At 60.6% G+C, this 56,912-nt stretch carries 56 protein-coding genes (1 of these 56 running past the window's edge); 13 read left to right on the top strand and 43 right to left on the bottom strand.

Annotated features, from left to right (window positions below):
- Positions 1-54: 54 nt before the first annotated feature.
- The 4 genes from nrdF to H7C18_RS05100 all read right to left on the bottom strand — a co-directional run bounded on the left by nrdF (position 55) and on the right by H7C18_RS05100 (position 4,183).
- On the bottom strand, positions 55-1,014 hold the full coding sequence (gene nrdF / locus H7C18_RS05085; RefSeq protein ID WP_185127944.1) for a class 1b ribonucleoside-diphosphate reductase subunit beta: 960 nt from the start codon (positions 1,012-1,014) through the stop codon (positions 55-57).
- 48 nt (positions 1,015-1,062) lie between these two features.
- The gene (gene nrdE, locus H7C18_RS05090; protein ID WP_185127945.1) at positions 1,063-3,147 is read right to left on the bottom strand and encodes a class 1b ribonucleoside-diphosphate reductase subunit alpha; all 2,085 of its coding nucleotides are present in this window, start codon (positions 3,145-3,147) and stop codon (positions 1,063-1,065) included.
- Positions 3,134-3,493, bottom strand: a complete 360-nt coding sequence (gene nrdI / locus H7C18_RS05095; protein WP_185127946.1) for a class Ib ribonucleoside-diphosphate reductase assembly flavoprotein NrdI — start codon at positions 3,491-3,493, stop codon at positions 3,134-3,136. Before nrdI ends, nrdE begins: the two co-directional genes overlap by 14 nt.
- Positions 3,494-3,862: 369 nt before the next feature.
- Positions 3,863-4,183 carry an MTH1187 family thiamine-binding protein gene (locus H7C18_RS05100; protein WP_185127947.1) on the bottom strand — a complete coding sequence of 107 codons (321 nt, stop codon included), beginning with the start codon at positions 4,181-4,183 and terminating at the stop codon, positions 3,863-3,865.
- 173 nt (positions 4,184-4,356) lie between these two features.
- Here H7C18_RS05100 and xerS point away from each other — a divergent pair, with 173 nt between their 5' ends.
- On the top strand, positions 4,357-5,442 hold the full coding sequence (xerS, locus tag H7C18_RS05105; RefSeq protein WP_185127948.1) for a tyrosine recombinase XerS: 1,086 nt from the start codon (positions 4,357-4,359) through the stop codon (positions 5,440-5,442).
- Here the strand turns inward: xerS and H7C18_RS05110 are convergent.
- The 6 genes from H7C18_RS05110 to gluQRS all read right to left on the bottom strand — a co-directional run bounded on the left by H7C18_RS05110 (position 5,424) and on the right by gluQRS (position 10,490).
- Positions 5,424-5,828: an MmcQ/YjbR family DNA-binding protein gene (locus H7C18_RS05110; protein WP_185127949.1), complete on the bottom strand. Its 405-nt coding sequence runs from the start codon at positions 5,826-5,828 to the stop codon at positions 5,424-5,426. The genes xerS and H7C18_RS05110 overlap by 19 nt on opposite strands.
- Positions 5,829-5,852: 24 nt before the next feature.
- Positions 5,853-6,857, bottom strand: coding sequence for a phosphotransferase (locus tag H7C18_RS05115; RefSeq protein ID WP_185127950.1), 1,005 nt, complete (start codon positions 6,855-6,857; stop codon positions 5,853-5,855).
- Positions 6,857-8,131: a stalk domain-containing protein gene (locus H7C18_RS05120; protein ID WP_238357487.1), complete on the bottom strand. Its 1,275-nt coding sequence runs from the start codon at positions 8,129-8,131 to the stop codon at positions 6,857-6,859. Before H7C18_RS05120 ends, H7C18_RS05115 begins: the two co-directional genes overlap by 1 nt.
- A gap of 149 nt (positions 8,132-8,280) precedes the next feature.
- Positions 8,281-8,841: a GNAT family N-acetyltransferase gene (locus H7C18_RS05125; RefSeq protein WP_185127952.1), complete on the bottom strand. Its 561-nt coding sequence runs from the start codon at positions 8,839-8,841 to the stop codon at positions 8,281-8,283.
- Between the two features lie 4 nt (positions 8,842-8,845).
- The gene (locus H7C18_RS05130; protein WP_185127953.1) at positions 8,846-9,469 is read right to left on the bottom strand and encodes an HD domain-containing protein; all 624 of its coding nucleotides are present in this window, start codon (positions 9,467-9,469) and stop codon (positions 8,846-8,848) included.
- Between the two features lie 46 nt (positions 9,470-9,515).
- Positions 9,516-10,490, bottom strand: coding sequence for a tRNA glutamyl-Q(34) synthetase GluQRS (gluQRS, locus tag H7C18_RS05135; protein WP_185128208.1), 975 nt, complete (start codon positions 10,488-10,490; stop codon positions 9,516-9,518).
- Between the two features lie 121 nt (positions 10,491-10,611).
- Here gluQRS and H7C18_RS05140 point away from each other — a divergent pair, with 121 nt between their 5' ends.
- The 3 genes from H7C18_RS05140 to H7C18_RS35690 are packed head-to-tail and all read left to right on the top strand — an operon-like array spanning position 10,612 to position 14,553.
- Positions 10,612-12,417 (top strand): ABC transporter ATP-binding protein, encoded by a 1,806-nt coding sequence (locus H7C18_RS05140; RefSeq protein ID WP_273385797.1) that lies wholly within the window; start codon positions 10,612-10,614, stop codon positions 12,415-12,417.
- Positions 12,418-12,436: 19 nt separating this feature from the next.
- Positions 12,437-13,111, top strand: coding sequence for a response regulator transcription factor (locus H7C18_RS05145; RefSeq protein WP_185127954.1), 675 nt, complete (start codon positions 12,437-12,439; stop codon positions 13,109-13,111).
- Complete coding sequence (locus tag H7C18_RS35690; protein WP_337912931.1) at positions 13,108-14,553, top strand: HAMP domain-containing sensor histidine kinase; 1,446 nt, start codon at positions 13,108-13,110, stop codon at positions 14,551-14,553. Before H7C18_RS05145 ends, H7C18_RS35690 begins: the two co-directional genes overlap by 4 nt.
- 26 nt (positions 14,554-14,579) lie before the next feature.
- On the opposite strand, the gene H7C18_RS05155 is transcribed toward H7C18_RS35690, so the two are convergent.
- Positions 14,580-14,933: a response regulator transcription factor gene (locus H7C18_RS05155; RefSeq protein ID WP_337913020.1), complete on the bottom strand. Its 354-nt coding sequence runs from the start codon at positions 14,931-14,933 to the stop codon at positions 14,580-14,582.
- A 298-nt stretch (positions 14,934-15,231) separates the two neighbouring features.
- On the opposite strand from H7C18_RS05155, the gene H7C18_RS05160 reads away from it, so the two are divergent.
- A complete protein-coding gene (locus H7C18_RS05160; RefSeq protein WP_185127956.1) occupies positions 15,232-17,814 on the top strand; it encodes an ATP-binding protein in 2,583 nt (860 codons plus the stop codon).
- Positions 17,811-18,494, top strand: a complete 684-nt coding sequence (locus H7C18_RS05165) for a response regulator transcription factor (RefSeq protein WP_185127957.1) — start codon at positions 17,811-17,813, stop codon at positions 18,492-18,494. Before H7C18_RS05160 ends, H7C18_RS05165 begins: the two co-directional genes overlap by 4 nt.
- 31 nt (positions 18,495-18,525) lie before the next feature.
- Here H7C18_RS05165 and glpX read toward each other — a convergent pair whose 3' ends face one another.
- The 7 genes from glpX to H7C18_RS05200 all read right to left on the bottom strand — a co-directional run bounded on the left by glpX (position 18,526) and on the right by H7C18_RS05200 (position 25,893).
- Complete coding sequence (gene glpX, locus H7C18_RS05170) at positions 18,526-19,497, bottom strand: class II fructose-bisphosphatase (RefSeq protein WP_185127958.1); 972 nt, start codon at positions 19,495-19,497, stop codon at positions 18,526-18,528.
- A 15-nt stretch (positions 19,498-19,512) separates the two neighbouring features.
- Complete coding sequence (locus H7C18_RS05175; RefSeq protein ID WP_337912933.1) at positions 19,513-20,331, bottom strand: pyruvate, water dikinase regulatory protein; 819 nt, start codon at positions 20,329-20,331, stop codon at positions 19,513-19,515.
- Positions 20,332-20,350: 19 nt separating this feature from the next.
- The gene (locus tag H7C18_RS05180; protein ID WP_185128211.1) at positions 20,351-20,965 is read right to left on the bottom strand and encodes a helix-turn-helix transcriptional regulator; all 615 of its coding nucleotides are present in this window, start codon (positions 20,963-20,965) and stop codon (positions 20,351-20,353) included.
- A gap of 91 nt (positions 20,966-21,056) precedes the next feature.
- Complete coding sequence (fsa, locus tag H7C18_RS05185) at positions 21,057-21,704, bottom strand: fructose-6-phosphate aldolase (protein WP_185127960.1); 648 nt, start codon at positions 21,702-21,704, stop codon at positions 21,057-21,059.
- A gap of 193 nt (positions 21,705-21,897) precedes the next feature.
- Entirely contained in the window at positions 21,898-23,400 is a 1,503-nt protein-coding gene (locus tag H7C18_RS05190; protein WP_238357488.1) for a rhamnulokinase, read from the bottom strand.
- Between the two features lie 28 nt (positions 23,401-23,428).
- Positions 23,429-24,088, bottom strand: a complete 660-nt coding sequence (locus H7C18_RS05195; protein WP_185127961.1) for a class II aldolase/adducin family protein — start codon at positions 24,086-24,088, stop codon at positions 23,429-23,431.
- 14 nt (positions 24,089-24,102) lie between these two features.
- Positions 24,103-25,893, bottom strand: a complete 1,791-nt coding sequence (locus tag H7C18_RS05200; protein ID WP_185127962.1) for an L-fucose isomerase — start codon at positions 25,891-25,893, stop codon at positions 24,103-24,105.
- A gap of 195 nt (positions 25,894-26,088) precedes the next feature.
- Here H7C18_RS05200 and H7C18_RS05205 point away from each other — a divergent pair, with 195 nt between their 5' ends.
- The gene (locus H7C18_RS05205; RefSeq protein WP_185127963.1) at positions 26,089-27,102 is read left to right on the top strand and encodes a LacI family DNA-binding transcriptional regulator; all 1,014 of its coding nucleotides are present in this window, start codon (positions 26,089-26,091) and stop codon (positions 27,100-27,102) included.
- Here H7C18_RS05205 and H7C18_RS05210 read toward each other — a convergent pair.
- Complete coding sequence (locus H7C18_RS05210) at positions 27,086-27,976, bottom strand: LysR family transcriptional regulator (protein WP_185127964.1); 891 nt, start codon at positions 27,974-27,976, stop codon at positions 27,086-27,088. The two genes, H7C18_RS05205 and H7C18_RS05210, sit on opposite strands and share 17 nt — an antisense overlap.
- Before the next feature lie 114 nt (positions 27,977-28,090).
- Here H7C18_RS05210 and H7C18_RS05215 point away from each other — a divergent pair, with 114 nt between their 5' ends.
- A complete protein-coding gene (locus H7C18_RS05215) occupies positions 28,091-29,476 on the top strand; it encodes an MFS transporter (protein ID WP_185127965.1) in 1,386 nt (461 codons plus the stop codon).
- Positions 29,477-29,520: 44 nt separating this feature from the next.
- Here the strand turns inward: H7C18_RS05215 and H7C18_RS05220 are convergent, their stop codons facing one another.
- The 3 genes from H7C18_RS05220 to H7C18_RS05230 form a co-directional block, all read right to left on the bottom strand.
- Positions 29,521-30,180, bottom strand: coding sequence for a phosphatase PAP2 family protein (locus tag H7C18_RS05220; RefSeq protein ID WP_185127966.1), 660 nt, complete (start codon positions 30,178-30,180; stop codon positions 29,521-29,523).
- Positions 30,177-31,325, bottom strand: coding sequence for a metallophosphoesterase (locus H7C18_RS05225; RefSeq protein WP_185127967.1), 1,149 nt, complete (start codon positions 31,323-31,325; stop codon positions 30,177-30,179). Before H7C18_RS05225 ends, H7C18_RS05220 begins: the two co-directional genes overlap by 4 nt.
- A 75-nt stretch (positions 31,326-31,400) precedes the next feature.
- The gene (locus H7C18_RS05230) at positions 31,401-33,455 is read right to left on the bottom strand and encodes a UvrD-helicase domain-containing protein (RefSeq protein WP_185127968.1); all 2,055 of its coding nucleotides are present in this window, start codon (positions 33,453-33,455) and stop codon (positions 31,401-31,403) included.
- 108 nt (positions 33,456-33,563) lie between these two features.
- Here H7C18_RS05230 and H7C18_RS05235 point away from each other — a divergent pair, with 108 nt between their 5' ends.
- Complete coding sequence (locus H7C18_RS05235) at positions 33,564-33,989, top strand: universal stress protein (RefSeq protein ID WP_185127969.1); 426 nt, start codon at positions 33,564-33,566, stop codon at positions 33,987-33,989.
- A gap of 130 nt (positions 33,990-34,119) precedes the next feature.
- Here the strand turns inward: H7C18_RS05235 and H7C18_RS05240 are convergent, their stop codons facing one another.
- Positions 34,120-34,389: a hypothetical protein gene (locus H7C18_RS05240; protein ID WP_185127970.1), complete on the bottom strand. Its 270-nt coding sequence runs from the start codon at positions 34,387-34,389 to the stop codon at positions 34,120-34,122.
- 244 nt (positions 34,390-34,633) lie between these two features.
- Between H7C18_RS05240 and H7C18_RS05245 the strand changes: the two genes are divergently transcribed.
- Positions 34,634-35,119: a C40 family peptidase gene (locus H7C18_RS05245; protein ID WP_185127971.1), complete on the top strand. Its 486-nt coding sequence runs from the start codon at positions 34,634-34,636 to the stop codon at positions 35,117-35,119.
- A 6-nt stretch (positions 35,120-35,125) separates the two neighbouring features.
- Here H7C18_RS05245 and H7C18_RS05250 read toward each other — a convergent pair whose 3' ends face one another.
- From H7C18_RS05250 to H7C18_RS05310, 13 genes are all read right to left on the bottom strand, one after another.
- Complete coding sequence (locus H7C18_RS05250; RefSeq protein ID WP_185127972.1) at positions 35,126-36,265, bottom strand: Ger(x)C family spore germination protein; 1,140 nt, start codon at positions 36,263-36,265, stop codon at positions 35,126-35,128.
- 5 nt (positions 36,266-36,270) lie between these two features.
- Positions 36,271-37,686, bottom strand: coding sequence for a spore germination protein (locus H7C18_RS05255; protein ID WP_185127973.1), 1,416 nt, complete (start codon positions 37,684-37,686; stop codon positions 36,271-36,273).
- A complete protein-coding gene (locus H7C18_RS05260) occupies positions 37,667-38,776 on the bottom strand; it encodes an endospore germination permease (RefSeq protein ID WP_185127974.1) in 1,110 nt (369 codons plus the stop codon). Before H7C18_RS05260 ends, H7C18_RS05255 begins: the two co-directional genes overlap by 20 nt.
- Before the next feature lie 126 nt (positions 38,777-38,902).
- On the bottom strand, positions 38,903-39,577 hold the full coding sequence (locus tag H7C18_RS05265) for an SOS response-associated peptidase (protein ID WP_185127975.1): 675 nt from the start codon (positions 39,575-39,577) through the stop codon (positions 38,903-38,905).
- Positions 39,578-39,655: 78 nt separating this feature from the next.
- A complete protein-coding gene (locus H7C18_RS05270; protein WP_185127976.1) occupies positions 39,656-40,567 on the bottom strand; it encodes an aldo/keto reductase in 912 nt (303 codons plus the stop codon).
- Positions 40,568-40,584: 17 nt separating this feature from the next.
- Positions 40,585-40,902 carry a YbjQ family protein gene (locus H7C18_RS05275; protein ID WP_185127977.1) on the bottom strand — a complete coding sequence of 106 codons (318 nt, stop codon included), beginning with the start codon at positions 40,900-40,902 and terminating at the stop codon, positions 40,585-40,587.
- A gap of 137 nt (positions 40,903-41,039) precedes the next feature.
- Entirely contained in the window at positions 41,040-43,004 is a 1,965-nt protein-coding gene (locus H7C18_RS05280; protein WP_185127978.1) for a tetratricopeptide repeat protein, read from the bottom strand.
- 51 nt (positions 43,005-43,055) lie between these two features.
- Positions 43,056-43,580, bottom strand: coding sequence for an ADP-heptose synthase (locus tag H7C18_RS05285; RefSeq protein ID WP_185127979.1), 525 nt, complete (start codon positions 43,578-43,580; stop codon positions 43,056-43,058).
- Positions 43,581-43,802: 222 nt separating this feature from the next.
- Positions 43,803-44,180, bottom strand: a complete 378-nt coding sequence (locus H7C18_RS05290; RefSeq protein WP_185127980.1) for a hypothetical protein — start codon at positions 44,178-44,180, stop codon at positions 43,803-43,805.
- Between the two features lie 15 nt (positions 44,181-44,195).
- A complete protein-coding gene (locus tag H7C18_RS05295) occupies positions 44,196-46,508 on the bottom strand; it encodes a thiamine pyrophosphate-dependent enzyme (protein WP_185127981.1) in 2,313 nt (770 codons plus the stop codon).
- Between the two features lie 90 nt (positions 46,509-46,598).
- Complete coding sequence (locus tag H7C18_RS05300) at positions 46,599-47,609, bottom strand: 2-oxoacid:acceptor oxidoreductase family protein (RefSeq protein ID WP_185127982.1); 1,011 nt, start codon at positions 47,607-47,609, stop codon at positions 46,599-46,601.
- A 225-nt stretch (positions 47,610-47,834) separates the two neighbouring features.
- The gene (locus tag H7C18_RS05305) at positions 47,835-48,581 is read right to left on the bottom strand and encodes an SDR family NAD(P)-dependent oxidoreductase (RefSeq protein ID WP_185127983.1); all 747 of its coding nucleotides are present in this window, start codon (positions 48,579-48,581) and stop codon (positions 47,835-47,837) included.
- Positions 48,582-48,585: 4 nt separating this feature from the next.
- Positions 48,586-49,287, bottom strand: coding sequence for an MOSC domain-containing protein (locus tag H7C18_RS05310; RefSeq protein WP_337912941.1), 702 nt, complete (start codon positions 49,285-49,287; stop codon positions 48,586-48,588).
- A 160-nt stretch (positions 49,288-49,447) separates the two neighbouring features.
- Here H7C18_RS05310 and H7C18_RS34970 point away from each other — a divergent pair, with 160 nt between their 5' ends.
- The gene (locus H7C18_RS34970; RefSeq protein ID WP_238357489.1) at positions 49,448-49,582 is read left to right on the top strand and encodes a DUF6254 family protein; all 135 of its coding nucleotides are present in this window, start codon (positions 49,448-49,450) and stop codon (positions 49,580-49,582) included.
- A 306-nt stretch (positions 49,583-49,888) separates the two neighbouring features.
- On the opposite strand, the gene H7C18_RS05315 is transcribed toward H7C18_RS34970, so the two are convergent.
- Together H7C18_RS05315 and H7C18_RS05320 are read right to left on the bottom strand one after the other, a co-directional pair.
- Positions 49,889-50,398, bottom strand: coding sequence for a GNAT family N-acetyltransferase (locus tag H7C18_RS05315; protein ID WP_185127984.1), 510 nt, complete (start codon positions 50,396-50,398; stop codon positions 49,889-49,891).
- Positions 50,395-51,123, bottom strand: a complete 729-nt coding sequence (locus H7C18_RS05320) for a phosphonate ABC transporter ATP-binding protein (RefSeq protein WP_185127985.1) — start codon at positions 51,121-51,123, stop codon at positions 50,395-50,397. The genes H7C18_RS05315 and H7C18_RS05320 overlap by 4 nt, the downstream gene beginning before the upstream one ends.
- A gap of 157 nt (positions 51,124-51,280) precedes the next feature.
- On the opposite strand from H7C18_RS05320, the gene H7C18_RS05325 reads away from it, so the two are divergent.
- Positions 51,281-51,511, top strand: a complete 231-nt coding sequence (locus H7C18_RS05325) for a hypothetical protein (RefSeq protein WP_185127986.1) — start codon at positions 51,281-51,283, stop codon at positions 51,509-51,511.
- Between the two features lie 5 nt (positions 51,512-51,516).
- Here H7C18_RS05325 and H7C18_RS05330 read toward each other — a convergent pair whose 3' ends face one another.
- A complete protein-coding gene (locus H7C18_RS05330; protein ID WP_185127987.1) occupies positions 51,517-51,654 on the bottom strand; it encodes a hypothetical protein in 138 nt (45 codons plus the stop codon).
- 186 nt (positions 51,655-51,840) lie between these two features.
- Between H7C18_RS05330 and H7C18_RS05335 the strand changes: the two genes are divergently transcribed.
- A complete protein-coding gene (locus H7C18_RS05335; protein WP_185127988.1) occupies positions 51,841-52,590 on the top strand; it encodes an HAD family hydrolase in 750 nt (249 codons plus the stop codon).
- A gap of 553 nt (positions 52,591-53,143) precedes the next feature.
- Here the strand turns inward: H7C18_RS05335 and H7C18_RS05340 are convergent.
- The 4 genes from H7C18_RS05340 to H7C18_RS05355 all read right to left on the bottom strand — a co-directional run.
- Positions 53,144-53,992 carry a methyltransferase domain-containing protein gene (locus tag H7C18_RS05340; protein WP_185127989.1) on the bottom strand — a complete coding sequence of 283 codons (849 nt, stop codon included), beginning with the start codon at positions 53,990-53,992 and terminating at the stop codon, positions 53,144-53,146.
- A 164-nt stretch (positions 53,993-54,156) separates the two neighbouring features.
- Positions 54,157-55,269 carry a glucosaminidase domain-containing protein gene (locus tag H7C18_RS05345; RefSeq protein WP_185127990.1) on the bottom strand — a complete coding sequence of 371 codons (1,113 nt, stop codon included), beginning with the start codon at positions 55,267-55,269 and terminating at the stop codon, positions 54,157-54,159.
- A 125-nt stretch (positions 55,270-55,394) separates the two neighbouring features.
- Entirely contained in the window at positions 55,395-55,715 is a 321-nt protein-coding gene (locus H7C18_RS05350) for a hypothetical protein (RefSeq protein ID WP_185127991.1), read from the bottom strand.
- 156 nt (positions 55,716-55,871) lie between these two features.
- Positions 55,872-56,912, bottom strand: partial view of a glutamate synthase subunit beta gene (locus H7C18_RS05355; RefSeq protein WP_185127992.1) — the 3' portion only. Its footprint extends 450 nt past the window's final position; only the last 1,041 of its 1,491 coding nucleotides appear in the window; its start codon lies beyond the right edge, outside the window; its stop codon occupies positions 55,872-55,874.

Raw genomic sequence — 56,912 nt, forward strand, 5'->3', positions numbered from 1 at the left:
AGACCTTTCTCGACAGCCTGAAGCCGACCCTAAAGTCGGCTTCTTCTCTTATGATCAAAAAATGAAATCGTCGTCGGTCAGCGGTTCGACATGAAGCGTGCGCACATAGCCGTTCCCCTTCTTGGAGAAAAAGTCGTGCTGCTTCGTCTTGGTGCTGATGCCGTTGAAGACGATCGGATTGACGTCCTCGTCCGGGAACGCCGGCTCGAGCCCCAGGTTCATCATCGCCTTGTTGGCGTTGTAACGGACGAACGTCTTCACTTCTTCCGTCAGCCCCAGATCGGTATAAAGCTCCTCGGTATAGCCCATTTCGTTCTGGTGCAAGAACTGAAGCAGCCCCTGGAGGGTCTCGAAGGCAGCCTTCTGTTCGTCTTCTTCCAGCTCGGCGTATACTTCCTGCGCGAGAATGCCGACGTAAACGCCGTGAATGCTCTCGTCTCGAAGGATGAGGTCGATGATCTCGCCGCTGCTCGTCATCTTCCCCTGCCCCGCCAGATAGAGCGGATAGAAGAAGCCGCTGTAGAACAAATAGCTCTCCAACAGAACCGACGCCGCCATCGCCAGGTACAGGTCCTTGCGCGTCTCGATGTTCTTGTAATACTGGGAGATCGTATCCGCCTTCGTCTGCAGATGACGGTTCTCCTCGACCCACCGGAACACCGCGTCGATCTCTTCGGTCGTCGCCAGCGTCGTGAAAATGCTGCTATAGCTCTTGGCGTGGATCTGCTCCATCATCGCCATGAAGCCGAGCACCGCCTTGCGCTGCAGTCCGTCCACGTGCTCCAGAATCTTCGGCATGCCGACGCCGCCCTGCACCGTATCGAGCAGCGTCAGACCTCCGAGCACCCTCTTGTACAGCGAACGCTCGGCCTCGCTAAGCTCCATCCACGACATCTTGTCGTCGGAGAGCGGAATTTCCTCGTCGGTCCAGAACTGCATCAAGTTCTGGCTCCAGAACATATTCGTATAATCGTCGTCCGGACGGTTCCAGTTGACGGCCTTGATGGCGCACATGATTGGCCTTTCCCCTTTCGAATCGCTCGCGCTGCCTTCTCGCTTCCGTTACACCGCGCAGCTCACGCAGTTCTCGACGGACAGGATGTTCGTCCGCGTATAATAGAGAGATTTCAAGCCCTTCTTGGCCGCGTACAGGTAGTAGCGCGCCAGTTCCCGGGTCGTGACGTCGCTGTTCACGTGCAGCACGGTCGAGATGCCTTGGTCCACGTGCTCCTGAATTTCCGCGATCATATCGATGACCTTGAATTGATCCATCTGATACGCCGATTTGTAGAAGAAGAAATTGTCCTTGCTCAAAAACGGCATCGGATAGTACGTCGTCGAGTTGGCGTACGTGCGGGTCTCGATCGGTTCGACGATCGGCATCACGCTCGCGGTCGAGTTCTGAACGTAGGAGATGCTTTGCGTCGGCGCGATCGCCAGCCGGTACGCGTGGTACAGACCGTGCGTGCGAACGGCTTCCGCCAGTTCGGCCCAATCTTCCGGAGACGGAATCGGGATGCCGGCGAACAGTTCCTTCGCCTTGTCCGTGACCGGACGGTAATCGGTGTTCTTATAGCGTTCGAAATAGGCGCCGCTGGCGTACTCCGACCGTTCGAACCCGTCGAACGTCCGCCCTTTCTCGCGGGCGATCTCCATGCTGCGCTCGATCGAATGGAAGTTCATCATCATGAAAAAGGTACGGGCGAAGTCGCGCGCTTCCGCGCTCTCGTAAGAGATCCGGTTTTTCGACAAGTAGCCGTGAAGGTTCATTGCACCAAGCCCGACCGAATGCAGCTCCGCGTTCGCCTTGGCGACGCCGGGCGCGTTGGCGACGACCGACATGTCGCTGACGGCGGTGAGCGCCGTGATGCCGTCATGCACGGACTCGCGGACTTTGCGAAGGTCCATGACGTTGGCGATGTTCAGCGAAGCCAGGTTGCAGCTGATATCGCGGCGAATGACGTCGGGTTGGCCGTAATCGCCGATCTCGGACGTCTCCTGCAGCTGGAAAATCTCCGTGCACAGGTTCGACATCTTGATCGATCCGATCCCTTTGAGCGCGTGGCCGCGGTTCGCGTTCGACCGGTTCATAATATACGGGTAGCCGGATTCGAGCTGGATCGTGGCGATCTTGACGAGCATGTCGCGGGCGCTCAGCACCGCTTTTTTCTTCACGCGGCCGTCGGCGAGCAGCGTGTCGTACATCTCGTCCAGATCCATGTCGTCCAGGTGGACGCCGTACGCTTTATGTACCGAATGAGGGCCGAACACGTGCAGCGGCTTGTTCTCTGCCGCCAATTGATAGAACTTGTTCGGCACGATGAGGCCGATCGACAGCGTCTTGAGGCGCGTCTTCTCGTCGGCGTTGATCTTCTTGCTGTCCAGGAACTCCATGACGTCCCAGCCGAAAATGTTGTAGTAGCCCGCCCCGGAGCCTTTGCGCTGGCCCATCTGGTCGGCGTACGAGAACGCGTCCTCCATCAGCTTCAGCACCGGCATGATGCCTTTGGCAGCGCCTTCGACTCCTTTGATCGGCTCGCCGCGCCCGCGCAGCTTGGACAGGTTGACGGCCACGCCGCCTCCGATTTTCGACAGCTGCATGCAAGTGCCGAGCACGTAGTTGATCGAATTCAGCGCATCGTCCATCTCGAGCAGGAAGCAGGAGACCAGTTCGCCGCGGCGGCTCTTGCCGGCATTAAGGAAGGTAGGCGTCGCCGGCTGCACGCGCTGCTCCATCATCGCGGACGTCAGCTTGAGAGCGGTATCGACGCTGCCGCGGCCCAGGTGCAGCGCCACGATCGAGACGCGGTCCGGGTAATGCTCCAGGTAGAGAGACTTGTCGTTGCTCTTCACCGCGTAGTCGGTGTAGAACTTCGAGGCGGCCATATAAGATTGAAAGCGGAAATCGTAGGCGTGCGCCTGCGCGTAGACCCGATCGACTTCATCCGCCGTATATTTTTCGTAGACGTTCTCGTAGAAATCCCCGTCGATCATGTAGCGAACCTTCTCGGCGGTGGAACCGAATTTCAGGCTCTTGCGCTCCACTTCGGCCATGAAGGCTTCGACGGCCTCCCGGTCTTTGTCCAGTTGAAAAAATCCTTCTTCGTCGCGCTGCATCAGCAAGTTATTGAGTTCAATATGACGCAACTGCGCTCACCTCTCTCTTGAATGTTTCTACGTCTTTGGTCGTGCCGGACAGCTCGAACTTGCTGATGACCGGAACGCCGTACATGTGGGCGATATGATCCGCGCTGACCGCAAACCGGTCTCCCCAGTTGCGGTTGCCGCTGGCCGAGACGCCCATCAGCCGTTCGTGGTTATGCCGAAGGAACGAAAGCACCTTCGCAGGCGGTTGGCCGAAGCCCGTCGTGTACGTGACCAGCACGAACGGTTCTTCGATTTTCGTCGACTCTTCGATTTGGATGGACGGAAGGTCCAGCTTGCGGATAAATCTCTTTACGTTGCCGGTTTTGGAATCGTAGGCGATCAGCACAGGGCCCGTCTCCTCTCTCTTTATGAGCGCAATGATGCAGCCGCGGCGGCGGCGGGAGAACCCCGATAGTAAGAGGTTCTCCCGCCAGAGTTGCCTATTTGCAGCGGGCTTTCCGCCCGTTTCCAACTAGATCTAGAGTGCATAATCTAATCTAAATCAATATATTGTGAATGTCAATCAAGTTGATCCGAAATAATTGTTCATGAGTCCTTGGCCCTATTTCGTAAAAATTAAAAGAATAAGAGGCAGGCTCGGAGAAACGCAATCCGGATGCGGTCTCTCGGTTACAAGCAAAAAAAAGGGCCGAATAGGGCCCCTCGAAAAACAGCTTTATAGAAGCGCGAGAACGCGAAAAAAAGGCGTTAGCCTCTACCGGTGTCGATCCATTTGCCGTTTGTCCTCCACCGAGCGCATTTTTTGTTCCATGGTGGACGGTTTGTCCCGGCGGTCGTCGATCGTGATCGACGTCGAGACGCGCCGGACTCCTTTTTGAAACGGAACTTCGTGCATCCGGCGGATGACGGCCAGCACGTCGTCGAGCTCTCCCTCTATAATCGTGCTCATCGGCGTCATCTGGTGCTTGACCGGTTCCGGCGCCGACGACAACACGTCCTGAATAGCCGCAACATATTCGCTGACGCTCGTATCTCCCGTCCCTACCGGGATGATCGTTGCTTGAACAATCGCCACGCTTTATTCATCTCCTTCGGAGGTTTTCATGGGCCATTTTTTGTTAATGCCATAAAACATTTAGGCCATAAAACAGATTGTCTGCAATCTTCGCGAAGCTTCTGCTGCCATGTTATACTAATGGGAGCGCAAGATCAACGTACGGACAAGACCTGCCGCGAGGAGGAAGACCATTGAACGTCCAGAAGATCAAAGACCGCGAAGAGCTGGAACGGCGGGTTCCCGGAATGCCTTGGTACGTCGACAAGTTCGTGAGCTATAAGCTGCCGGACCTCTCCCCTTCGTCTCTGCTCGAATATGTAAGGGATTACGAGACTTTCTTCTCATGGCTGATGGCCGAGGGTCTGACCGATGCCGGGAAGATGACCGACATTCCGCTGGCCGATCTGGAACGGCTGCGAATGGACAGCATCGACGGATACCGCATGTTCCTCGCATCAAGGAAGGAGCACGCCAACACCCGCACGACGATCTCGCGCAAGCTGAGCTCGCTGCGCTCGCTCTTTCATTACTTGAGCCAGATCGCCGAAGACGAGGATCTCTATCCGCTTCTGAAGCGGAACGTCATGGCCAAAGTGTCGATCAAGCGGACGCACAAGCCGAAGGACACGGCCGCCAAGCTGGAAGGCAAGCTTCTGCAGGAGGAGGAAATCGGCGAGTTCATCCGCTACATCAAGAGCGATTACGCCCAGGATGTCGCGGGGAACAAGCAGGCGCTGCACGCCCACGAGCTGAACCGGGTCCGCGACGCCTGCATCGTCAGCCTCATTCTCCACTCCGGCCTGCGGGTGTCGGAGGTCGTCAACCTGAACGTGGACGATCTGGACCTGAAGCGCAAGTTGACGCACGTGTATCGCAAGGGGAAAAACGACGACACGTTCAAGACCCCCGTCTTCTTCCGGCTCGAAGCGGTGACCGATCTCGAGGAGTACCTGAGGCAGCGGGATTTGCGTTATAAGGCGCCCAAACGAGAGAAAGCCCTCTTCCTCGCCGTCGCCAACGGCAAGAAAGAAGGCTCGCGGATGACCAAGCGCGCCATCCAGGAGATGGTGATCAAGTACGCCAAGCGGTTCGGCAAGCCGTACTTGTCCGTTCACAAGCTGCGGCATTCGTTCGCGACCGACTATTACTTGCGGAACGACTTGTACAAAACCCAGGAGCAGCTCGGGCACGCCTCTCCCGAGACGACCCAAATCTACGCCCACCTGACGGACAAAACGATGGAAGAAGCGATCGACCGTCAACGGGCGGCGGATTGAACCTTCGCCGCAAGCCGCTTCGGCGCAGCCAGGCAGTAGCCTTCCCGCGTCAGCGCCAAGGCTTCCTTCCACGCGGACTCTATCTCCGCCGGGAAGGAAACCCAGCCTTGATGGCCGATATAGGGCGTTTTGAAGAAAGGCGTCCCCGCCTCGGCCAGCAGCAGTTCCTGGGTAGGACGGGACACCTTCAACGCGACGGCGCACCCTCCATCCGCCTTCTCCCCGATCCGGACGAACGACTTGTCCAGAACCTGATAGATCGTATGGCCGTGGCCGTCCACCTTCTCCCGCACTTCCGGATAATCCGCGCAAATCGACCGGATTCTCTCGCGCGCCCTTAAACCGAGCTCCGTCGACAGGGAACGGGCGCTTTCTTCGATCTCCATCTCGCATCACCCTTTCGGAATCGATTAGACGGGCCTGAGCCATCTCTCGCACCAAAGGCCGAGATCCCGGCCGTACAGATCCAGCTGCGCCAGACCGCCGGCAGCGGCGGCAATCTGCTCCCGCAGCACCTCGTCGCCATCCACGCCGTCCAGGTATCGCCCGAGAAAATGGACGAATACGTCCAGCTTGCGCAGCCGGACGAGGCGCGGAATCGCGTCTGCTTCGGCGGCGGTCAAGCGGATACGCCGGGCATAGCCTTCCAGAAAAGCCGGAACGGCTTCCGCCGCCCCGTCCGCGTCCAGAAGGCCCGATACCACGACGGCCGGCTCCATCGCCCGCAAGTCGCGGGTGCAAAATTCAAAGTCGAGCACCGCCGCGATCCGGTCCGGTTCATCCGCGAACGCCAGCAGGTTCGAGTCGTTGATGTCTCCGTGCACGAGTTGGTGCGGCAGCCCGCGAAGCGCCGGCAAGGCCGAGCGGAATGGCTCCAGCTCTTCCAGCAGCCGCTTCAATTCCAACTGAAGCGGCCGGAACGGAAGCGGAGGCGTCTCGCAGAACGAGGCGATCCGCTCGGCCGGGCAGGACGCATGCGCGGCGTCCATCTCGTAATAGGGAGGATAGGCTGGAGCCAGAGCGGGGCGTAAAGACGCCAGCGCCCGCGACAGCGCACCGACCGCTTCCCCGACGGCGCGGGCCGTGCCCGGCGCGGAGCTGTCCGGACGGACTCCTTCCGCGTAGGCGAACAGGCAGACCAGCTTTCCTCCCTGCTCCGGTATCCGCGCGAACGTGCGGCCGTCCTTGGCTCGGACCGGCTCGGGAATCGCGAACGGCAGACGGCTCGCGGCCAGCGCCAGCAGCACCTCGTGCTCGAAGCGAACCTTTTTCTCGTCGCGATGCGTCTCGTAGATTCGCAGCACGTATTTCCGTCCGCGGGCGGTGACGAACCGCGTCGTATTGTTCCAGCCCGCTTCCCCGCGCTCGATCTCCCAGGAATCGCCTTCGAGAAAGGGCTTCAGCGCTTCCTCCATCAATCTTTGACCACCGAAGCGTCGATCGCCTTGACCTCGGCCGGCGTCAGAATGCCGAGCCGCCAGAAGGATACCCCCGACAGTCCGTACCGCTTGGCCAAGCCCAGCTTATCGCCGATCGACGCCTCGTTCTCGTGGTCCATGTTTACGCCTAGCAGCAGCTTGCTTTTGGCGATGCCCGCCTTCAAGCTGAGCTCCACCGCTTCGTTGACGCGATCCATCGGCTCCGGCGTTTTGTCGGCATGATACTCGTACGCCATCAGTACGATCTCATCCGCCAGCTTGCCCAGCGTTCCGTAATCGTAGCCCTTGAACGCTCCGTTCGGCGGCTGCAGGGCGAGGCCGAGCTTCAGGCCGCCTTCCTTCAGCTTCTTGGACAGCTTCCCGACGTAATCGTTCAGCAGCTTCCGGGCCGTTGCCGGATCGTCCTTCAGGCCGAGCCCCTCGTAATCGAGCATGACGCCTCCGAACCCTTTGTCCTTGGCGACCGATACGATCTGTTCGATCGAGTCGTCCGCCAGCGCGGAATTCGACAGCATGTTGGTCAGCTCTCCGTGGCCGTCGACCGAATAGACGACCAGATAGGAATCCGCCGGCTGGCTGTTCGTCGCCTGAACGATCGACTCCGGCGTCACTTCGCCCGCCGGCTTCGGCCATTTGTATTCGTCGCCGGCGAGCGTGAACTTTCCGTCAAGGCCGATTCGGCTCCAGCCGAACGCGACCGAATTCAGGGCGGCGACCCGCCCGATCTGGTCGTAAGAGCTGATCGCATAGAAGCCGAGCAGCCTCATCTTCTTTTGGGGCGAACGGATCTCGACGCTGTGCGCCTGCGCGTTCCAGGCGACTTGGGCGCCGAAGGAACGGCCGAAGAACGCCAGCGGAATCAGGATCCGGCTCGCCTGAACGACGGGCGCGGCGTCAAGCGTCACGGCCGCTCCGTTCACCTGAGCCGTCTTCCGGCCGACCGTCAGCAGCACGTCCGTCTTCTGTCCCGAGACGTTCGTTCCCGTCGCGTGAATGGTCTTGGCCGCAGCGTTCCATTCGACGACGATGCCGAGCGCTTCCGCAATCGTGCGGAACGGAACGAGCGTCACCCCTTTGTCGATGCGCGGCGCCGAATCGAACGGCAGCGGGAAGCCGTCCAGCACGATCGGGATCGCCCCGCCTGTCGCAGTTTGAGCCGCACTTGCGGCCGGTGACCCCGAGAACGCGCCCGCCCATAGCGAGCCGGCCAGCAGGAAGGCCAGCCCCGTTTTTCCCCAACGTGAATGCAATCGAATTTCCCCTCTCCCCATGGTGCTTCTGAACTCTCCTAATGAATAACGTCTCTCGCAGCGATCCGGTTGCTAGATTCATAGCAAAATGAACAGGCCGAATCACCCCCGCGCCTGAACTCGCGGAAGCAACGGAACCCAAATCGTCTTTAGCCTTCCGATGCGGCTTGATGCTCCAGCCACTCCGAGCGAAGCAGCCCCATCGGGATAATGTCGACGTAATGGCCGTTCTTGAACAGCTTCTGCCGCAGCCTGCCTTCCTCGCGGAAGCCGCACGACCGGTAGCAGCGGAGCGCCCGCTCGTTGAAATCGTACACGTCCAGCTCCAGCCGGTTCAGCCCCATCTGCTCGAAGGCGAAACGGACAAGCAGCCGCATCGCTTCGGTGCCGTATCCGCGACCGAACCGTTCCGGCGACCCGATGACGATGCCGATGCGGCCGACGCGGTTTTTCCAATCGATGGCGTCGAGGTTGATCTGGCCGATGTACAGCTGCGTCTGCGCGTCGGCGATAATGAAACCCCGGCAGTCCGGACGCGGCTCCATCATCATGCGCAAGTAAGATTCCGTCGACTCCAGCGTCTGGGGATAAAGGAAAATGTCCGACAGCGACTCGACCACTTCCGGATCGTTCACCCAGGCGCGGATCGGCACGAGATCCTCGAGCCGGTACTCTCGCAGCATGATTTTCTCGCCGATGATATACGGCATGATCTTATCCTCCTTCCGGTTGCGGCCGATCCGCCAGGAAGCCCCGGTCGACGGCCCGCTGCAGCAGCTCGTCCACGAATGCCGCCAGCTTCGGCGCCGCGTCCCGGATCGGCTGCATTCTCGCCCGCACCTGCGAGCGAAGGACGCCGTTCTGCTTCCAACTGTAGCCTTCGGTCGCGAAGTTGTTCAGCAGCGGATGCAAGCGGTCGACGGCGTTCGCGAACAGCGCTTCCGGCGTCCGCCCTTCCTCGAATTCGCGCCACAGCGCCAGGTAGCTGTCCGTCTGGTCGTCCGGAAGCAGGCCGAAAATCCGCCGCGCCGCCGCCTTTTCCCGTTCTTCTTTGTCGGAGTATCCCTGCTCGTCGTAGGCGAACGTATCCCCTGCGTCGATCTCGACCAGGTCGTGCACGAGCAGCAGGCGGATCGCGTGTCCAAGGTCCGGCTTCGGTTCGGCCGCGTATTCGTGAAGCGTCAGCGCGAGCAGGCCGATATGCCAGGAATGCTCCGCGGAATTCTCCCTCCGGCTGCCGTCGGTCAGCAGCGTGCGCCGCAGCACGTTCTTCAGCTTGTCCGCTTCGACCAAAAACGCCATTTGCTTCGTCAATCTCGGATCGTTCCAGCTTTCCATCCTGCCAATCTCCTTTTTCTCTGTCGCTGCAATCTATCTCTTCAGGTCAATCGGGCATCAGCGCCGCAAGCCAATCTTCGTTCAGCCGGACCGCTTCCCTCTTCACGCGTTCCGGACGCCAGACGGCGACGAGTTCCCGCGGCGAAGCGTCTGTCGCGATTTCGATCAGTCCGGACGCCGCCGCCAGCCAGCCGACGATTCTCTCCGCCGGGAGGCCTTGTTCGCGAAGCTCGGCCAGCGACACCGAGCCGTGCCGCTTCGACAGGCGGGAGCCGTCCGGACCGAGCAGCAGCGGACCGTGCGCGAAGCGCGGCGGCGCGGCGCCGAGCGCCTCGTACAGCGCGAGCTGCCGGGGCGTCGAATCGAGCAGGTCCCAGCCGCGCAGCACGTCGGTAACGCGCATGGCAATGTCGTCGACGACGACCGCGAGCTGGTAGCCGATCACGCCGTCCGCGCGCCTGACGACGAAGTCGCCCCCGGCGCCCGCCGGGAAGACGACCGTCCCGGCGATTCCGTCGGCGAACGGAAAGGCGCGATCCGGCATCGCGAAGCGCAGCGCCGGGCTCTTCTTCGCCGCACGCTCCGCCTTTTGCGCCTCCGTCAAACGCCTGCACTCGCCCGCGCAGCCCGCGCCTTCCGAGGCCAGGCCGTGCGGAGCGCTCGCCGCCGACAGCAGGTCGGCGCGGCTGCAGAAGCATTCGTACAGATGCCCTTCCCGCTTCAAAATGCCCAGCGCCTCCTCGTAACGCTCCGAGCGAAGGCTTTGCTCGTAAGGCGCCCAAGGACCGCCGGCATCCGGGCCTTCCTCCCAGTCCAGGCCGAGCCAGCGCATGTCTTCCAGCAGCTGCGCGGCGTAGGCTGGCTTGCAGCGGGCTCGGTCCAAATCCTCGAGGCGAAGGATCATCTCCCCGCTTTCCGCGCGAATTTGCAGCCAGGCGAGCAAGGCCGACAGCGCGTTGCCCAGGTGCAGCCGGCCCGACGGGGTCGGCGCGAAACGCCCCCGGACCCGGGTTACGCTCACGTTCACAGGAAGCTCTCCTTTCTTTTCCTATTGTATCACAACGCAATTCATATTCAGTTCACAAACGAAATTCATCATAAGGTTCAGATACAGAACGCAAAAGACAGAAAGAGGGAGTTCCATGAATTCGACCACCGCCATGACAACCATCCCCAATAAACCGGAGAGCCCGTCCGGCAAGCCGGGAAGCTGGCGCCCGTTCCTCGGGCTGATCCGATCGGCGAGGCCGTCGACCGGTCTGCTATCGCTCGCCCTTGGGCTCAGCGTGCTGACGGCGGCCGGCGGGCTGATCGTTCCGCAGGTGACGCGCAGCCTCGTCGACGGCTTCTCGCTCTCTTCGCTTCATGCCGGCCAGATCGCTCTGATCGCCTGCCTGTTTCTGGCCTCGGCCGCCGCCTCCGGGCTGTCGATCTTCCTGCTGAACCGCATCGGCCAGCAAGTGCTGTACCGGCTGCGCGACCGGCTGTGGAAAAAGATGCTCGTCCTCCCCGTCGCCCATTACGACCGCGTCAAATCGGCGGAGCTGGTCAGCCGGATGACGAACGACACGGGCATCGTCAAAAACTTGATCAGCGAGCATCTGTCCACCCTCGTCTCCGGTTCGCTCTCGATCGTCGGCTCCCTCATCCTGCTGTTCGCGCTCGATTGGCGGATGACCTCGGTGCTGCTCGTCGCCGTCCCGCTCGCGGTGGCCGTCATGGTTCCGATGGGCATGCAGATGAGCCGCATCTCCCGCAGCACGCAGGACGAGACCGCCGGCTGGACCGCGACCTTGTCGCAGGTGCTGTCCGAGAACCGTCTCGTCAAATCGTCCGGCGCCGAGCCGCTGGAATACGAGCACGGCCGCGAGGGTATGTTCCGGCTCCTGAAGCTTGGCATCAAGGAGGGTCGCGTTCAAGCGTTCGTCACGCCGCTGATGACGATCGTCATCATGATGCTGCTGGCCGTCGTCGTCGGATACGGCGGCATGCGGGTATCCTCCGGCGCCATGACGACCGGCGGCCTGGTCGCCTTCGTGCTGTATCTGATGCAGCTGATCGCGCCGCTGACCCAATTGACGCAGTTCTTCACGCAATTCCAGAAAGCGGTCGGCGCGACCGGGCGCATCGTCGAGACGCTGGCGGCGCCGGAGGAAGATCACGAGACCGGCTCTGCCGTGCCCGGCGAGATCCGTCCGATTCGCCTTGACCGAATCTCCTTCGGCTATGGTGCGGGATCGGACGTGCTGAAGGACGTAAGCTTCGAAGTGCCGTGCGGCAAAGTGACCGCGCTTGTCGGACCGAGCGGCAGCGGCAAGACGACGCTGTTCTCGCTCCTCGAGCGGTATTACGAGCCTTCCCAGGGCGCGCTTCGTTACGGCGACGAGAACGCCTCCGCGTTCTCCCTCGCATCGTGGCGCGGCCAGATCGGATACGTTCAGCAGGAAAGTCCGCTCATCTCCGGCACGATCCGCGACAACATCGTGTACGGCCTCGATCGCCCCGTCTCCGACGAAGAGCTGTCACGGGCGGCGGCCATGGCGAACGCCGAATCGTTCATTCTCTCGTTCGATGACGGCTACGGGACGCAGGTCGGCGAGCGCGGACTCAAGCTGTCCGGCGGTCAGCGCCAGCGCATCGGCATCGCCCGCGCCCTGCTCCGCGATCCTCGCATTCTCCTGCTGGACGAAGCGACGTCAAGTCTGGACAGCCAATCGGAAGCCGCCGTGCAGGAAGCGCTGGCCAACCTGATGAAGGGCCGCACGACAATCGTCATCGCGCACAGGCTCTCGACGGTCGTCGACGCGGACCAGATCGTTTTCCTCGACAAGGGAGCCGTTACCGGCATCGGAACGCACGAGGAGCTGGCCAAGAACCACGAGCTGTACCGGCAATTCGCCGTCAGCCAATTGCGCTATGAAGACGAGCGGCAAACCGTTATATTGTAAATAATGGAGGTGGAGCCCGATGGCCCGGGTGCTTGTTGTCGACGACGACCCGCATATTCGCGAGCTGGTCGCGCTGTTCCTGCAGCGCGAAGGCTTCGAAGCGCAGGAAGCGGCGGACGGCGTCGAAGCGTTGAAACTGCTGGAATCCGTCCAGGTCGATCTCGTCGTCCTGGACGTGATGATGCCGAACATGGACGGCTGGGAGTTGTGCTCCCAGCTGAGGGAACATTATGAGATGCCGCTCTTGATGCTGACGGCGAAGGGCGAGACGGATCAGAAGGTCAAAGGCTTCCAGCTCGGAACCGACGACTATTTGGTCAAGCCGTTCGAGCCGGTCGAACTCGTCATGAGAGTCAAAGCGCTGCTGAAGCGCTACAAAATCGCGATCGCCCAAGAGGTCCAGGTCGGCCGGGTGCATCTGAACCGGAAGACGTTCGAGCTGACGATCGGCGCCGAGTCGCACACGCTGCCGCTCAAGGAATTCGAACTTCTTTACAAGCTGGCCAGCTATCCGGGCAAGACGTTCTCGCGGGAGCAGCTGATCGAGCAGATCTGGGGCTACGATTACGAAGGAGACGAACGGACGGTCGACGTGCACATCAAGCGCCTTCGCGAACGGTTCCCCGAGGAGAAGCACGGTTTTCGCATTACGACGATCCGCGGACTCGGCTACCGGCTGGAGGTGATCGCGTGAGCCGGGACGAGCGCGACGGACGGCCGGGCGAAGAACCGCGCGGCGCGCGATCGGAACGAGAGCGATCCGATCGGGTAAATGAAAGTTCCTGGTATGGACAGCGCGACGGACGGACGACGGCTGGCCGGCAAAGCCTGGACGAACGGCATCGGGCTCACTGGGAGATGAGACGCGAGCGCAGAGAGCAGCAGCAGCTCCGCCAGCTGGCCCGGCGCAGGGCTCAATTGGAGATGCGGGAGCGGATGCTCGCCCAGCGGCATGCTCATCGCGAGTGTATGCAGAACGACCGTCAGCCGGACAAAAGCAAGCCGCACCGCTATTCGGGCGGTCAGCCCAGGTGGTACCACGTCTTATTCGGCGTATCGGCCTTCTTTCTGTTTTTTACCCTTTGCTGGACGGCCGGCCATTATATCACCGTGTTCTTCGGCCCCTACTGGCCCTACGGACAGCTGCATCCTACGCTTCGCGACTATTTGGCGCTGGTGCTGGCGCTTTTCCTGTTCGGCTTCTCGATGACGGTCGTGCGCTGGATCGTCAAGCCGGAGCAGCGGGCGGCCAACGCCTTCACCGCGATGGTCGACGCGATGCAGCGAATGTCGAAGGGCGACTTCAACATCAACCTGGAGGCTCACCCCAAATATGCGGGCGAACTGACGGTTCTGGTCGACAATCTGAACCGGATGGCGTCGGAGCTCGGGCAGATGGAGCAGATGAGGCAGGAGTTCATCTCCAACGTGTCCCATGAGATTCAGTCTCCGCTGACCGCGATCAAAGGGTTCGCCCAGGCGCTCCGCCAGGACGGCATGGATCCGAACACGCGAGATCATTATCTGAAAATCATCGAAACGGAGAGCGAGCGGATGTCCCGGATGAGCGACAACCTCATTCGCCTGTCGACGCTCGAGTCCCGCAATCAACCGTTTCGGCTACGAACGTTCCGGCTGGACCGCCAGATCCGCCAAGCCGTGCTTAGCTGCGAACCGCTCTGGGTCGACAAGCGGCTGGAGATGGATATCCGGCTGGACGAGGTAACGCTGGAAGCCGACGAAGAACTGCTGAACCAGGTGTGGCGCAATTTGCTGCATAACGCCATCAAATTTACGCCGGAGGGCGGAACGCTTACGGTCGGGCTCGGCATTCGCGGAGACCAAGCGACGGCGACGTTCGCGGACACCGGAGTCGGGATCGCGGAAGCCGATATCCCCCATCTGTTCGAGCGCTTTTTCAAGGCCGACAAAGCCCGCAACCGATCCTTGGGCGGAAGCGGACTCGGTCTCTCCATCGTCAAGAAGATCGTCGATCTGCACGGCGGAGCCATTGACGTGGAGAGCAGGCCAGTGGAAGGAACGACGTTTACGGTCCGGCTTCCGCTGTCCGCGGTCGACTCCCTCAGACAGGCCGACGAGGCGAACGACAAGATATCCCCGCAAAGCCGGGCATAGCTTCCATGATTAGAAAAGCTTCCCTCCTACACGGAGGGAAGCAGCATTTTGATCGTATGGTTGAAAAACATCGCCTGAAGCGTGCGGGAAGAACCCGTGTTCGTTTTTTTCATCATGCATGCCAGGTGGTTCTTGAGCGTCTTCGGAGAGATGTGAAGCTCCTTCGCCAGTTCGTCGTTCCGAAGCCCGCCGATGACGAGCAGCCGAAGCACCTGCGTCTCCCTCGGCGTCAAGCCGTGGCGCTTGGCGAAAGATTGGAAGATCGGACCCAGGAAAGTCTGTTGGCTAAGCTGCTGGTGCTGAACCTGTACGCCGTCGGTCTGGATAAAGCTGTTCAACATTCTCATCTGAAAATTGCCTCCCCTTGAATATAAGCTGATACGTTTCGGCGTCGATCCCCGTCATCTCCGTACCGGCGATTTGCCGGACGCATTCCGCCCTATTCTTCGCAGCGCTTCGCCGTGGCGCGAAAAAGCCGCGCCGACCTTGTGTCTCCTCGCGTTTATGTATTCGTTTGCACCCTCGGCCGCTTGCCCGAGATCTCCGGACCTGGGAATACCTATTTCATCCACTTCACAAAACGGTTGCATCCATTATCATATAGAGGAGTCATTAATATTGTTGCTTATTGGTTGTTAGGCAATTGTTAGATTCGCTCATACTCTAACGGAGGTTTGCATGAATCGTACGCAACGATTTACAATGATGGCGGCGCTTCTTCCTTTGTTATCGTCTGCGTTGTTCTCGCTCAGCCTCGTCCTCGGCTGGCCCGTCCGGATCGGCGGCGGCGCCGCGCTCGAAGCCGGCGCCGTCTCGCTTGCCATTTCGGCCTTGGCCGCCTTCGCCGCCTTCTTCCTGCTGCTCGGCTCGGCCAAAGCGCGAAGCCGGGGCCCGGATGGCGGGGTTGAAAATGATCTTTTCTTCAGAGGAATCCTGGAATCTTCCCGGGACGCGCTCGTCTCTTTCGGACGCAGCGGCGACATCCGTTACGCGAATCCTTCCGCGATCCGTCTGTTGGGCCTTCCCGACAATCCGACCGGTTACCGCTGGTTCGATTTGCTGACGCCGGAGTCCGAAGCGAGGCTGGAAGAGATCCTCGATTCCCTCCGGCAGGTCGGATCGACGACGGAGGAAATGCAGCTGCAGGCCGCGGAAGCGGACGGATCGGCAAGAACGATCGCGTTGTCCGTCGTCGTCCGGATGCCGAAGAACAAACGCGACCTTCCCTACTACTCGGCTTTGGCCCGGGACGTCTCCGAAGTCCGGCAATTGAAGTCGAAGTATGAAGAGACGAAGCGGGAGGCCGAAAGACTCGGCCGGGAACGGGCGCTGTTCCTGGCTCGAATCAGCCATGAGATCCGCACGCCTCTCCAGGCGATCGTCAGCGTCATCCGGCAGCACGGCCATTCGGAAGGAACCGGCGCGTCCGGGGAATGGCTGGAGCAGATCGACATATCGGCGAAGAGCTTGATGCGGACGTTGGACGACTTCCTGGATTTTGCCAAATTCGATGCCGGCAGCTTCGCTTTGGAGACGGCTTGCTTTCGGCTCGAAGATTCGATCCGCCGCTGCAGCAGGACGCTTCAATCGCTGATCGGCAACAAGCCGGTGCGGCGAGTCGTCCGGATCGATCCGGATCTGCCGGCCCGAATCGTCGGCGATCCGCAGCGAGTCGAACAGGTGCTCGGCAACCTGCTCAGCAACGCGGCGCAGCATACCGATCGGGGCGCTATCGAGTTGACCGTCGAAAAGGAGGGAGATCACGACAATGGAGCGTTCATCCGCTTCTCGGTGCGCGATACCGGGACCGGGATGCCGGACGCTCTGCTCGCAAGACTGTTTCAGCCGTTCCAGCAAGCGGACGGAGCCGGCTGGAGCGGCCGCGGCGGTACGGGGCTGGGCCTCGTCAACGCCAAGATACTGGCGGAACGGATGGGCGGAAGCCTGGATGCGGAGAGCCGGCTCGGAAGCGGCTCGTTGTTCCGGTTTCGACTGCCGCTTTTCCCCGTTCCCGAGCTGCCTTCCTCCGTCCCGCATCTCGCTTGCCGCGCCATGGTTCTCGGAAGCAGCGAATCGTCCCGTTCCCTCGTGGCCGCTCTCGGTTCCTTCTGCCATGCCGCGGCCTCTCCGACGTGCGAACGCGCGCTGGCCGCTTGGGAGCGAGGTCCTTTTCATTTCCTTATTGTGGACGCGCGTTCACCCAACGCATGGACGCGGGAGGATTGGCGGGGATGGAAGCGTGAATGCGGCCGGCGAAACGTAAAAATGCTGGTTGTCGTCCCTTCGGGCGGAGTGGAGCCGCCGCAGCTGCAAGAAGGAGCCGTTCCGGAAGCGCTTTTGGCTTGGCCGCCGGACCCTCGGACCTGGTACCGCATCTTGGAGGAGCTTGCTCCGGAGACGGGCCCCTTCCCTGCTTCCCGCGGACCGAGTCCGAAGCGGGGGGCTGCCGCCCGCGTGCTGCTGGTGGACGATCACGAGATTAGCCGGATCGTCGAAGCCCGGATGCTGAAGAATCTCGGCTGCGCGGTAACGACTGCCGAGAGCGCAACGCTCGCGATTCGTCTGCTCGAAGATACGCAGAGCTCGGAGAAGTTCGACCTGATCGTCATGGATTTGCACATGCCGGAGATGGACGGGCTCGAAGCGGTCCGACGCATTCGGCGGATGCCGCATGCCCGGAAGTTGCCGATCGCGCTGCTGACCGCGGACGCGACGGCGGATCGCGCCTCTGTGCGCGAAGAAGGCGTTCAGGACGTGCTCCTGAAGCCGGTCGAGCCGGAGCGGCTGCGGGAAGCGATCGGACGGCTGCTGCCGGACGCGGTCCTCGATCGGGATCGCCGCGTTCGCCCCGAGAAGAGTTGGCTGAGAGAGCGGCCGGAATTGAACGTGCCGGCGGCGCTGGACCGGCTGGGCGGCAAAGAAGAGTTGCTTTTGCATCTGCTGCGGAAATTCCGGGAGAACTATGCCGACATCTGCAGCGTGCTAAGGGAAGATATTCGCCTTGGCCGCCGGCGCGAAGCGCGGCGCAAGCTGCATACGCTCCGCGGCTCGGCCGCCCATCTGGCGGCGGATGCCTTATTTGAGGCCGCGTCGCGGCTGGAGCGGGAACTGGGACTTGACGGACGGGACGCAGCGGAGCATCTCGGCCTGTTCGAAGACCGGCTTGGCCTGCTGCTGGCCGCCATCGGCGGGATGGAACGAAAGTACGAGCAAAGTATGAGCAACACTAACAAATCAGACATAGGTGGAGATAAGGGTTGACAAAGATTTTGGTCGTAGAAGATGATTCGCTGCTTGGCGAGATGCTGACCCTCTATTTGTCGGAGGAGCAGTTCGACGTTCGGCGCGTCGAGACGGCGAAAGACGGATACGACGCGCTGCGGCGCTTCGACCCCGATGCCATCGTTCTGGATTTGATGCTGCCCGACGCGGAAGGCGCGGAAGTATGCCGTTTTTTTCGGGAAAAATCTCCGGTTCCGATCATCGTTACCTCGATGAAGACTGCCGTCGCGGACCGGATTCGAGCCATCATGTGCGGAGCGGACGATTACCTGACGAAGCCCTACAGCGTGCAGGAGCTGAAAGTTCGAATCATGGCGATGCTGCGGCGAATCGCCGCTTATTCGCCTCCGGTGCCGTCGGCGGCGCCGGCAAGATGCCGAATCGGCCTGGATTTGGAACGGCGGACGATCGTCTTGGATGGCAGACAGATCGAGACGACCTTCTCCGAATATGAACTGATGAAGCTGTTCACGAAGCACCCGGGCCGCGTATTCAGCCGCGAGGAACTCTTGAACGCCATACGGGGCGCGGATTCCTTCGTCAACGAGCGGGCGATGGACGTGCATATCGCCAACCTCCGGCGAAAGATCGAGCCGGACGCCAAACAACCCCAACACATCAAGACCGTGTGGGGCGTCGGTTATAAGTTCATTAATTAACGGGATGAAATATTTGTGCCGCTAATTGTCTTTAAGCTTCGGCGCGAAGCAGCGCTTTATTCGGCAAGTAGTGCAGGGAACGGATGAAGCGAACGGTTCTCGTCTTCGCGCGCATGACGATCGAATGGGTCTCGGCGCGCTGCCCGGCCATGTACCGCACCCCGCCGAGGAACTCCCCCGGCGTGACGCCGGTCGCGGCGAAGATGACGTCGTCGGTGCCGACCATGTCTTCCATCGTCAAAATCCGGTACGGATCTTCGATGCCCATGGCGACGCAGCGATTGTATTCGTTCGCGTCCGCCGGCATCAGCCTTCCCTGAAGCTCGCCGCCGAGACACTTGAGCGCCGCCGCGGCCAAGACGCCTTCGGGAGCGCCGCCGGAGCCGACGTACAGGTCGATGCCCGCTTCCGGAAATGCCGGCGCCATCGCGCCCGCCACGTCGCCGTCGGACAGAAATTTGATGCGGACGCCGACTTTGCGCAGCGTCTTGATCATCGATTCGTGGCGTGTCCGGTCGAGGATCATGACCGTCAGGTCGGCCACTTTCTTGCGCAGCTCCGTGGCCGCCTTGCGCAGCGTCTCTTCGAGCGGATCCGTCAAGCTCAGCTTGCCGGCCAGCTCGGGACCGACCGCGAGCTTCTCCATATACATATCCGGCGCATGCAGCAGGTTGCCCCGATTGGCGACGGCGATCACGGACATCGCGTTGTTAAGCCCCTTGGCGACGATCTCCGTCCCTTCCAGCGGATCGACGGCGACGTCCACTTCGGGGCCTTGGCTGCTGCCGACCTGCTCGCCGATGTACAGCATGGGCGCCTCGTCCATCTCGCCTTCCCCGATGACGACCGTCCCTTTGATCGAGACGGTGTCGAACATCGCGCGCATCGCCGCCGTCGCGGCCCCGTCGGCGCTCATCTTGTCCCCGCGTCCCATCCACGGCGCGGATGCGAGCGCGGCCAATTCGGTGACGCGGACGATCTCCAGCGCAAGTTCCCTCTCCATGCTCTCTCCCCCTCGTCAGCCGACCGATGTCAGCCATTTCTCCATAATGATGCCGGCCGTCTCCTCGATCGCCTTTTCCGTCACGTCGATCACCGGGCAGCCGAGCTTGTTCATCAGCTCCGAAGCAAACCCGAGCTCGCGCTCGATTCGTTCCAGCGAAGCGTAATGCGCCTGCACGGGAAGCCCAAGCGACTTCAGCCTTTCCGTGCGGATCCTCAGCAGCCGCTCGGGCTGCATCGTCAACCCGACGATCAGGCGTTCCGCCTTCATAAACAGCTCATCCGGCGGCTTCACTTCGGGCGTGATCGGATAGTTCGCGGTACGGATCCCCTTGTGGGCCAAATAAATGCTGAGCGGCGTCTTCGACGTCCGCGATACGCCGACGAGCACGACCTGGGCGCTCAGCAGCCCGCGGACGTCCTTGCCGTCGTCGTACCGGACGGCGAATTCGACCGCTTCGATCTTGCGGAAATAATAGTCGTCCATCTCATGCAGCAAGCCCGGCTGGTACTTGGGCGAATCCTGAAACGTATCGATAAAGGCCTGCATCATCGGCCCCATCACGTCGACGGCCTTCACCTGCGCGCGAATCGCTTCCTCGCGCATCGTCTCGCGCAGCTCCGGCTGGACGAGCGTGTAGGCGATGAATCCCCCGGCTTGCGCGGCTTCCTTTACGACGGCGCGCACTTCGTCCTCGTGCTTGATGCCGCCGCAGCGCTTGATCTTGACGGCAGCGGTCGCGAACTGGCGCGCCGTGGCCCGGGCCACCGCTTCCGCCGTCTCTCCCACCGCGTCCGAGCATGCGTAAATCGTTTTTAGACGGTCGTTCGACACGGCTTCTCCCCCTGCCATGCTACAAATCCGAGGCCAATTCGACCATCGCCTGCGTAATGTTGGTCTTCGTGATCCTGCCGATCACGTCCGCTCCGTCCTGCGGATTGCCCTTGGGCCGGACGACCGGCAGGCTGTTCAATTGATGGGACATCATGCGGCGGGCCGCTTCGAGAACGGTGTCGTCCGGCCCGATCGTGACGAGCTGGGAACGCTTGGTCATCGCCATGCGGATCGGAAGGCTCGCCGCGTTCGGATGGCCGAGCGTGAACTTGAGCAGATCCTTCGGCGACACCATGCCCGTCAGCCGGCCGGACTCGTCCGTTACGATCAGGCTGCCGACATTGTCGACGAACAGGCTGATGACCGCGTCTCCGACGGTGGCATCGTCCCGCACGATGACGGGACGGCTCATGCGGTCTTTCACTTTCCACTGAAGCAGAGAGGAGTATACGGTCCTCTCCGGCTTCAGCGCTTCTCCGGGAAAATAACCGACCTTCGGCTTGGCGTCGAGCAGCCGCAGCATCACGAGAACGGACAAGTCCGAACGGATGGTCGGACGGCTGATGCCGAGCAGCTCCGCGATTTGTTCCCCGGTTATCGGTGCGCGTTCTTTCACCAGATCGACGATCTCCAGTTGGCGCGGCGTCAGTTCGATACCCGTTCCCTCCCTAGGATTGCGGGCGTGAACCCTTAGATGATCTTGAGCGGAAGCCTGCCGGCCGGCCTCATGCTTTGGACATCTTCTCCCAGTCCTTCAGGAAACGTTCGATGCCGATGTCGGTCAGCGGGTGCTTCCATAGCGTAGGCAGCAGCGAGCCCGGAATGGTGGCGATATGCGCGCCTGACAGCGCTGCCTGCTCCACATGACCGATGTTGCGGATGCTGGCGGCGATAATCTCGGCGGGCAGGTCGTACATGTCCAGCATCATGCGCAGGTTGCGGATGAGCTCCATTCCTTCGATGCCGATGTCGTCCAGCCTGCCGACGAACGGGCTGATGAACGTCGCGCCCGCTTTGGCGGCCATCAAGCCCTGCGCCGCGCTGAAGATGAGCGTCACGTTCGTCTTGATGCCTTCCTGCGCGAGCCGATGCGTCGCTTCGAGACCGGCTTCCGTCATCGGCAGCTTGATGACGACGTTCGGCGCCCACTTCGCGATATCATGCGCTTCTTTGAGCATGCCGTCGACGTCCAGGCTGATCACTTCCGCGCTTACCGGCCCGGAGACGATGCCGCAGATTTCCTGGATAACCTGCTTGAAGTCCCGTCCTTCTTTGGCGATGAGCGACGGGTTCGTCGTGACTCCGTCCACCAAGCCCAGCTTGACGATCCGCTTGATCTCTTCCACATTGCCGGTGTCCAGAAAAAACTTCATGCTTCCACTCCTCGGGACATGTTTTTGAAACGCTAAGTATGGTATATCATAAATTTAATTATGATACAATAAATAATTAATTAGCACATCATAAATAAAGAGATCGCCTACTTACGCCGCGCTCACGCCTATAGAATGCCAAATGAAAAAGCCGGGCATGCAACGAATGCGATGCCACGGCTTCTATTTTGTTCTAGGCCCGGCTGCCTCTGAACCGGAGCCATTCTTCGTATTTGGCTTGCAGAGAAGTCTTCCCGTCCGGCACATAACGATCCAACGGGAACGAAGCGGCGACGAGCCGCCGTGCCGACGCCAGGTCCGCGCAGGCGCCCGAAGCTATGAATTGCAGCAGCAAATTGCCGATGGCGCTCGCCTCCACCGGTCCGGCGACGACCGGACGGCCGATCGCGCTCGCGGTAAGCCGGCAAAGCAGCCGGTTCTGAATGCCGCCCCCGACCATGTGCAGCGCCGGGAACACGCGGCCCGTCAACCGTTCGGCCTGCTCCAGCGCCTGCCGGTAACGGAACGCGAGGCTTTCGAGAATGCAGCGGGCGATCTGCCCTTCCGTCTTCGGAACGGGCTGCCCGGACTCTGCGCAATAAGCTTGAACCTTCTCCGTCATGCCTCCCGGCGAATAGAAACGCAGGTCGTCCGGATCGATCAGGCTGCGCAGCGGCTCGGCGGCTTCCGCTTCCGCCGCCAGCCGGCCATAATCCTTAGCGGTCCCCGCTTCGTCCCATTCGCGCTTGCATTCCTGGAGAATCCACAGCCCCATGATGTTTTTGAGCAGCTGATACGTGTCCCCGACGCCGCCTTCGTTGGAAAACTCCGCTTCCATCGTCTCGGGCGTCAGCAGCGGCTCCGGCAGTTCCGTTCCGAGCAGCGACCACGTCCCGCACACCAGGTACGCGAACGACTCTCCGTCCGCCGGAACGGCCGCCACCGCCGATTCGGTATCGTGCGTTCCGACCGCGATCGCCCGGATCGGCGGCACGCCGAGCTCCTCGCACACTTCGGCGGAGAGCGGGCCGATCTCCGTTCCCGGTTGAATCGGCGGCAGGAACAGCCCGGGCGGAATGCCGAGCCGCTCCATCAGCTCGCCGTTCCATTCCCGGCGCTCCGGATGGAACAGCTGCGTCGTCGTCGCCATCGTGAACTCGCACGTTTGCTTCCCCGTGAGCAGATAGGCTAGCAAGTCGGGCGTGAGCAGCAGCGTGCGCGCCGCGTCGAGCTTGGGCGAAGCCGCCTTGCGCATCGCGTACAACTGATAGATCGTATTGAACGGCATCAGCTGCAGCCCGCCCTGCCGGAACAGCTCTTCCTTGCCGATCAGCGCCGCGACTTCGTCGATCAGCCCGTCGGTCTGCGGGTCGCGATAATGATACGGATTGCCGAGCAATTCCCCGTTCGCGTCCAGCAGTCCGAAGTCGACGCCCCAAGTATCGATGCCCAGCGATGCCGGCTTGTAGCCCTCGCGGAAGGCGCGGCGGATGCCGCGCTTGATCTCCTCGAACAGGCGCAGGATATCCCAGTGCAAATGCTTGCCGACCTGGATGGCGTCGTTCGGGAAACGATGGATTTCCGTCACGCGCAGCTTGGCGCCGCCGGCTTCCTCCCGCACAAGCTCTCCGATCAGCGCTCTGCCGCTGCCGGCGCCCAGGTCGAAGGCGATCGCCGACATAGCTCCGTCGTTCATGGCCTAGAGCCCCTCCTTCGACGCCGAATCACTTCATTTTCTGAAGCAATTGAATGCGGTACGCTTCGCTCTCCAGCGAGGCGATCTCGGCATATTCTTCGTCCGTCAGCGCCTTCGGCTTGCGGATGGCGCTGGCGATCAAATAAATCTTGGCGCTCTCCTCGACGACTTCGGTCCGGTAATACGCTTCGCGCAGGTTGCGTCCGGTCGTCACCAGGCCGTGATTGCCTAGCAGAATCGTACTGAACCGGTCCACCTCGGCGGCGACGGCGTCGGCGAGCTTGTCGGTCGTCGGCAATACGTAAGGCACGTAAGTCGTCGTACCGACGAGCGCCGCTTGGTCCGGGAACATGACCGGCAGCTTCTCTTCCACGAGCGTAAAAGCGATGCAGTAAGGCGGATGCGTATGGACGATGGCTCCGATGTTCGGATTGACCCGGTACGCGTACAGATGCATCAGCACCTCGGACGACGGGCGCAGGCCGATGTCGGTCAATTCGCCGGATTGGATGTCCACCTCGACCCATTGCTCCGGCTCGATCTCGTCCAGCGCGAAGCCGCTCGGGGACAGGTACATCTTCCCCTCGTGCTTGGCGCTGATGTTGCCGCCCGGGCCGACGACCAGCTTGTTGGCGACCGTCTTGCGGGCGTAGCGGCACAGTTCGTTGCGAATGTCTTGGCTGCTCATGCGCGGCCCTCCCCTTATTTATACAGCGGTCCGAAGTTCTCGCAGGCGCGGAAGTCGGCGCTCTCCGGATGATCGGTGCCGAACAGGCCCCATGCGCGAGGGCGGAAAATGCGTTCTTCGGCTACGTTGTGCATGCTGACCGGAATGCGAAGCATCGCCGCCAGCGTAATCAGCTCGTGGCCGATATGGCCGTAGCTGATCGAGCCGTGGTTCGCGCCCCAGTTGTCCATGACGTCGTACACGGTGCGGAAAGCGCCCTTGCCGGTCAGAATCGGCGCGAACCAGGTCGTCGGCCACGTCGGATCCGTCCGCTTGTCGAGCTTGTCATGCACGTCGGCCGGGAGATCCACCGACCAGCCTTCGGCGATTTGCAGCACCGGTCCGATGCCCTTGACCATATTCAGCCGCGACATCGTCATCGGCATGCCGCCGCGCGTCAGGAAGTCGGACGAGAAGCCGCCCCCGCGGAAATATTCGACCGAGGCCGGACGCCAGGAAGTCGCGTCCAGGCACTTCTTCGCCTCGTCTTCGCCAATCTCCCAGAACGGCTTCATGGCCGGCTTGCCGTCCCTCGTCTGTTCGCCCGAGCCGTCCAGCGCAGCCGAGCCGGAGTTGATCAGGTGCAGCAGGCCGCAGGCCGCGTCGCCGGACAGCTTGTGGCCCGTCACGCGCTCCACCGAAGACGGGCTCCAGTATGTGCGAACGTCCGCGAAAATTTGCGCGGTATTCGTCAGCAGGTAGCCGAGCAGCATGACGACGCCGTTGAGGCTGTCGTTCTCGGTCGCGACCAGATATGGCGAGCGGATGCCGTTCCAATCGAAGGAAGAGTTCAGAATCGCTTCCAGGAAGTCTCCGTTCGGGAAGTGGTCGGTCCACTGGCGCTGGCCTTGGAAGCCGGACACGATCGCGTTGTGGCCCATTGCTTCTTCGCCGAAGCCGAGCTCGGCCAGACGCGGATTGCCGACCATCAGGTCGCGGGCGATGATCGCCATCTTGACGACAGTCTCCCAATCCTGATTCTTGCACTCGCGGGACTTCTGCAGCTGCGCCGGATTGTTGTCCGGTCCTTCGGCGCAGTTCGTCTTGACCCAAGCAAGCGCTTTCTCGAATTCCGCGGGATCGTAGATGCCTTCATCCATGCGGCGGACGAATTCCGACATATCGATGTACTCGTTGCGCATGCCGAGATATTCTTGGAAAAACGTATCGTTCACGATCGATCCGGCGATGCCCATCGAGACGGAGCCCATCGACAGATACGACTTGCCGCGCATATAGGCGACGGCGAGGCCGGCCTTGGCGAAACCGAGCAGTTTGCCCTTGACGTCTTCCGGCACGGACGTGTCGCCCGAGTCCTGAACGTCCTCGCCGTAGATGCCGAACGCCGGGAGGCCTTTCTGCGCGTAGGCGGACAGAACGGCGGCCAAGTAGACGGCGCCCGGACGTTCCGTGCCGTTGAAGCCCCACACGGCCTTCGGGATGGCCGGATCCATGTCCATCGTCTCCGTGCCGTAACACCAGCAAGGCGTCACCGTGATCGACACCCCGACGCCTTCCCTGCGGAACTTCTCCGCGGAGGCTGCCGCTTCGGCGACGCCGCCGATACACGAATCCGAGATGACGCACTGTACCGGCTCTCCGTTCGGATAGCGCAGGTTCTCGGACAGCAGCGCCGCCACCGCCTTCGCCATGTTCATCGTCTGGTCTTCCAGCGATTCGCGCACGCCTTTGCGGCGGCCGTCGATCGTCGGCCGAATGCCGATCTTGGGGAATCCCCCTTGCCAACGGTGTTGTTGATCTGCCATATTCATTCCTCCATTCGGATGGTTGATGTTACCGATAACTCTAAAGTAACAACGTTGCGTCTTGCTGTCAATGCTCGATTTCGGTAAGATAGGAACAGCGAGGCGGCGCATCGCGCCGTCGCGCGAAGGAAGCGGACTTTTTCCCGAAAATCGGCGGATCGGACTACGGGAATCGGTTCGGAAGGAGTCAAGCGGATGGTCACGATCTACGACATTGCGGCACGGGCGAACGTCTCGGCGATGACCGTGTCGAGAGTTATCAATAACACCGGCCGTATCAGCGAGAAGACGCGCGCCAAAGTCAAGCGCGTCATGGAAGAGCTGAACTATGTGCCGAACCAGATGGCCCGAAGCCTGGTGCTGCAGCAGACCCATCTGCTTTTTTTGCTGATTGCCGATATTACGAACCCGTTCTATACGACGCTGGCCCGGGGCGCCGAGGACGCCGCGCGCAAGCTGGGGTTCCGGCTGCTGTTCGGCAACAGCGACGAGAACGGGGACAAAGAACAAGAATATATGGACACCCTGCTCAAAATGCGGGTAGACGGCTTGCTGGTCGCCCCGGCGGGAGACGCTTCTCTCCCCCATCTGGAGACGCTGCGTAGGCATCAAGTGCCGTTCGTGCTGCTCGATCGCGAAGTGCCGGGCGTGGAGAGCGATATCGTGCTCGGCGACAGCAAGGAAGGCGCCCGCCAGCTCGTCCGGCACCTGTCGGAGAACGGGCATCGCCGCATCGCGATGATCAACGGCGCGTTGACCGTTTCTTCGGCCCGTCAGCGGTTCGAAGGCTACAAGGAAGCGCTGAAGCTGAACGACCTGCCCTACTCGGAGGAGTACGTGCTGGAGACGAGCTTCGGTCCCCGCGCCGATCTGTCGGAGATCGACCGCTGGCTCGGCCGCATGGATCCCCTGCCGACGGCGATCGTCGCCGGAAACAACGTGCTGGCGGTGGAAGTGATCCGCACGCTGAACGCGCGCGGTCTGCGGGTGCCGGAAGACATCTCGCTCGTCTGCTTCGACGACCTGGCCTCCTATGCCGAGATCGATCCGTTCGTGACGGTCATCTCGCAGCAGGCGTATCAGTTCGGCTATCTCGGCATGCAGATGTTGATCGACCGGATCCGGAATCCGGAGGAAGCGGGACCGTGGAAGAAGATCGTTCTCCCTTCCGAGCTGATCGTCCGCCGGTCCGTCAAAGCGGTTCGGTAGCGGACAGCCTTTTAAAATAATCCGCAACGACCTCGCGGAATTCCAGAGCGGCCCGTGAAAGGTACCGGTTCTTGTTCCGCAATAAAGCGATCTCCCGTACCAATGCGTGATTCTCTACTTCGAGATAATGAACTGGCTCTTGCGGGATTCTCGCCGTGCTTGGGATGAAGGCGATCCCGATCTCGGCTTCGACAAGAGCGCTTAGCCGCGCAGGCTCGTCCCCCTCATAAACGTACTTGGGCTCGAAACCGGCCTCCTGGCAAAACGAGTCCAAAAAATCGCGGGCGCCGTAGCCTTTCTTGACGCCGACAAAGGTTTCGTCTCTTAGTTCCGCGAAGGTTACGCTGCTGCGGCCGGCCAGCCGGTGCCCTTTGGGAACCGCTACGAGGATGGGGTCGACGAACACGACTTGACATTCGATGTCATCCTCTTCAACAGGGGGCGAAGACAAGCCGAAATCGACTTCTCCCCGATGAAGAAGCGCAACCATCTTCTGCATGCTCACCATTTGCACATGAAATTGGATATGCGGCCGCTTTTTCCGAAACTCCCGAAGGATATTCGGCAAAGAACTCGCAGTGGTCACCGCCAATTCCAGAGTGCCGTGTTCCGGACCGGACAAATCGCTAAGTTCCTGCCTTCCCTGTTCCAACTCGAACAAAGCTCGTTCCGCTCGGCGAAGGAACTTGCTTCCGAACCCGTTCAAACGAAGCTTCCTTCCAGCCCGGTCGAACAGCGGAACCCCTAGATCCTCCTCCAGGCGCTGAATCGTTTTGCTCAGTGACGATTGGGTGACGTGCAGGCTTCGAGCAGCCTCGGTCACATGCTCCAACCGGGCTACCGCGAGAAAATATTGCAGCTGAAGCAGCTCCATGCCGACCCTCCCTTATTCCTTTCAATCCATAAAATCATAGCACAAAATGCGTTGGAGTAAATGCAAGGTTTCCGGTAAGCTGATCTCATCACGCTTATGGGGGAACTTAAAAAAATGAATGCTCGCGGCACAGGATTGATGATATCCGTTGGACTGGGGATCTTGTTGAACCCCTTGAATTCTTCGATGATTTCCGTTGCGATCGCAAGGCTGCAGCAGGTGTACGGCCTGAACTATTCCGCCGTTTCCTGGATCATCTTTTCGTTCTATATTGCGAGCGCGGTCGCTCAACCTGTCGTAGGCAAGGCGAGCGACTTGATCGGCCGCAGACGGATCTTCCTTACCGGTCTTGTCGTTTCCTTCGCCGCCTCGCTGCTTGCTCCCTTGTCGCCGAATTTCGGATGGCTGATCGTAGCCCGCGTCGTGCAATCGATCGGAACCAGCATGATGGTTGCGGTCGGAATGGCTCTTGTGCGGATTCATATGACGGAGAAGCAAGGGTCCGCGCTGTCCGTCTTGTCGATTTTCATCTCCGGCGCCGCGGCCATCGGCCCGTTCGTAGGCGGGGTTCTGCTTCAGTGGTGGGATTGGCAGGCGATCTTTATCGTCAATCTTCCTTTCGTTGCGGCGAGCTTTCTGCTGGCATGGAGGATGATTCCCGCAGACGATCCGGCAGAGTCCGCTGCACGCGGCAAGATGTCCTGGCGAAAAGGGTTGGAATGGATGGACGCGACAGGAGTGCTTCTCTTCACGATCGGTCTGGTTGCGCTTCTCGTCGCAGTGCTGTCGACCCAGTCATCCGGGCAGCTCTCCATCCGAAATCTGGCGACCGGCTTGCTCGGACTCGCAGCGCTGGGGTTATTCATAAGTCATGAGTTCAAAACGGCGTCGCCCTTCATTCCTTTGCGCACCTTTGCGCGTTATCCCGCCCTGACTTGGGTCAACGTTCAATTCGTCCTCGTGAACTTGCTTTTTTACGCGCTTTTTTTCGGGCTTCCGTCCTATTTGCAAACGGTGCGCCATGTCGGCGAATTTCATACGGGAATTCTCATGCTGACTTTAGGCCTCTGCTCGCTCGCCGCTTCGCCGATCGCGGGACGGTGGATCGATCGCTCGGGGCCGAAGCCGGCCTTGGTGCTCTCCGCTATCTTGATGACATTGGGTTCCTTATGGCTCGCGACTTTGAATTCGACCTCGCCGGTCGTCAGCGTAAGTCTGGCGCTGGCTGCTTTCGGCATTAGCAACGGGCTGAACACGGTCGGCATGCAGGCGGCTTTGTTCCAAAATTCTCCGAAGGAAATAGCGGGCGTCGCTTCCGGACTGTTCAATACATCGAGATATTTGGGCACTATGCTGTCTTCCTTGTTGACGAGCGTCGTTATGGCGGGGCAGTTCAGCGCCGGAGGGTTTCGGCGGCTCGGAATAATTCTCACGGTCCTTGCAGCGGTATTGATCTGGATGAATCTGCGGCTTCGGAAGGACAGACAACGGAACAAGTAGCGAAAAAACGGCATCGTTCCTAATCGGGAACAATGCCGTTTTTGTCAGGCCGCGCTGGATATGGAACGGGTTCTTCTCGCCTGAAGCGATCGGAACGTGCCGATCGTGGCGGCCAGCCAGCAGCCGCTGAGCAGATAGCCGCCGATGACGTCGCTCGGGTAATGAACGCCAAGGTAGATGCGGCTGGCTCCGATCGCGAGAATATAGACGGCGGCGACGGCCGCGATCAGCGCTTTCCCCCATCCGTTTCTCACGTGCCGCCACAGCAGGTATACCGTAATTCCGTACAAGCTGAGCGCCGCCATCGCATGGCCGCTCGGGAAGCTGTAGCCGGCTTCCTCTGCGATTCGGTGCAGCGAAGGGCGCTCTCGGCCGACCGCGTTTTTGACCGCCGTATTAAGCAAAGTCGAGCCGCCGAGCGCCATTACCACCATCAGCAGCTCCCATCGGCGGCGCAGCGCGAAAAAGAGAAAAGCCATGACCAGAAGCGCGGCTCCCACTACCGGCTTGGTTCTGCCCGAAGCGGAGAGAGCTTCCGCGAGCCGGGTCATGCCCGGCGATTCCATCCCCTGCCAGAAGCGGATCTGCCGCAGATCGAAGGAATAAATCCGATGCGTGTCGATCAGCAAGGCGAACGCTCCGAAAGCAAGGAGACAGATGAAGCTGATCAGCCACGCGCGGCGCGGGCCGGTCGATTTGTTCAATGTGTATCCCCCTCGAAACGAACCGTGATTTGAATGATCTCGGAACGGCTGGCGAGCCGGATCGGCGGCCCCCACGTGCCGTAGCCCGAAGAGACGAAAGCGTGCATCTGCTTCTTGCGCAAATAACCCCAGTCAAGCTCGAACATCCGGCGCGTAATCCAATGGTTCGGCGCCATCTGCCCCCGATGAGTGTGGCCGGAGACGAGAATGTCGACGCCGGCGGCCGCGGCCAGGTCGTACCGGGTCGGTTGATGATCCATCACGATGATCGGCAGCCAGTCGTCGAAGGAAGAGACGAGTTCCGCGATCGGCAGCCGGCCTTGCGGTTCCATCGATTCGGCCGTTTTGTCCTTGCGCCCCGCGATCTGGATCGCCCCTCCGACCGTGACGGTCTCGTCCTGAAGGACGGGGATGCCGATCTGCCGCATCTTCTCGACGTATTCGGGAATGTGGCCGCCGTAATATTCATGGTTGCCCAGCACCGCGAATACGCCGTATTTGGCTTGCAGCCGGGCCAGTCGGCTGCTCATGTCGCGGCGCAGAAAAGGCTCGACGGTGTCGTCGATAACGTCGCCCGCCAGCAGCACGACGTCCGGCTTCCAATCGTTCACGAGCGGCAGCAGGCGGTCCAGATGGCGGTTGCCGACGACATTGCCCAGATGGATGTCGGAGACGACCGTAATCTTTAGCTGCTTCAGGTTCCCGGCCTTCTTGTCGACTTGAATGTCGTAATGGCGCACGATAGGGCTCCAGGCGTTGCGGGATCCCCAGACCATGAGCGCAACGAGCAGCGCGAGAACGGCGAAGCCTTCCACGATCGCGAAAGTGCGGGAGAACGCTCCCGCCAGCCGGGCGATGCCGGCAACGAGATCCGCCGCAACCAGCAGAATCAGTCCGAATTCGATCACGGCGAAATAATAGGAGCCGATCACCTTGAACAGACGGAACAGGGATCTTGGACGAACCGGGATGCGGCCCAGCAAATACGAGAACGCGATCAGATAGAGTATAATCCAATAGAGCGCGGGCGGCACGTCCGCTCCCAGCAGATGCAGGAAATAAGTCCCGTGCCAACCGAGATAGAAGCTGACGACGGCGAAAATCAGGAGAACGGGCAGCAGAAAAAAGACGATTCGTCTCAACATCCGGTCGCAGCACCTCATCTACGATTCATGATGGAAAATATTATAGCACATTCGGCCCGAGGCCGAACGTCCCGGTTAATTCTCGATCAACCGGGTCGGCGACGACCGATACAGCAGCTTGAGCCGGTGAAGCGCGCGCGTGCAGCCGACATAGAGCAGCTTGGCGTCCCGAGGACCGTAGGCCGAATCGTCCGCGTCCGCCAGCAGCACCGCGTCGAACTCCAGCCCCTTGGCCAGATAGACCGGGACGATCGTCAGCCCGCCTTCGTACGCCTGCTGATCCGCGCTCAGCAGCGCGCTCTCGATTCCCCGCTCGCGCAGGCCGGCGTGCAGCTCCCGGCACGTCTGCGCCGTCCGGCACAGCACCGCGATCGTTCCGAGCTCCGTCCGCTCCCGCCAGGCCCGAAGCGTTCGCGCCGCGGCGTCCGCGAGATTGCCGTCGCCGATCGCCTCCGTCTCGACCGGATCGCCGCTTCGGAACACCGGGACGGCCGGCTTGACTCCGCCATCCATCCCCTTCAGAATCCGGTTGGCGAATTCAATGATCTCCATCGTCGAGCGGTAGCTGCGGTCAAGCTCGTAATAGGCAGTCTCTTCCGGCGCGAACAGTTCGGTCAGCTCGGACCAGCGCCTGATGCCGGCGTAGTCGTGGATGCCCTGCTGCAGGTCGCCGAGCACGGTCATCGATGCCCTACGCTGCACGCGCCTCAATACCGCGAGCTGCAGCGGGGAATAGTCCTGCGCTTCGTCGATGACGATGTGGTCGTACGGCTTCTCTTCCGTCCCGAAGAGCCGGAGCTGCACCAGCGCGAGCACGGCCAGGTCTTCCGGGTCCACCTCGGCCGGCTTGCGCTTGCCGCCGCCCTTGGGCAATGCGAATTGGCTCGGGAACGCGGCCGCATACCACTGCACCGCGCTCGGAGCCGGAAGCTTCGCCGCGTATGCCTTCCATTGGGCCGTCGCTTTGGACTTGACCGTCTTGTCGCTCCAGCGGACGCGCCCGATCTGGATCTCCATCCACCGCTTCAGCCGGTTCAGCAGCCGCTCCCGCCGTTTCAGAACCGGCTCGTCCGCGGGTTCCTCGCGGAACCAGCCGCGGATGTGGGCGGCTTCCAGCCGAAGCCCGGGTTCCGGGCTGAACGGGAGATCGGGGATCAACTCCTCTTCCCATCGGTCAAGCGCCTCCTCCAGGCGGTTCAGGAACGAGAGGCTCCCTTTGCGCCGGCCCGGCGCCTCGTCCTTCTCCCGATCCGTCACCGGGCGTTCGAACCAGCGCTCCAGCGTGTCCGTACCGGGTTTGAGCGCGACGCCGCCGCCCAGCAGCTCCATCGCCCAGTCCGCGAACGTCGTCTGGCGAATGTCGCCGACTCCCAACTCGGGCAGCACCCCGGATATGTAGCCCAGGAACATCCGGTTCGGAGCAAGAATCATCATCCGGTCCGCCCGTACTTTGTCCTGGTAGCGGTAGAGAAGGTATGCCAGCCGATGGAGCGCGACCGTCGTTTTGCCGCTTCCGGCGACCCCCTGGATGAACAACGCCCTGTTCTTCTCCGTCCGGATGATCGCGTCCTGCTCGCTCTGGATCGTCGATACGATGTCCCGAAGCTTGTTGTCCTTGCTCTCGCCCAACCGGTGAAGCAGGAACTCGTCCGTGACCGCGCCGGTATCCTCCTGTCCTTCCGTATAGCTGTCGATGACCCGCTGCAGCTGCCCTTGGCGGATAAGCAAATTGCGCTTCAGCGCGATCGTGCCTTCCACCGTGCCGTCCGGCGATTCGTACGACACGTTCGGATCTCCTCCGGCGAATGAATAGAACAAGCTGGATACCGGCGCACGCCAGTCGACGACGAGCGGATGCCGGCCCGCTTCCTCGCCGACGCCGGCTTTGCCGATATAGAGCGGCACGTTCGCGGCCGCGCCTTTCTCCCGGAAATCGAGCCTGCCGAAGTAAGGCTCCTTGGCGGCCGTCTCCAGCCGGCGCTTGCGCTCCTGGCGCAGCTCGTCCAGCGTTTGCTCGGTGAAGTCGTTGCCGACATACCGGGGGCCGATGCCCGCAAGCTGCGAGCGGATCTCCGCGTTCACCCGCTCCAAGTACCGTTCTTCCTCCAGAAACTTCAGATCCTGCGACACGTCGTTTCCTCCTTGTTTCTAAACCTTATTTCAAAAAGGGGCAAAATGGTTATATAATGGTTACGATACTTCTCAACTTCAACCGAATCCAGAAAGAGGTGCTTTCCCATGTACTCCAAACTGCTTGTCGCATTCGACGGCTCCAATCTGGCCAACAAAGCGCTCCGCCACGCCGTGGAGCTGGCCGGCCGCTACGATGCCAAGCTCGTCGTCATTCACGTTTACGAAGTGCCGATTCTGAATTCGGGGGATATGCTCATCGCGGCGCCGGAGGAGTGGAGCCGGCAGTACGCCGATCATTCGGTCAAAGTGCTCGATTCGGCGAAGAGTCAAGTTCCGTCCGAGCGCGGAGCCGAGTTTAAGCTGCTCCAGGGCAATCCGGCGCAAACCATCCTGGAGACTGCGGCGGACTGGGGTGCCGATCTGATCGTCATGGGCAGCCGCGGACTCGGCGGCATTCGCGAATTCGTGCTCGGCAGCGTCAGCCATAATGTCGTGCAGCATTCGAAAGTTCCGGTGCTGGTCGTAAAATAACCCCGCAAACGATAGGGATCAATGAAGCGCGTCTTGCGCGCGCCGAACGCAAAAGGTTGGACGGAAGCGAGCATCCGCCCAACCTTTTTTTTGCGCTTGGCTTCAGCCTTCCCCCAAGCGACCCTCATCCCTATTCTTCGCGCCACGCCGCTTCCGCCGCGTCGATCAAGCTTCCGAACAGCTCATCGTCCGTTTCCAGCGCGTCTTCCACCGCTTCGATCTCTTCCTCGCTGCCCGATTCGTTCAGGAAGAACAGGGAATGGCTCCATTCCGAGCCCTTATCGCTCTGTAGGGTCGCCTCGTAGGGCTGCTTGTGCCCTTCCGCCTCGAACTGCACGTGAGCCACATAGCCGTTCACTTCGTCATAGCTCGTTCTTGCTCCCAGAATGCGAAGCTTCATCCGCTCGAATCCGTCCTTTCCGTCGATCGATTTCCTTTATCATACCAAATCCCCGGACAAGCTTACAGTCCTCCGCTTATTTTGCATTCTTCTCAAAAAGGTTGCAATTCTTAAGAAATTCTCATCTTCTTTTCATCTAGCTTTAAGATTAGCGGCGCGGCAAGCGTTTTCTTCTAATAGGAAATTATTATCTATTTTAAACGTGATATAGTAGTTTTACATCATAGATTCCAGGAGGGACCGCATGAAACTCAACACCAAGCTCTTCAAAATTGTAGCCGCCGCTTCGATCGCTTTCACCGTCTTGTTCGGAGGCATTGCGGAATTCACGCCAGCCCACGCAAGCGCCGCGACCGTTTCGGCCTCCAGCAAAGCCAGCAAAATCATCGCTAAAGCTAAAACCTATATGGGGCGCCCCTATAAATTCGGAGCGAAGACCGGCAACACCTCTTCGTTCGACTGTTCTTCGTTTACCCAATATTTGTACAGGCTGTACGGAGTTTCGCTGCCTCGCACTTCTAAAGCTCAATCCAAAGCGGGACGTTATGTATCCAAGTCCAATCTGAAGCCGGGAGATCTTGTATTCTTCTATTCTCCGGTCCACCACGTCGCCATTTATATCGGCAACGGCAAGATCATTCATACGTACGGCAAGCCGGGCGTCACGATCAGCAGCATCAATTCGGGCTGGTGGAAGACTCACTACGCGACGGCAAGACGGGTTCTGTAAGCAGCTTCAATATAATTTGGACTTCAATTTTCCGGTCGTGATCAAATGGACGGTGACGGAAGCTCGCACAGGCAGCTTCTCGATCGCCGTCTTTTCTTTTTGCATCCTTTTCCAGTCGGCCAAGCGGAAGCGATACAACGTCTCTTCAAGACCGAACAGATCCGCTCCGCGCGAACGGGCGATTTCACGAGTCGTCTCGATTTCGCTGCGGATTTCTTCTGCCGCCAATTTCTCAAGCTCCCGGTTCGAGGCGGAATCGATCAATTCCCGGACCGAAAACTGAACCGACAAACGCAAATCGAAGGCTCCGCCTCCTTGCCGTATGTACCGAACACGGCCTTTCGCCTTCTGGACGACGGCGGTTCCGATCGTCTGTCCGTCTCTGCGAATCGGGAACGTATAATCTTTTATCGCGCCTTGAAACCATCTGGCGCCGCTTAGCTCCTCCTCGCTGAATTTGCCGATGTAACGCTTGCCTTCAATCACGAATGCACCGTTAAAATAGGGCAGCTTGATCTGGCGCGAAGAGCTCATCCAATGGGGAGTGCCGATGTCCAAATTCGGGATGAACGCAGTTCCGGTACCCTTCGTGAACGTTCGGACCATTTTCTGCAAATCCCAATGGTTGTGAAAAGCTTTGCTGTATTTATTCGAATTCGGTTGGTAGATATCGGTGTTAAGCGGCGATTTGCTTACAAGTTCGCTCACCTGGAACAAATCCGGAATTTCGCTTGACGTTCCCATCAGGTTAACCGTATAACGCACGGCACGGCTCCGATTGAGGCTGTCCAGCACGTCCTGCATGCGGGGCGCGGCCGACTCCGATACGATTAATGTCATTAAATGATCGACATTCGGCTCCATCTGCATCGTGCGAAACAATTCGTCGAGCGCCAAGTTCGGCGTCGGACCTTCCGCATGTCCGACGAACGATACCGTTTTCCCATCTGTCCCGTTCTCCTTCTTGGCTGCCGCGGATACGTCGACAATGTGAGCGAACGCTTCGAACTGTTTGGAATCGGTTTTGTAATCGATGCCGAGCGCCGTAATGTAATGAAGATCCTGCAGGGTCACCTCGTCCCAACAAGAAGTCAGAAGCAAGCAGCAAGGCAGAAGCAGCGCGATTCGCAAAAAATTTTTCCGCATATTCGCTACCTTTTCCTTCTATTGGCGTTCTTGACGGGACCGTACGGCTTGCCGGCCAGCCGCGTGGGCAGTTTGAAGAAAGTGGATGGAAGTTTTCGGAAAGAGATCGGCGCGATCGGGAACAAGTATGGTTCTCCGAACGAGCGCAAGGAGACGAGATACATCAGAAGGGCCAAGAGGCTGACGAAGAAGCCGAACATGCCGAACGTCATGCTAAGGAACAGGACGAACAGGCGAGCCAGCGTCACCGCTCCCGACAAGGAGACGTTGACCAGCGTAAACGAACAGACGGAAGTGAGCGCGGACACGACCAGCATGGTCGGCGACGCCATCCCCGCGCGGATGGCGGCGTCTCCCACGATGATCCCTCCGACCACGGCGACCGTCTGACCGACGGCCTTCGGCAGCCGGACTCCCGCTTCGCGAAACACTTCGAACATCGCCAGCATGAGCAGCATCTCGATCGTCGTGGACATCGGGAGGCCGATCCGGGACATGATGATGGTGGACAGCAGCGGGAACGGAAGCTGATCGATGTTGTAGGCGGAGAGCGCGACCCAGAAGCCCGGCAGAAAAAGCGTCGTGAACAGGGCGACGATCCGGATGATCTTCTCCAGCGAAGCGTAATAATATGGAGTGTAGTTGTCCTCCGGAGAACGAAGAAGGCTGAGCAGATTGATCGGCGCGAGATACACGAGCGGAACGCCGTCCATCATAAACAGGATCGATCCGTTCAGCAGCGCGAACGTCGCGGAATCGGGCCGTCCCGCGTAATCGATCTGCGGGAACAGGCTGATCGATACGTCCGACAGCATCTCCTCGATCTCTGCCGCTCCGTTTAACGCCCGCACATGCACGTTGCGAATTCGTTTCCGCCCTTCTTCCACCCAACGCGGCTTTGCCATTCCTTCCAGGTAGAGCATGGCCACGTCGGTCCGCGTCTCGGTTCCGACCGTGAACTTCTCGATTTTGAGATCGGCCGTCTTCACTCTCTTGCGGATGAGCGCGAGATTGACCGCCAGCTCTTCCACGAAGCCGTCCTTCGGCCCTTTGACCGAGATTTCGGTGCTGGACTCTTCCGGCTGCCGGCCGGGAAGCTTGGCGATGGAATAGGCGAGCACGTCCTCTTTGCGGAACACCAGCAGGCTCCCCGAGAATAGCAGGACGAATATCTTGCTTCGGTTCTCCGCATCGTCCGCGGGAAGCGCCTCGAACGGGAACAAGTCGGCGACAGGTTCGCCTGCCGCCATTGCCCGTCTCATTCGCGGAATGATCGACTCCTTCAGCAGCCTGTCGTCGATAAGCTGGTCCGCATAAGCGATCGCGATCTCTTCGCCGTTGGACTCGCGGAGGCGATGCACGATGACGTCGTTGCAATTCCTCATGTCGGCATCGAACCACTCATGCCCGCTCTGGGACATCCCCTTCGCCTCCTTTGTCCGTCGCGTGGATCATCGACAATAGGAACAAAAACAGGAACAAAGCCAAAAAAGCATACATAGATACAGGCAAATAGCGCGAGAAAAAATAAAACTCCGCCGCGTCGCCGAACGGATAAACGGACGTAAAGATCGCCATGATGCCAATCGCGGCGCCGATGACGGCCCTTTTTTTCCGGCTGCGGATCCCCGTCAAATCAAAGATCAAGCATAAGGAAGCCGAGGTTCGAACGAACGAACCGCAAAGCCATTGATAAATCGCGAAAAAATCGACATGCTCGATATACTTCCCGAGCTGTACGAGCCGCCATTGGGCGAAGGCGGGAAACCGTTGCTCCATCGCTTCGCCCGGGCCGAACTCGCTGATCGCGGCAGCCACCGGACCGAAACACAATAAGGAAATGAACAGTCCGGTCGCGATCAAATGACGGCGTCGGAACGGACGGTTTACATACCCGGCCAATACCACGAACAGCATCAGCTCGACATAGCCGCCGCCGACGTAAATCATCCCATGCCCGATCGGGGACCAGCCGTTCTCCAGAATCGGCAACAGCTGTAAGTAATCTTTGCGGGGGATGTTGGCGCTGGCCACGAAGATACCGAGAGCCGATACCAACGGAAGCAGAAAACAAGACATATAAACGATGATGTGAAGCCCCAAGGTGCTCCCCGCAATGCCGAGCGCGACGAAAACAAACGAAGTGACGAGCTTCGGGGTCTCCGGCAAGTAGGTGGTGGAACTCCAGTTGACCGTATCGACGCATGTAACGATAATTATCATGAACAGGAGAACGACAAGGATGCCGACGACCGCATGCTTGCCGACAGTTCCTGCGCGATGCTTCAGCCAATCGGTGAAAGGCAGGCTGCCGATCGAGCGCATGATCGGGTACATCATGAGCAGCCATAGCGGCTGCAGCGCGGATACGGCCAGAATGGCCAGCCAGGCGTCGCGGCCCGACGATTGCAGAACCAGGGGACCGATGAGAACGTGATTGAGCAATCCGATCGACAGCAGCATCATCATAATGCACGGAATTCTTCCGAACCGGACCCAGGGAACGTTCATGGCAGACACCTCCCGCTGTTACGCTCCCCCTGGAATGGTTATTTTATGCAACCGGCAGTTCCAAAAAAAGTCTCCGGCTCGTCCGAGGACGAACAGGAGACTTCCACGTTGCCAATATGGTTGCTCTCAACGCCGCAGCGGCGCGTAACCCGCGCGGATCGGTTCCGCGCATTCCGGAGCTTCCCGCGTCCGGTCGTTGATGTAGCCGCCGACCGGATACATCTCCATCTCGTCGGCGGGCAGCTCCCGAACGTGATGGAAGACCGTGCGGTATTCGACGTTCGTCTCGCTGAGCCAAGCGTCGATACCTTCTTCGTCCAGCATGGCCGGCATCCGGTCCACATAGCTTTGAGCGACACGGTTCGGCGCGGTCGAGATCATCGTAAACGCGCGAATCTCTTCTCCATCCACGCGCGGCCACCGCTCGTAGAAGCCGGGAATGCCGAACGTGCGCCGGTCTTTGAACACGAAGCGGATCGGCTGGTGCACCTTGCCTTGGGACAGCCAGCCGTAGAAGCCGCTGCACGGAATGACGCACCGCTGTTTGTTGACGATCCGGCGGAAGATCGGCCGGTCCGCGATCGCCCGGCCGTCCGCCAGCACCGCGTCTTTGGACCAATAGGGCATCAAGCCCCAGCGATGATCGTCAAGAATGCGCTGCTTGCGGTATTCGTAAACGACGGGAACCGATTGCGTCGGCGATATGTTGTATTTCGGCACGTACGACGTGACAACTTGTCCGATCCGGAATTGCTCGACGACGTCGGGAAGCCCGGCTGTCAAGGAATAGCGTTCACACATGGGAAGCACCGCCTTTGGGCTTGATCTCTTCCCAGTATTCGCTTCCGTTGTCATCTTATACTAGCGCTTCCGCGCTTTTTACGCCTCCTGCGGGTGTCCGTCCTCCACGAGTTCCACCGCCGCGGCGTTCGCTTCCACCTGGGCCGCGTCCTTGCAGCCGGGAATGACGCAGCTTACCGCCGGATGCTTCAGGCACCATGCCAGCGCCCATGCCGCCATGTCCGTGCCTTCCGGCACTTCGCCGCTCCGGATGCGCTCGACTTCGCTCAGCAGCCGGTCCTGTTCGGCCGTATCACGGCGCGAACGGACATCGTTGCTGCCGAAGCGGTCGCCGGGACGGTACTTTCCGCTCAGAAACCCGCTGGCCAGCGGCACCCTTGCCAGGACGCCCAGATTTTGCGCTTCGCAGGAAGGGAACACTTCTTCTTCGGGCGCGCGATCGAGCCGGTTGTAAACGACCTGAATCGTCTCCGCGTTCACGGCGGAAGCCCGCGACGTCTGGTACACGTTCCGGTTGGAACCGATCGAGATGCCCAGGTGCCGGATTTTGCCCGCTTCCACCTGGCGGTTCAGCGCATCCCACAGCCCGTCCGTGTCGAACGAGGCGTCCGGACCGGAATGGAACTGGTAAAGGTCGACGTAGTCCGTCTTCAAGGAGCGCAGAGACGCCTCCAGCTGCCGCACCACGTCGTCCGGCCGGTACGAATCGGTCCGTTCGAACGGACCGTGGAAGTGATGGCCGAACTTCGTCGCCACGAGCCAGTCCCCGCGATTCCCTTCGATCGCTTCGCCGACGAGAGACTCGGAGAGATGATCCCCGTAGCATTCCGCCGTATCGATCAGGTTGATGCCGACTTCCCGCGCCTTGTCCAGAATCGCCGCCGCTTCCTTGCGATCGTAAGAGCGGCCCCATTCGCCGCCGAACTGCCACGTGCCGACGCCCACGACCGACACTTTAAGGCCGGTCTTGCCCAGCTTCCGGTATTTCATTACTCCGCCTCCCTGTTTTAGGCTTCTACCCGAACGGCCGTCCCGCTGACGGCGACCATCAGCATCCCTTCGCGAACCACTTCATAGTCGACGTCTACGCCGACGATCGCGTTCGCATTCATGCGTTCTGCTTGAGCCACCATCTCGCCGATCGCGATCTCGCGCGCTTCCTTCAGCTTGTTCTCGTAGCTGCCGGACCGTCCGCCGACGACGTCGGTGATGGAAGCCAGGAAGTCCCGGAAAATGTTCGCGCCCATGATCGTCTCGCCGTTTACAATGCCGTAGTACGCGGTAATGCGGTACCCCTCCACGTTCGGGGTCGTCGTCACCAGCATGTCGTGTCCTCCTCGAATCGGATGATCGCAAGCGCGACGCGCCGGTCCCTTCGCGGGCCGGCGCGTCGCGAACGCCCCCTTATTTTACCATACCGCGGCGCCAATCACATCCGCCGCCGGACGGTTACATGTCTCCGCTACGATAAGTACCGGCTCGTTCCAAGGCCGATCTCGTACTGCTCCAACGCCCGGGCGCGCATCTCGTCGTCGAAACCGTCCAGTTCGCCGAGCAGAAGCGAACGGTCGTGCTCCGTCTTCTCGGCTCCGGCATAGAGCAGCCATTGCGCCAGGTCGTCCGCTGCGCGCGTACGGTCGAACATGCGGTGGTAATAGATCGACGCCCGTTCCAGGTAGAACCGGGGTTCGAACGGATTGCGGCCGATCGCCCGGTCCAGCGAGAGGATCGCATCGTCATAGCGGCGCATCCGGGAATAGATCGCGGCCAGATTGAAGTGGCCCTGGTCGTCTTCCGGAGCTTTGCGCGCATATTCGAGCGCAGAGCCGAGCGCCGCATCGTATTCTTCGGTCTTCCAATAAATCAGGCTTCGCATCCAATCCAGCCTCGCGTTCGTCGGCTCCAGTTCCAGCCCCAGGCGGCAATCGTCCAGCGCATCCCCGAGGCGGCCGCTCTCCAGGCGGCAGTTCGCCCGCCGTTCATACAGCCGCGCATTGCCCGGATCCAAAGCAATCGCCTTGCCGTATTCCGCTTCCGCCAACTCGCGATTGCCCATCCCCATATACAGCTCCGCCAGCGCGAACGCCGTCTTGCCGTCTCCGTGCAGAGACTCGTCCTCGCGCAGCGCCGCCTGGACGTCGAGCATCGCTTCTTCGTAGCGTCCGCCCATGAACCGGACATAGCTGCGGCGCATGTAATACTCCGCGCTGCCGTCCAGCTCGATGGCGCGCGAATACGCCGTCTCCGCTTCCTCATAACGCTCGCGGTCGATCGCGAGCTCCGCCTGCTGCTTCCAGTTCAGCGGATCGTCCGGCTCCATCCGCGTCAGTTCCCCGCTCGCCTTTTGCGCTTGCTCATACCAGCCGGCGTCCCGATAGACGTCGATCAGCCAGTAACGCACGACCGTCTGGTCGGGGAAGATGCGGAGCGCTTCCTTCAGCGCGCCGCTTGCTTCTTCCCACTTCGTCAGCTTCCGGTAAGTCGTGCATAGCTCCATATAGGCGGCCAGCCGCTTCGGGCTCTTCTCCTTCGTTTCCTTCAGTACCGCCAGCGCCTCCTCGTGGCGGCCCAGCTCGCGCAGAAGGGTTCCTTGACGGAGCATTAGCTCCTCTTCCTCCGGATAGGCCAGACGGCCGAGCCGAACGGCGTCAAGCGCTTCTTCCGTCCGCCCTGCCCGTTCCAGCAGCTGCGCTTCCTTCAGTCGAAAGCCGGCTTCCGCATCGATGACCGCCATCAGCGTCCGGATGGCCGTATCCGAATACCGGGTTCGGTCGCGGAAGACGCCCTCGCCGCCGTCCGGGAGTGCCGACAATCGGCTCTGCTGCTCCGCGGCGCGTCGAACGGACGCCAGCGCTTCTTCGTCTCGCCCCTCTCCTTCGTAAGCTTCCGCAAGCCGGTACTCGTAGAGCGGGATGGCTTCCTTTGGCAGAGCGACGGCCTCTTCCAGCGCGCGGGCGGCATCGGCATAGCGCTGCAGCCGCATGTAGATGCAGCCCAGCTCGTAGCGCGAAGAGGCACCCGAATCCCGAAGGGTGGCTTCCCTCATATCGGCGGCGGCCCGATCGTCGTCTCCGATGCCGCTGTAGGCAAGCGCGCGGGTGTACCAGTATAAGTACGGACCGGGATCGAGCCGAATCGCTTTCGTAAGCGCCTCGACCGCTTCCCGCTCCCTTCCGATCTCGCGATAGATCATCCCCAGCCGGACATACACGTCCGGCTCCGCCAGCTGTCCGGACGCATCCGCCAGCAGTCCGGCCGCCCGCTTCGAATCGCCGCACTCATACAGCAGACGGGCGTACTCCGCTTTGTCGGCGGCGCTTAAATTCCGCTCGCCGGCCCAGTCGTACCATCGCAGCGCTCTCTCCGTTTCCCCCCGTTTTCGCGCTCTAGACGCGCAGTAACGGGCCCATGCGGTCCGAATGCTCATTCGATCCCCTCCCAAATGCGCGGAAAGCTGCCGGGGACCCCGGCAGCTTCCTTATTGCGAGTATCCGTCGGAGGTCGGCACATCCTCTTCCAACGCGAATTCGTAGTCGTCGATATCGTACAGAATGACCGGAATGCTGTTCTGAACGACTTTGTCCTGGAACTCGATCTGGTCGGTCAGAATCGGGCATTGCAGCCGCAGGGAGGCGAGAATCAGCTCGGTCTCGATCGGGTCGAGCATCTCGCCGTACTGCATGTTCTCCACCGCGTTGACGACGACGAGCGTCACATTCTCGTTGATCGGCAGCGGCGGGCTCTCGCGCCAAGGGGCCAGCAGCGCGCGCTCCAGCTTCTTCTTGTTGAACGGATCTTCGAAGTAAGCGATCATCTCGCCGACCTTCTCTTTCACGTGCTTGTCGTCGTCCGGCTCCGGCATGATCGGCTCCGGGCTGTCTTTCATATCGTATAGCTCCATGATGGTGGAGTACGGAATCCTGTATTCGACAGGACGTTTCGGCAGAAGCAGTTGGCCGTAGGTGGCGATCATAACCGCCTCGATGACAAAACGTCGACTCATGGTTTGTTTCCCTCCCGCGGGCAGTTCCCAGATCTTTCTCTCGAGCGTTGTCTCCCATTATATCATAAAATTCCGAACGTGATGCCAGCCAAACGGCTATCGGACAAAAGATTGTGCGTTTCTTCCGTTCGCCGCGCGCGAGAAAAAGCCGCATTCCGGCGGGAATGCCGGCAAAAAACATCCCCGGCGCCCGCCCATTGCGAGTCCGGGGATGTTGCGTCGTCAACGCCGATATGCCGCGTCCGCCTCGATGCGCCCGTCGCGCAGGCAGACCCGCAGCGACGGATCGTTGCGCAGCTTGACGTTGCCCATCTTCGCCTCATGCTCCGTGAGCAGCACCGGACGCCAGTTCGCAAGCTCCTGCACCTGCTCCCATTCGGCCTCCAGCCGGTCCTTCCGCCGGTCGTCCCGAGACGGCCCCCACTCCCGTTCCGCCGCGGCGGCTGTATACCGCTCCGATAGCAGCAGGGCATTCAGCCGCGCCTCCTCTTGAGGCGCGTCGTCCCACAACAGCAGGCCGTAATAAGCCAATTGATAGCTGTTCGTCTGCCTGCATGCCAGCAGCTCTCCCGTCCCGGCATGCCTCAACGCATAGGGCATCGCATGTTCACCGCCTCACAGGTACGGACTCTCGTGCTTCGCCTTCAGCATGTTCCAGCGACGCTCGATCTCCGTTTCAAACTCTTGCAGCAACTCGGCGTTTTCCGGCTTCGTCAGATGCCGCGTCTTGCCCATCAGCTTCAGCCAATCGGTCATCGGCACGCGCTTGTTCTTCTCTTCCGGGTTGTACGTAATCGTCGTGACGCCGCGCTCCACTTCGTACAGCGGGAAAAAGCAAGTGTTCACGGCATAATCGATGATCGTGGAGCCGTCCTTGTCGTCGGAGAGCCAGTTAAGCGGGCAGGTGATCAGGATTTTGCCGTACACGAGCCCGACGTTCTGCGCATACCATTGCGCCTTGGCCGCCTTGCGCAGCAGGTCCTGCGGGTTCGCCTCGCTGCCCGTGAACACGTACGGAATGTGCGTCGCCGCCATGATTTGCGCCGTATCCTTATGATGGAACACCTTGCCGGTCTGGCGGCTGCCGACGTTGGACGTCGACGTGCGGTGGCCGATCGGAGTCGAATAGCTGAGCTGCGCGCCGGTGTTCATATAGCCTTCGTTGTCGTACTCGAGGATGATCATCCGGTGATTCCGCAGCGCCGCGCCGATCGCCGGCCCCATGCCGATATCCATGCCGCCGTCGCCGGTGATCATGACGAACGTGAAGTCGTCCTTCAGACCGAGATGGTCAAGCTCGCCGCGCCGCTTGCGCTCGTGGAACATCTCCACGACGCCGGACAGCGTCGCCGCGCCGTTCTGGAACAAGTTGTGGATGTAGGTCGCCTTGTGCGCGGAATACGGATAGCCGGTCGTGACGACCATCGCGCAGCCCGTCTGGAACAGCGCGACGATATCCCCTTCGATCCCTTTGAAAAACATCTCGAGTCCCGAGAAAATGCCGCAGCCCGGACATGCGCCGTGGCCGGGGGCGATGCGCTTCGGCTTTCTCGTCAGCTGACGGAGCGGCGGAATTCGCACGTTCACCTTGCCCGTCGTCTCGTCCGGCGTGACCGTGATCAGCCCCGTCTTCAGCTCCTCGTATTTCATCGGCTCCAGCACCCTCTTGGGCGCTTTGGCCGGATCTCCCTTGGTATGGCCGTGGTAGTCGAACGGCTTCTCCACCGTCCCCGTCTTTGCCGCTTCGATCGCGTACTCGAACAGCTTCCGTCCGTCTTCGGCGTAGAAGTCCTTGCCGCCCAGGCCGTAGATCCGGCTGACGACCTTCGTCGTCGAATTGCCGTGCGTATGCAGCGCCGCCTTCAGCTCGATCGTCATATTGCCGCCATGGCCGCCGTAGGAATCGGCCCGGTCGCCGACCGTGACCGCCTTCACGCCGCGCAGCGCGTCGGCGATCGCCTTCGCCGGGAACGGCCGGATCATGTTCGGCGAGATCGCTCCCGCCTTCACGCCTTCGGCGCGCAGCTGGTCGACGACGTCCTTGACGATCTCGGCGGCGGAGTTAAGCAGGAATACCGCCACTTCCGCGTCCTCCATCCGGTACAGGTCGAGCACCGGATAGTCGCGTCCCGTGAGCGCGGCGTATTCCGTGCGAATGCGGTCGTACACCTCTTCCGCGCGGTACATCGCCATCGACTGCTGGTAGCAGTTGTTGATGTAGTCGGGCTCGTTCATGTACGGGCCGACCGTGATCGGATGGTCGCGGTCCAGAACGTGAACGAAGCCTTCGGGCGGCTTCTCTCCGACGAACGCATGCACGTCCTTCCGGTGCGCGAACGTCATGACGCGCCGCTTCTGGTGGCTCGTGAAGTAGCCGTCGGAGGCGACGATGACCGGAAGCCGTACTTCGGGATCCTCGGCCAGCTTCAGCGCCATGATGTTCATGTCGTACACCGCCTGGGGATCCCGGCAGAGCAGAATCGGCCAACCGGTGTTGAGCGCGAAGTACAAGTCCGAATGGTCGCCGTGAATGTCCAGCGGCCCGGATACGGAGCGGCAGACGAGATTCATCACCATCGGGAATCTCGTGCCGGACTGGACCGGCATTTGTTCCAGCATGTACAGGTAGCCGTTCGCGCTCGTCGCGTTGAACACGCGTCCTCCCGCCGTAGAGGCGCCGTAGCAGACGCCGGCCGAGCCGTGTTCGCCGTCCGCGGGAATGAGCACGATGTCGTGCTGGCCGCTCGTTTTCATCAGATCGAGGAATTGCGCGACCTCCGTCGAGGGCGAGATCGGAAAATACCCCATGATATGATAGTTGATCTGATGCGCCGCGTAAGCCGCCATCTCGTTGCCGGATTCGTACACGACGCGCTGCTCGACCGTCCCTTCTGCCGTGCCTTGCTCCTTGCGAATATCGATCGCCATTTTCCGTGCCACCCTTTCTCACTGCGGAATGGAAAAATACGGAATGAACAAGCGTTCGGGATGATATGCGATGGAAAGCAAGCGATCCGCTTACGCGTTCGCAGCGAAATTGAATCGGTGCGGAACCCGGTGCCCGTCCGCGTAGCCTTCGTCTTCAAGCGCGCTCGCCAGCGCGTCGGTCGGACACGCCTGCACGCATTTCAGGCAGCCTTTGCAGTATTGGTAGTCGATGCCTTGCAGGAACATTTGGGGGCGGCCCTTCTTGTCGGGCTGCTCCTCCCACACGAAGCAGAAGTCGGGGCAGACGTTGTCGCACGCGGCGCAGTGGATGCATTTGTCGTCCAAAAAGTGGGGGAGCCGCCCGGCGCGGGAAATGCTGAGGTCTTTGAGCACGCTGTTGCCGGGATTCACGATCGTGCCGCCGATCGGCTGCGTCTCGTAGCCGAGAATCGGAGTGTCCATCCGCGCGAACGCCGGCATCGTCTCGCCTTCCGGCAAGTCGAACGTCTGAAAGCTGACTTCCTTGTACCCGCGTTCGAACGTATTCAGAGCCGGCTGGACCGCACCGGGATATTTTTTCTCCAGCGACTTGCGGATGACGCCCTTCATGAATTCGGGATCGAGGAAGTCGCAAAGCCGGAAGAGGCCGCCCAGCATCGCCATATTGACGCGGTTGTTCTCTTCGAGAGAGATGCCGGTTCCGTCGACGACGGCGATGGTGCCGCCCTTCAGGCCAAGCTGCGTTTTCAGCGTTTCGGGCGATTTCTTGGAATTGACGAGAACGATGCTGTCCGCGTACATGCCGGAGATGACGTTGATCGTGCGGGACAAGTTTTCGTGGAAAATGCCGATGACGTGAGGCCGTTCGACGGGAGAGGTGTCGCGGATGTTCGCATGGGTGTCGCAGAAACGGATGTGCGCTTTGACGGGCGAGCCTTTCTTCTCGGAGCCGTAGGAACTGAAGCTGACGCCGTTCAGTCCCGCTCCCATGACGCCGGCTTCCGCCAGCATCTTGCCGGCCAGATTGGCGCCGAGGCCGCCGATCGATTCCAGCCGGATTTCAAAAAAACCGAGTTCGTTCGTTTTAGGCAAGTTGACCATAGCCGCTCAATCCCCTTTCGCATCTTGGACATGCAAAAACGGAGAACCATCGGAGCGCGAACGTGGTGAATAAACACTTCTTTCGCTGTTTGTTTGTCGAATTCCTGCTTGGCGGCGACGTTTTTGGGGAAAACGCTTACGCCAAACGCTGCCGTCCGTCTCGTCTCCTCCATAAGATTAGTGTATGCCGCCCCGATCCGGGGATGACGGCGAATCGTCGGGGCTCTACGGCTCGTAAATCATTTTGCGGGTCATCCCCCCGTCTACGGTCAGGTTGATGCCGGTGACGAAATCGTTAGCCGGATCCGTAAGATAAAAGCATGCGCGCACGATATCGTCCGGGCGGCCGACGCGTCCGGCCGGATGCTGGTCGTGATCCTGCGGCCGAAGCGCCGCGTAGTCGCCGGTCTCGATCCAGCCGGGGCTGATCGCGTTGACGCGAATGCCGTCGGGCCCGAGCGACAGCGCGAGCGCGTGCGTCAGCGAAGCGATGCCGCCCTTGGATGCGGCGTACGCCTCCGAGTTCGGCTCCGACTGGAGACGGCGCGTCGAGCTGATGTTCACGATCGCGCCTCCCGAGCCTTGCCGCTTCATGACCTTGGCCGCCTCCCGCGAGAGCAGGAACGTCCCCCGCAAATTGACGTTCAGGACACGGTCCCACTCCTCGACGGCCAGCTCCAGAGGCGACTTCCAGATGCCGAAGCCGGCATTGTTGACGACGATGTCGAGACGGCCGAATGCGGACGCCGCCGCTTCCGCGATGGCGGGAGCGGCTTCGGGCAGATTGAGATCCGCGGGATGGAAAACGGCGCGATGCCCTTCATCCGTCCATTCCCGCGCCAGCCGTTCCCCTTCCGTGCCCGGAAGATCGGTGAGCAGCACGGACGCCCCTTTCTCGGCGTACGCTCGGGCCAGTACGCGTCCGATGCCGCCCGACGCGCCGGTTACAATGACCGTTTTGCCTGCGAACATGGTCTCACCCTCCTTGTCCGAGCTTGGCCAGCCTCCGCTCCAGCGTGCCTCGCCAGCTGCCCGCCAGCGCATCCACCCCGAGCAGGCGCCGGATGCCCGCCTCGTCCGTCTTGTCCTTGTGCATGATGCGGTTCGCTTCCTGCACGGTCATCTCCTCCGGGTGCCGTTCCAGCAGCTTGATCTCGCCCGTCGTCACTTCCCCCGGCTCAAGCACGCGGAAGTAAAAGCCGGTGGCGCCCGTCTCCGTGACGAGCGCCGGAAGCTCGCTTAAGCCCCATTTCATCGCCAGCTTCCAGCAAGGGATACGGGGCTGGCTCACCTGAACCCGAGCCGTTCCGACCTCGAACATGTCGCCGATATGGACGTCCGATTCAACCCAATCGCCGATGGTGAAGTTTTCGCCGAACGCGCCCGCCGGCAGCGGCCGGCCGAGCACCTCTTCCCAATGCTTATAGTGACGGAAGCTGTAGACGCATACCGCCTTGTCCGGTCCGCCATGGTTCACCAAGTCGGCTTGCTCGTCCCCTTCCAGCCCGGTGAACCCCAGCTTCACGGAAGAGGCGACGGGCCGCTTGAAAATGCCGGAACGAGCTTCCCGCCCGTTGTACTCTCGAGTCTCAGCCACGCCCGTATTGATTGAAATGAGCGGCATAGAAGCCGCCGTTTGCGCTTGCGGCACGATTTTTCCCCCTTTCGTTTGGGACACGTTCCCTTTCTCTTCGCCGCTCCCGGACGGCGGATAATTCGGCCGTTCGGGCGCATGATAACGAGTGATTTCCCGACAACCGGGCAATCGGCTCTCGGCCGGCGCTCACGGTTGCAGGTTACATCAAGGCGCGCCATGGCGCACAAGGAGGACTTTTCCCATGACTACATCCAAACGCAGACGCGAGAACGCCTGGAAAATCCGCAAGCAGTCGCAGCAGCCGCATGGCAAAATCCCATCCCTGCGGGAACTGTCGCAGGCGGAGCCGGAAGCGGAAGGCTCGCCTCACGAATAACGAAGCCGCCCTGCCGCCGGGACGTTCCTCGGGAACACTCCCGGCTCTTTTCTATCGAGGTGTATGCCTGAAAACCTGCAATTCTGCATCCTTTTCGAAAGCGCAAGGCGACCCGGCGATGAATTCCTGCAAAAATACATGCTTTCGGCCCCCGAGCCGCGTGTACAGCGCCATTGACCCCGAAATTCCTGCACATTTGCAGTTTTTAGCTTCGTAAAGGCCAATTCCGGCGGGAATTCCTGCACATTTGCAGTTCTTGGCTTCGTAAAGGTCGATTCTGGCGGGAATTCCTATCTATCCATTCCTTTAAGTTACTGTCTGTGCATTCAATCTCATCGCCATGTCGTGCCAACGGACGCCGCCGTGCTCGTCGTGAACGAGACCGGTCTCGCGGAAGCCGGCGCGCCCGTACCAGCCGATCAGCGATTCCTGACACATGAGCATCGCTTCCCGCAAGCCGAGCTGCCGCGCTTCGTTCAGCAAAACTTCCAGCAGCTGCTCGCCGATTCCTTGTCCGCGCCGGTCCGGATGAACGGCGACCGACAGCACGCACAGCTTGCCGCCGCTGCCGGATCCTCCATGCAACTTCTTGATGCCGACGTCCGAACAGTCCTTCGCGTCCGTTCGCACCCCGCACGCCAGTCCGACCAGTTCCTCGCCCGACCATGCGCCGCGGAACAGTTCGGGGAACGTTCGCCAGCGGTACAGGAACGCTTCTTCCGTCGCCGCCAGCTCCTCCGGATAGCAAGCCAGCTCCAGCCGGTGCGCCAGACGCACGTCCTCTTCGGAACGCAGCGCTCCGATCCGGATCGTCACGACAGACGCACCTTCTCCGCGCCCGTCAATCTCCGGCCGCGCACGTCCAGCACGATCCTTCCGTCCTGAAGTCCCCAGATCTGGTCGGCGAACTTCTCGGCCAGCTCCAGGCGGTGAAGCGCGACGACGATCGTCGTGCCGCGTTCCTTGCACAGCTTCTTCAGCATCTCCATAATGTCTTCCGCCGAGTGCGGATCGAGGCCGGATACCGGCTCGTCCGCCACCAGAAGCTCGGCTCCGTGGGCGATGGCGCGCGCGACGGCGACCCGCTGCCGCTCTCCGCCGCTCAGCTTCTCCGTCGCCTGCTTGGCGCGGTCGATCAGGCCGACCGCCTCCAGCGTATCCATCGCGTCCATGTAATCGTCGTTGCGCACCATGCCGGTCATCCGCCGCAGCCACGATACTTGGCCGACCGCTCCGATGAGCACGTTTTTAAGCGCTGTCTTTTTCTCGTACAGAATCGGCTTCTGCTCCAGGTAGGCGATCTTTCGGCGCACCTTCAATCTCGCCGCGGCTCCGGCCTTGACGACGTCAAGGCCGTCGAACCGGTACTCCCCTTTGGTCCAAGGTTCCTTGAGCGCCAGGCACCGCAGCAGCACCGATTTGCCGCTTCCGCTCGGGCCCACGACGGCCGTGAACGTTCCCGGCTCCAGTTGGCCGCGGATGTCATCCAGCACCGTTTTGCCTTGCGGCAGCTTGCGCGTCAATCCCGATATCGTAATCATGGCTAGGGTAAACTCCTTCTCCGACGTGCCGTAATTCGTTTTTTTTCACATTTCTAGTTTATTGTATTCCGGAACGCCTTTCCATACGAACAAATGTTTGGTATAATCTAAACAAGAACAAATGTTCCGAATATTCCAACGAACGAGGTGGATTGGGATGGCTAACTGCGAACACTTCCGGTTTATGGAACCTTCGATAGGGACCCGCCCGTCTTCGGATCTGACTTTCAAATTTTTTGAGGACGGGAAGCTTGTCATCGTAGACAACGACACCGGACGAACGATAAACCCCCGCGAATTGCGCGGGGGCAGCTACGACTTCTACGTGCGCCAGCGGATCGCGTTCATCAAGCGCGATTTGAACGCCAAGCGCGCCAAGTATGCCTGACGGCTTTACGGCAGGTTTTTGTTGATCTTGTTCAGACTGGACGGGCGACGCGCCATCTTGTCCAAGTGCGGCGTCGTCGATTTCTCCCGGAAGCGGGAAGCGTTCTGCTGATCGTCGATTTTGCTGCTGCTGTTTTTGGGCACCGGTACGGTTCACCTCCTCCCTTTCGCCATTCGGGCGTAAGGGTTTTCTTTTTATTTTGCCACGGCGCCCGCATTTACAAACGCCGGTTTCGGGGCCATAATGAATGAATCGTCCCTTCGCCAGAGCTCCGGTTCCGCGTTTTTGCCGGAGCGGGCGGCATCAATCGTTTAGAAGGAGTTTGCGCCATGAAGCAAAATATTTTGTTCGATCTGGACGATACGCTTATCTACTGCAACAAATATTTCAACCTCGTCCAGGATCAATTCGTCGATCTGATGACCGACTGGTTCGCTCCGTTCGGCATCGGACGCGGAGCGATTATGGACAAGCATAGCGAGCTGGATATCGCGGGCGTGCAGTCGTTCGGGTTCAAAAGCGACCATTTCCCCCAGTCGTTCGTCGATACGTACGATTATTTCAGCCGGCTGACGGGCCGCGCGGCATCTCAAGATGAACGTCTCCGGCTGTGGCGGCTCGGGAACAGCGTCTACGATCATGAAGTCGAGCCTTATCCATTCATGGAAGAAACGCTGCTGACGCTCGCCGCCGAAGGCCATCGCCTTCATCTCTATACCGGGGGTGACGCCATCATCCAGCGGCGCAAAATCGAGCGGATGAACCTGGAGCGTTTTTTCGAGGATCGAATCTACGTCCGCATGCATAAAAATACCGACGCGATGAAGGACATTCTGAAGCAAGGCCGGTTCGACGAGGACCGGACATGGATGATCGGCAACTCCCTGCGAACGGACGTTCTTCCCGCTCTGGAATGTGGCATCCGCGCCATCTACTTGAAGCGTGACCAGGAATGGGCCTACAACCTTCTGAACATCGAGACCCCGTCGAGCAGCGCCATGCTGACGCTGACCGAACTGAACGAGGTTCCTCCCGCCATTCAGCAGCACATCGCCCTTCTGAAACCGCCGGGTCTATGACCTTGGCGGTTGGGCCCGGCACTTCCCCGCGTTACTCCGTTATCCCTATCACTCAGAAGCTCGCCCTGCGCGTTGCACTCAGCGCTATGGTTCCTTATCCCTTTCGCTCAGGTTCCGGCGCGCCGCCGCTGCACCTTTTGTTCGTTTGTTTCGAAATCCCCGTCGCTCAGGCGAATGAGGCTGGAAAATCTTCTTTGCATCGATATCCCCTTCACTCAGACGCCTTTGGATGCAGCTCGTATTCCCCTTTCCTTCGAGATCCCCGTCGTTCAGGGAGGGTCCTATGTGGGCCAGCCGAATCATGTTGCCAATCCGCTCAAGTTTTTTTTGAAAGGACTAGCGCCGTTCTCCTATGGGAAAGGGTTATCAATGGATGGGGGGAGAAAAGAAAGTCTGAGCAAGCGGGATATCGGCAAAAAGGGAAAACGGGTATGGGACATAGATGGATTCCGGAAAGTTCCGAAGAGGCTGGAATGGGGTCTCCTGAACAAACGGGATATGGACGGAAAGGACAAAAAAGGACGGCACGCGCCGTCCCTACGAGATGCGCTCCTTATATGCCATCGGAATGACCATTTTCAGAAGAAAGAGACGAAGACGTCTTCACGCCCGTTGCGGTCAGAAAATACATGCGCATGTGCGCGGCATGCCGCCCGATCCACTCCCGATAGTCTCTCTCCGCCGTTTTCCACGCTTCTTCCGTTAGATAGCCGTCCCGCTGCATCTGGGGTCCGCGGCTGGATGCGGTATCCGCCCAAAGCGCGATGCGGCCGATGAAGTCGGCGTCGTCGCGGAAAGTTTCCTCGTGAGTGGGCTCGATCCGGACGTCCGTCAGTCCCGCCTCGCCGAGAAGCGTCCCGAGACGGTCGGCGATGCCGTTGTCCAGCCCCGCATCCAAGCGCCACTTCAAATACGCTTCGTAAAAAGCGAGCATGCTTTCCGGAGGCTGAGGGTCCCAGACGATTCGGCCATGGTTGTAATCGGCCAGAACGACGCTCCCGCCTTCCTTCGTGGCGGCTGCCATCCGGTTCACCGCTTTGGCGGGATCGGAGAGCCAGATGAGCACCCGTGCGGCAGTCACGACGTCGAACCGCTCCTCGAAGGCAAGCTCGTAGAGATCCCCGACTTCGAAAGAGAGCCATGGAACGTCGCCATGAGCACTCCTCGCCTGCTCGATCAGCCGCGGATTGTTGTCGATGCCGACGACCCGGCCTTCGGGGCCGACGGCTTCGGCGATACCGCGCGAAATGGCTCCGGTGCCGCAGCCGACGTCCAGTATCGCCATTCCCGGCCGGAGAAGCCGCGCCAGACCGGGATTCGCTCCCGCCAGCGTCCGCGCGTTCAGAACGTCTGTCAGCTTCCCCGATAAAACAGCCCTCTGTTGGGCTTGATATTCGCTCATGCGAGGATACTCCCTTCTCTTGGACCGTTCGCGGTCCCTCTGTAGGCTTGATTGTAGCTCCTTTCTCTCTCTCATCGAAATATATAAAATCGATGGATTGATAGTTTCAACCTATAAGCAAGAAAACGCAAAACAAAACCGGCCCCGCATCTTGCGGAAACCGGCTATTTCGAGGTAGTTTCGGGCAGGGAGACAAGCATGTCGAACAGTTTGCGGACGCCGTCGGACCAGGCCGGGTCTTCCGCGTACGTGCGATTGAACCAGGCGAACGGCTCAACCCCTTTCGGCCGGCTTTTGCCGAGCTTGGCGATCAGCTTCGCGGCGATCTCGGACGTATCGGCGATGTCGGTGTTATACTCCTGCCAGCTGTGGAACACATTGAACGGGTTGTTCGCTATGCGAAGAGCTTCCTTCTTCGATTTCGGAACAAAGCCTTGCTCCTGTCCGGCGATCGCAAACAGCAGCAGCGGGTGAACGTCGTATTTGCGCGCGCTCGCGACGATTGCTCCGAAGTAAGGCTCGTTCGCCAGCATCGAGTCCCGGCCGCGCAAATACGTTTTGACGGCTGCCTCGTCGAAGTCGGCGTACCGTAACGCTTGCGGCATGCCGGGGCCATCCGGTTCCGCGGCCGCCGGAACTGAGTGCGGCGCCCGCCCCGCAGGCCCCGGCACCGCAGCTTCCTGGCGCTCCGCCTGCGGCAGGAGCGCCAAGCCCGCGCCGGCGGCGAGCGTCGCCGCCAGCAGCATCCATGCCGCGCGGCGGCCGAGCGCCGCGGCGAAGCCCTTCGCAGCGCCCGCATCCGCAGGCGCTGCGTCGATCGCGGCGAGCGGCAGCGCCGCGCCGCCGTCCATGACCGCGGGCGGCAGCGCTTCCGCCGGCGACGGAACAACGGCCGGAAGGAGCGAACGCCTTCCGGCCCGGTCCAGCCGGGAGTCGAGCTGCTCCCGGCTCCATCTGCCGCCGGCCCGCTGCTGCAGCCAGCGGGCTAGCGGCTCGGGGTCGATGTCCGCGCCGAGGCCCGCATCCGCGCACGCGTCCACCACGTCGCCCTCGCCGACTTCGCGCTGTTCGCGGATGAGGCAGCGCCGAATCAGCTCGCCGGCGACCCGCGCCTTCACGTCCGACGGCAGCTCGGGGAGCCGCCGCTCCAACGCTCCGCGGACCGCGTCGGCCACGATCTCGGCCTGCTTCGCGCCGGGAAGCGGGGCGAACTTCGTCTGCACGTAGCGGCGAATGACTAGGACGTCCGATGGCGACAGCAGCGCGGTTTGGCCCATCCGTTCCCTTCCTCTCTCCGTACTCTATGAAAACCGTCCCGATCAGTTTATCATAGAGACCGGCTCAGAGGAAGATATTGTCTGGCCTGCTGCCACACGCGGGAAGCGTAATGTCTGCTGTTCTGCTACCCTTGCCGAACCGCCTCCGCGATCGCTTGCTGCACTTCTTTTCCGCGAACATAGGCCGCGATCTGCTCTTTCTCGAAAAAAGTAAACTGATACTCGCAGTCGCAACCGGCGTCCAGAGGTATGATCTGAATCGGATCTCCGTCCGTCGTGCAAACGACAAGCGCGGTCAAGTCGATCAGATCGTCCGGGACCGGCGTCGCCGATTCGGTCGTAAAGCGCAGCTCCACGTCCACCCAGTTGTCGTCCCTTTTCTCCGCATGCGGGAAAAAGGCGGCGAACCGAAGCTCGCGGCTTCGATCGTCCCCGTATTTGATCATGAATTCTACCTCCATCAAAAATCCCCCAAAAGCGACGCGAAGTTCGAAGTTGATTTCGATCCTTTTGGGGGAGTCCCGAATGCTGCAAAGGGTTGCTCCCGCCTGCGAAACCATCCGCTGCAGGAACAACCCTTATCGTTAGTGGAATCGTTGCCTTTACGGCAGCATCGAGGAGCCCATCAAATACTTGTCAACCTCGCGAGCCGCCTCGCGGCCTTCGTTGATCGCCCAGACGATCAGGCTTTGTCCGCGGCGCATGTCGCCTGCGGCAAACACCTTGTCCGCGCTCGTCTTGTACTTGCCGTATGCGGCCTTGACGTTCGTCCGGCGGTCCGTCTCCAGGCCGAGCTGATCGATGATCGTCCGCTCCGGACCTTCGAATCCGACGGCGACCAGCACGAGCTCGGCCGGCCATACTTTCTCGGTCCCCGGAATCTCTTCGTAAATCTTGCGGCCCTGCTCGTCCACGTAACGGCGGATTTGCACGGTGTGCAGTTCCTTTACGTTGCCGTTCTCGTCGCCGACGAACTTCTTCGTCAGGACGGAGAATGCGCGCGGATCTTCGCCGTACAGCGCCTTGGCTTCTTCATGCGCGTAATCGAGCGTATATACGTTCGGGAATTCCGGCCACGGGTTGTTGATTTGGTCGCGCGTCAGCGGCGCCTTGGCATGCGTGCCGAATTGGGTAATGCTGGCGCAGCCGTGGCGAAGGCTCGTCGCCACGCAGTCGGTTCCGGTGTCGCCGCCGCCGATGACGATCACGTTCTTGCCTTCGGCCGAAATGTAGTTGCCGTCCTGCAGATTGGAATCCAGGTAGCTCTTGATCGTAGCGTTCAGGAAATCCATCGCCGGGACGATGCCTTTCAGATCGGCCCCTTCGACGTTGCCGATGCCGCGGGCTTTCGTGGCGCCGCCGCACAGGACGACCGCGTCGAATTCGTCGACCAGCTGCTGCGAGGAAATGTCCTTGCCGATCTCCGTGTTCGTCACGAACTTCACGCCTTCGGCGGCGAGCAGATCGACGCGGCGCTGGACGAGGTCCTTCTCGAGCTTCATCGTCGGGATGCCGTACACGAGCAGTCCGCCGATCCGGTCCGCGCGTTCGTAGACGGTTACCGTGTGGCCCGCCTTGTTGAGCTGCGCCGCGGCGGCCAGGCCCGCCGGGCCGGAGCCGACGACGGCCACTTTCTTGCCCGT

This window comes from Cohnella zeiphila (assembly GCF_014212055.1).
GTDB classification, from domain to species: Bacteria; Bacillota; Bacilli; order Paenibacillales; family Paenibacillaceae; genus Cohnella; species Cohnella zeiphila.

Excerpts from the sequence above, each read along its gene's own strand:
- H7C18_RS05350 (WP_185127991.1), bottom strand. The coding sequence starts at position 55,715 with ATGATCAAATACGGGGACGATCGAAGCCGCGAGCTTCGGTTCGCCGCC.
- H7C18_RS05280 (WP_185127978.1), bottom strand. The coding sequence starts at position 43,004 with ATGAGCATTCGGACCGCATGGGCCCGTTACTGCGCGTCTAGAGCGCGA.
- H7C18_RS05235 (WP_185127969.1), top strand. The coding sequence starts at position 33,564 with ATGTACTCCAAACTGCTTGTCGCATTCGACGGCTCCAATCTGGCCAAC.
- H7C18_RS05195 (WP_185127961.1), bottom strand. The coding sequence starts at position 24,088 with ATGAGCAGCCAAGACATTCGCAACGAACTGTGCCGCTACGCCCGCAAG.
- fsa (WP_185127960.1), bottom strand. The coding sequence starts at position 21,704 with ATGAAGTTTTTTCTGGACACCGGCAATGTGGAAGAGATCAAGCGGATC.
- H7C18_RS05245 (WP_185127971.1), top strand. The coding sequence starts at position 34,634 with ATGAAACTCAACACCAAGCTCTTCAAAATTGTAGCCGCCGCTTCGATC.
- H7C18_RS05305 (WP_185127983.1), bottom strand. The coding sequence starts at position 48,581 with ATGTTCGCAGGCAAAACGGTCATTGTAACCGGCGCGTCGGGCGGCATC.
- H7C18_RS05335 (WP_185127988.1), top strand. The coding sequence starts at position 51,841 with ATGAAGCAAAATATTTTGTTCGATCTGGACGATACGCTTATCTACTGC.
- H7C18_RS05110 (WP_185127949.1), bottom strand. The coding sequence starts at position 5,828 with ATGGAGATCGAAGAAAGCGCCCGTTCCCTGTCGACGGAGCTCGGTTTA.
- H7C18_RS05320 (WP_185127985.1), bottom strand. The coding sequence starts at position 51,123 with ATGATTACGATATCGGGATTGACGCGCAAGCTGCCGCAAGGCAAAACG.
- H7C18_RS05200 (WP_185127962.1), bottom strand. The coding sequence starts at position 25,893 with ATGGCAGATCAACAACACCGTTGGCAAGGGGGATTCCCCAAGATCGGC.
- H7C18_RS05265 (WP_185127975.1), bottom strand. The coding sequence starts at position 39,577 with ATGTGTGAACGCTATTCCTTGACAGCCGGGCTTCCCGACGTCGTCGAG.
- H7C18_RS05125 (WP_185127952.1), bottom strand. The coding sequence starts at position 8,841 with ATGCCGTATATCATCGGCGAGAAAATCATGCTGCGAGAGTACCGGCTC.
- H7C18_RS05270 (WP_185127976.1), bottom strand. The coding sequence starts at position 40,567 with ATGAAATACCGGAAGCTGGGCAAGACCGGCCTTAAAGTGTCGGTCGTG.
- H7C18_RS05275 (WP_185127977.1), bottom strand. The coding sequence starts at position 40,902 with ATGCTGGTGACGACGACCCCGAACGTGGAGGGGTACCGCATTACCGCG.
- H7C18_RS05145 (WP_185127954.1), top strand. The coding sequence starts at position 12,437 with ATGGCCCGGGTGCTTGTTGTCGACGACGACCCGCATATTCGCGAGCTG.
- H7C18_RS05260 (WP_185127974.1), bottom strand. The coding sequence starts at position 38,776 with ATGAACGTTCCCTGGGTCCGGTTCGGAAGAATTCCGTGCATTATGATG.
- H7C18_RS05290 (WP_185127980.1), bottom strand. The coding sequence starts at position 44,180 with ATGCCCTATGCGTTGAGGCATGCCGGGACGGGAGAGCTGCTGGCATGC.
- H7C18_RS05295 (WP_185127981.1), bottom strand. The coding sequence starts at position 46,508 with ATGGCGATCGATATTCGCAAGGAGCAAGGCACGGCAGAAGGGACGGTC.
- glpX (WP_185127958.1), bottom strand. The coding sequence starts at position 19,497 with ATGGAGAGGGAACTTGCGCTGGAGATCGTCCGCGTCACCGAATTGGCC.
- H7C18_RS05325 (WP_185127986.1), top strand. The coding sequence starts at position 51,281 with ATGGCTAACTGCGAACACTTCCGGTTTATGGAACCTTCGATAGGGACC.
- H7C18_RS05205 (WP_185127963.1), top strand. The coding sequence starts at position 26,089 with ATGGTCACGATCTACGACATTGCGGCACGGGCGAACGTCTCGGCGATG.
- nrdF (WP_185127944.1), bottom strand. The coding sequence starts at position 1,014 with ATGTGCGCCATCAAGGCCGTCAACTGGAACCGTCCGGACGACGATTAT.
- H7C18_RS05285 (WP_185127979.1), bottom strand. The coding sequence starts at position 43,580 with ATGAGTCGACGTTTTGTCATCGAGGCGGTTATGATCGCCACCTACGGC.
- H7C18_RS05255 (WP_185127973.1), bottom strand. The coding sequence starts at position 37,686 with ATGTCCCAGAGCGGGCATGAGTGGTTCGATGCCGACATGAGGAATTGC.
- H7C18_RS05115 (WP_185127950.1), bottom strand. The coding sequence starts at position 6,857 with ATGGAGGAAGCGCTGAAGCCCTTTCTCGAAGGCGATTCCTGGGAGATC.
- H7C18_RS05300 (WP_185127982.1), bottom strand. The coding sequence starts at position 47,609 with ATGGTCAACTTGCCTAAAACGAACGAACTCGGTTTTTTTGAAATCCGG.
- H7C18_RS05215 (WP_185127965.1), top strand. The coding sequence starts at position 28,091 with ATGAATGCTCGCGGCACAGGATTGATGATATCCGTTGGACTGGGGATC.
- H7C18_RS05225 (WP_185127967.1), bottom strand. The coding sequence starts at position 31,325 with ATGTTGAGACGAATCGTCTTTTTTCTGCTGCCCGTTCTCCTGATTTTC.
- H7C18_RS05190 (WP_238357488.1), bottom strand. The coding sequence starts at position 23,400 with ATGAACGACGGAGCTATGTCGGCGATCGCCTTCGACCTGGGCGCCGGC.
- H7C18_RS05345 (WP_185127990.1), bottom strand. The coding sequence starts at position 55,269 with ATGGGCCAAACCGCGCTGCTGTCGCCATCGGACGTCCTAGTCATTCGC.
- H7C18_RS05340 (WP_185127989.1), bottom strand. The coding sequence starts at position 53,992 with ATGAGCGAATATCAAGCCCAACAGAGGGCTGTTTTATCGGGGAAGCTG.
- H7C18_RS05250 (WP_185127972.1), bottom strand. The coding sequence starts at position 36,265 with ATGCGGAAAAATTTTTTGCGAATCGCGCTGCTTCTGCCTTGCTGCTTG.
- H7C18_RS34970 (WP_238357489.1), top strand. The coding sequence starts at position 49,448 with ATGACTACATCCAAACGCAGACGCGAGAACGCCTGGAAAATCCGCAAG.
- H7C18_RS05240 (WP_185127970.1), bottom strand. The coding sequence starts at position 34,389 with ATGAAGCTTCGCATTCTGGGAGCAAGAACGAGCTATGACGAAGTGAAC.
- H7C18_RS05130 (WP_185127953.1), bottom strand. The coding sequence starts at position 9,469 with ATGGAAAGCTGGAACGATCCGAGATTGACGAAGCAAATGGCGTTTTTG.
- H7C18_RS05160 (WP_185127956.1), top strand. The coding sequence starts at position 15,232 with ATGAATCGTACGCAACGATTTACAATGATGGCGGCGCTTCTTCCTTTG.
- H7C18_RS05210 (WP_185127964.1), bottom strand. The coding sequence starts at position 27,976 with ATGGAGCTGCTTCAGCTGCAATATTTTCTCGCGGTAGCCCGGTTGGAG.
- H7C18_RS05140 (WP_273385797.1), top strand. The coding sequence starts at position 10,612 with ATGAATTCGACCACCGCCATGACAACCATCCCCAATAAACCGGAGAGC.